The following is a 54462-nucleotide window of genomic DNA, read 5'->3' on the forward strand; positions in this document are numbered from 1 at the left end:
GTGAGCGGACGGCGAACTGCAGTCCGAAGTTGTTCAGGGTGGCCGGCAGCGGTCGTGCCGGATCCGGCGTCAGCCGGGAGGTCAGCGTGAATTCGGCGCCGGCGAGCAGGTGCGCGAGCAGGGTACTCGTGACGAACAGGACGAGATTGCGACCCGGGCACCCGGCCGGGCCGACACTGAACGGTACGAGCGCGGGATACCGGTCCGCCCGGCCGTCGAGCCAGATCTCCGGCGCGAACCGGTCCGCGAACGGCAGCGTCTCGCGATCGCGGTGGAAGGCCGGCGCCAGCACGACGAACCCGGTCCCGGACGGGATCGGGTAGCTGCCGCGCTCGTCGCTCCACGTCGTGTCGGCCGTCGAATCCCGCAGGATCGCAGGGGTGGTCGGCCACAGCCGCGTCGTGTCGAGGACGCACCCACGCAGGTATTCGAGCGGTGCGGGGCTCCCGAGGCCGGCGGCGGCGATGTCGCTGCGGGCCCGCGCCCGTTGTTCGGGATGGGTGGCGAGTACTGCGAGGGTGCGAGCGGTGACCATGCCTGCGGCGTCGAAGGCGAACAGCCAGTGCGGAATCTGCCCCTGCGGATCGACCGCGGCCGGTTCGGCGATCTCTCCGAGCGCGCCGGCGAGGGTTCCGGCGGGAGCCTGCTCGACGTAACCGTGCAGCCGCTCGGTGAACCGGTCGCGCAGCCGATGGCGCACCGGATGGGCGTAGGCCCAGTTGCCGTCGGACCGCAACCGCCACAGCTGATCGGTGAGGGTGTCGTCGTCGCGCGCCGCATCGCCGAGGACGAGCCTGCGCACCAGTCGCCACCAGCACCGGGTGAACTCGGCGGCGCTGAGGCCGCCCTCCGCACGGGCGCGGCGCAGCAGCCCGTTCGCCTCCTCCTCGATGGTGTGCAGCATCGGTGTGGCGAGCCGGTGCAGGTCCCGATCGGTGTCGAGCGCCGCCTCGTTGACGGCACGGCGCCTCTCCCGCAGCGGGGTGCGCGAGACGAGCACGCCGTGCGGCTGGAACGGACCGAGGGCAGCGCGCTTCTCGACCGTCGCGGCGGTGTAGGACCCGGCGTCGGTGCGCAGCACGGCATCGACGTCTTGGGGGGAGAGCACCACCGCGAGGGTCCGCCCGGGCAGGGCGAGGGTGAGGGGAGCGTCCCCGTAGCGGTCGCGCAGGCGCGCGACGGTGCCGACGATGCGCGCGTCGGCCTGTGTCCGCTCGAGCAGACCCATCACCCTGCGACGGCGTGCGATGGCGCCCGCGGCGACGAACGGCAGGCCGACCTCGGCGGCGAACCGGGCGGTGTCGGCCGCGGAGGCCCGCCGGGCACGAGGCGGGGAGGGGCTCTGAACTACGGGGCCGGTCATCGGCGGTCTCCTCCCGACGCAGGGTCACGGTCACGGGAGGAATCGCCGCCCGGACGGATCGCTAAACGTGATCCGGCCGCACCGAGCCCGATTCAGGCGCTCGCCGCCGCGGTGGGACCGGTCCCGCTGGCGCGCAGGTCCGTGAGAAAGGCGTTGGCCCACCGGTCGACGTCGTGATGGAGCACCTGGGTGCGCAGCGACTGCATCCGGCGGGCCGCGGTGGCCGGATCCTCGGTGGCGGCGACGACGATGGCGCGTTTGACGGCGTCGAGGTCGTGTGGATTGACCAGGTGGGCGCGGCGCAACTCGCTTGCCGCCCCGGTGAATTCACTCAGGACGAGGGCTCCCGTGCCGTCGGCCCGGCACGCGATGTACTCCTTGGCGACCAGGTTCATGCCGTCGCGCAGAGGCGTGACGAGCATGACGTCCGCGGCGCTGTACAGGGCCATGAGCTCGTCCCGGTCCACGGGCCGGTGCAGATAGTGCACCACCGGCCGGCCCAGCTGTCCGTACTCGCCGTTGAGGTGACCCACCTTGCGTTCGATGTCCTCGCGCAGCTGCGCGTAGGCGGACACGCGCTCGCGGCTCGGCGTGGCCAGCTGCACCATGGCGACCTTCTCGGGGTCGAGGGTGCCCTCGTCGAGCAGCTCGTGCAGCGCCTCGAGCCGGATGTCGATGCCCTTGGTGTAGTCGAGGCGGTCCACGCCGAGCAGAAGGGTCTCGGGGTTGCCGAGTTCCTCGCGGACCTGCGCGGCCCGCTCACGGATGTGCGGGGACTGCACGCGTTCGGCGAAATGGGCCGAGTCGATCGAGATGGGGAAGGCGCCGACCTGCACGCGCCGGTCACCGACGTCGACGCTGCCCACACACGAGTCCAGGTCGGAGTGCGCGTTGGTGTGCAGCCCGAGCAGGCGCTGCGCCAGGAACAGGAAGTTGCGGGCGCCGCCGGGCAGGTGGAAGCCCACCAGGTCGGCGCCGAGCAGGCCCTCCACGACGGCGGTGCGCCACGGCAGCTGGAGGAACAGCTCCGTAGGCGGGAAGGGAATGTGCAGGAAGAATCCGATCCTCAGGTCGGGCCGCAACTCGCGCAGCATCTTCGGCACCAGCTGCAGCTGGTAGTCGTGCACCCACACGGGGGCGCCCGGGGCGGCCGCCTCGGCCGCCGCCGCCGCGAAGCGGCGGTTGACCGCGACGTAGGTCCGCCACCACGTCCGGTCGTAGACGGGTGCGACGATCGCATCGTGGTACAGCGGCCACAGTGTCGCGTTGGAGAAGCCCTCGTAGTAGTCGGCCACCTCGCCTTCGGTGAGCGAGACGGGGTGCATCGTGATGCCGTCCTCGGTGAAAGGCTCGAACGCGACGTCGGCGGCGCCGGGCCAGCCCACCCATGCGCCGTCGGCGGCGCGCAGCACCGGTTCCAGGGCGGTGACGAGTCCCCCCGGGCTGCGGCGCCACCCGCCTCGTCCGTCGTCGGCCGAAGGGTCGTAGTCGACCGGGAGCCGATTGGCCACCACCACCAGGTCCGCTGCGGTCATCGCGTCGCGCCTCCTTGCTCGACACCGGGGCCGGTCGCTCCGGCGAGTGCCGTCGAACTCGTACTTATGACAAGTAGTTTTTGTCTATCACTCGCGGCGGAGCGGGGAGGCGCTTCGAGGCGCCCGAGATCCCGCGTCGTCCCGCCTCCGCTCGCACTCGATAGATAATCTGTCTCGCAGAACAGAAGTTTTGTCAAACGCTGCGTGCACTCCGATCGGGTCGGCGTGCCCGCGAGCAGACGCGGTCCCGCGCGCGGCGACGTGCATGCGCCGGTCGCCCGGCGGTTTCGGCACCCGGGGAACGGGGTAGCCCGACTGTGGGTTACCCGGCACCCACGTGCCGACCGGCGGGCCGGCGAGCCGGCCTGCGGAGGTACTACACACGAGCCTGTAGGAGGAATCGAAGATGGCGAAGTTCACCGTCCCCGGCCTGAGCGACAGCGAGGGGGTCCGGGTGGCCGAAGTGCTGCAGAATCGCCTCAGCGCCTACAACGACCTGCACCTCACCCTCAAGCACGTGCACTGGAACGTCGTGGGACCGAACTTCATCGGCGTGCACGAGATGATCGACCCGCAGGTCGAAGCGGTCCGGGGATTCGCCGACGACGTCGCCGAGCGCATCGCGGCCCTCGGTTCGTCGCCGAAGGGAACCGCGGGCGCGATCGAGAAGGACCGTTCGTGGGACGACTACTCGGTCGGGCGGGACACCGCCCAGGCGCATCTCGCCGCGCTCGATCTGGTGTACGACGGCGTGATCGGGGACTGCCGCAAGGCGATCTCGGAGGTCGGGGAGATCGATCCGATCACCGAGGATCTGCTCATCGGGCAGACACGGGATCTCGAGAAGTTCCAGTGGTTCGTCCGGGCCCATCTCGAGAACGCCTCCGGGACCCTGACGCACGAGGGCGCACGCACCGAGCAGCAGGCCGCGAACGAAGCCCGCTGAGCGGGCGGCGGCCGGGTTGCCGGTTGCTCGACTACGCACCGGTCGCCGGCGGGCGACCGGTGCGTCTGTTACGAGGTCGCTGCGCTGTCGTCGGTGGCCGCCCGCAGGCGCGCGTTGTCCGACTCGAGGCGCGCGTTGGCGTCCTCGAGGCGCGCGTTGTCCGATTCGAGGCGCGCGTTGTGCGATTCGAGGCGCGCGTTGTGGGATTCGAGACGGGCAGTGTGGGATGCCAGTTCGGCGTGATGCGACTCGAGCCGGAAGATCTGGGCGATGCCGGCCAGATTGATGCCCTCGGACAGGAGCTCGCTGATCCGTCGCAGGCGCGCCACGTCGTCGTCGCTGTAGCGGCGGGTGCCGCCCCGGGTGCGCGCCGGGCTGAGCAGTCCGCGACGCTCGTACAGCCGCATGGACTGCGGGTCGACCCCGGACAGCTCGGAAGCCACCGAGATGCCATAGACACCGCGGCGGGGGTGCGGCACCGGCTCCTTCCTCGTCTTCTCCATTCCAGGTTCCCTCGTTCGGTGTCCTCGCTGCCACGGTCTCCGGTGGACCGGAATCTACCCGATCACCACAGGAAACCTGCAGTACCGGAGACAGTTGCAGGTGGGGCGGCGGGGACGTCGATCGTCCGTCGCGAGCCGTCTCGGTGCGATTATCTCTTTCACGTGACACAGATTTTATCGCCCGGCCCGCTCGTCGCCCACCGCCGTCTCCGTGGCGTTGCTCCGGCCCGCCGGCTGCGGATCGCCCGCCGTGCTCCGCCGTCGCCGCGGGGGTACTAGGCTCGACCGCGTGACCCGACGCACCAAGATCGTTTGCACCATGGGCCCGGCCACGGCAGACCCCGAGGTCCTGAGGGAACTCGTCGACGCCGGGATGGACGTGGCCCGCCTCAACTTCAGCCACGGCACCCACGCCGACCACGAGGCTCACTACCGCCGCGTGCGGGAGGCCTCCGATACCAGCGGGCATGCCGTCGGCATCCTCGCCGACCTGCAGGGCCCGAAGATCCGCCTCGGCCGGTTCGCCGAGGGCCCGACGGTGTGGAAGACCGGTGAGATCGTCCGGATCACCGTCGACGACGTCGAGGGCACGCACGACCGGGTCTCGACCACCTACGAACAACTCGCCGACGATGCGCGCCCGGGGGATCGCCTGCTCGTCGACGACGGCAAGGTCGGCCTGGTCGTCGAGCACGTCGAGGGTCCGGACGTGGTCTGCCGCGTGACCGAGGGGGGACCGGTCAGCAACAACAAGGGCGTGTCCCTGCCGGGGATGAACATCTCGGTGCCGGCGCTGTCGGAGAAGGACATCGAGGACCTCGAGTTCGCCATGCGGCTCGGCGTGGACTTCGTCGCGCTGTCGTTCGTGCGTTCCCCGGCCGACATCGAGCTCGTGCACGAGGTGATGGACCGGGTCGGGCACCGGGTGCCGGTGATCGCCAAGCTCGAGAAGCCCGAGGCCATCGAGAATCTCGAGGCGGTCGTGCTGGCGTTCGATGCGGTGATGGTCGCCCGTGGTGACCTCGGCGTCGAGATGCCGCTCGAGGAGGTGCCCCTGGTGCAGAAGCGGGCGATCCAGATCGCCCGCGAGAACGCCAAGCCCGTCATCGTGGCCACCCAGATGCTCGAGTCGATGATCGAGAACTCCCGGCCGACCCGCGCCGAGGCCTCCGACGTCGCCAACGCGGTGCTCGACGGCGCGGACGCGGTGATGCTCTCCGGCGAGACGTCCGTCGGCAAGTACCCGGTCGAGACGGTGCGGACGATGGCCCGCATCATCGCGGCCGTGGAATCCGATCCCACCCGGGTACCGGCGCTGACCCACGTGCCACGCACCAAGCGCGGGGTGATCTCCTACGCGGCACGGGACATCGGCGAACGGCTCGAAGCCAAGGCGCTGGTGGCGTTCACCCAGTCCGGCGACACGGTACGGCGCCTGGCGCGACTGCACACCCGGCTGCCGCTGCTGGCGTTCACCCCGGTGCCGCACATCCGCAGCCAGCTGGCGCTGACCTGGGGCACCGAGACGTTCTCCGTCGAACCGGTCGACACCACCGACGTGATGGTGCAGCAGGTCGATGCGGCGCTGCTCTCCCTCGGCCGATACCAGCGCGGCGACCTCGTCGTCATCGTGGCCGGGTCCCCGCCCGGCCGCTCCGGCTCGACCAACCTGATCCACGTGCACCGGCTCGGCGAGAAGGACACCCATTGAGCCGTCGCACCGCGACCGATCTCGAGGTCCTCGTCGATCTGCTCGATCTCGCGCAGATCGACGAGGACCGCTACCGCGGAGAGCACCCGGCCCAGGTGGGCAGCCGCACCTTCGGGGGCCAGCTCGTCGCCCAGGCACTGATCGCGGCCGGCCGCACCGTCGGCGACCGGCCGGTGCACGCGCTCAACGCTCACTTCATCCGCGGTGGCGACGTCAAGGCGCCGATCGAGTATCGGGTGGCCCGGCACCGCGACGGCCGGGACTTCGCGAACCGCATGGTCACCGCGTCCCAGAACGGCCAGGAGCTGTTCGTCATGCTCGTCGCCTTCCAGCGGTGGGGTAAGGGACTCGAGCATGCGGTGAGCGTTCCGGAGGTGCCCTACCCGGACGTGCTGCCGCCGCTCGGGGACCACCTGTCCGGTTTCGAGGATCATCTGCCGCACTTCGTCAATGCCCTCAAACCGATCGACATGCGCTATGCCAACGACCCCGCGTGGATCCTCAAGGGCACCGGGGAACGGCTCTCGCACAACCGGGTGTGGATGCGCGCCGACGGCGCGTTGCCCGAGGACGCGCTCCTGCACGCCGCCACCCTGGCCTACAGCTCCGACACCACCGTGCTCGATTCGATCCTCACCACCCACGGGTTGTCCTGGGGGCTGGACCGCATCGTCGCCGCGACCGTCAACCACTCCATGTGGTTCCACCGGCCGGTCCGGTTCGACGAATGGACGTTGTACGCCACCGAGTCCCCGGTCGCGGCGGGCTCGCGCGGGCTCGCGACGGGCCGCTACTTCACCCTCGAGGGGGAACTCGTGGCCACGGTCGTGCAGGAGGGGCTGATCCGCCACTTCCCGCGCCGCGGCTGACGCGGGCGACCGCGTTCCGCGCTGCCGCCTGCGCAGTTCCTCGTCCCCGCCGGGCGCCCCTCAGTGCTCCACCCGGCTGCGGCGGTTCTCGAGCTCGTCGAGGATCAGCCCCAGTCCGTAGCCGAACTCGTCCGCGAACGAGTAGTCCTTCCCGATCACCAGTTCGCCGATCAGCTCGGCCAGGTAAGGGTAGGTGTCGGCCGGCACGTCGAGCTCCGAGGCGAACTCCTCGGCGCCGTCCGCCGCCGCAAAGGGCAGTTTCAGTTCGGTGAGCACGAAGCCGTACACATATGCGTCGACGACCGAGAAGGCGTGGGACGCCAGGGCCACCGGGAAGCCGTTCGTGCGCAGGCAACCGAGCACGGCATCGTGGTGCCTCAGGAGCGACGGACCCGGCGAACGGCGGGACTCGATCAAGGTGAGCGCCCAGGGATGCCGGGCGAGCACGTTCCGGGCCGAGGTCGCCCGGTGGAACATCGCCCGCCGCCACGGTTCGCCCGGTCCGGGCAGCACGATTCCCGCGAAGATCCAATCCGCGAGCCCATCGAGCAGCTCGGCCTTGTTGGCGATGTGATGGTAGAGCGACATCGCCTCCACACCCAGCTCCTTCCCGACGTTACGCATGCTCACCGCGGTGAGGCCGCCGCGGTCGGCTACGCGAACCGCGGCTTCGATGATCCCGATGCGGCTCAGAGCCGGCCGTTCGTTCATGTCTCCCTCGCGACCCTTGCGGACTTACGGCCGTAAGCCTAATGTCGCCAGACAAGACTTACATGTGTAAGGGAGGGCTTGTGAAGGCTGCAGTTGTCGACAGGTACGGGCCACCGCACGTCGTCCGCGTCGCAGAGGTGCCCACCCCGACCCCCAGGGACGCGGAAATCCTTGTCCGCGTCGCCGCCGCGGCCGTGACGGCCGCGGACTCGCGGATCCGCGCGGCTCGCTTCCCGAGCGGGTACGGACCGTTCGCCCGACTGATGTTCGGTGTGTTCCGGCCCCGGCGAAAAATCCTGGGCAGCACCTTCTCCGGTGTCGTCGAGTCGGTCGGGGCGAAGGTCGGCGGGTACTCCCGCGGCGACGAGGTGTGCGGCATGACCGGACTCGCGATGGGGACGCACGCGGAGTACGTCACGGTCGCGGCGGAGCGGGTGGTCCGCAAACCGGCAGCGGTCAGTCACACCGATGCAGCGGCGCTGCTGTTCGGCGGGAGCACCGCGCTGCACTTCCTGCGGGACAAGGCCGCAGCGGGACGCGGCGGTTCGGTGCTCGTGAACGGGGCGTCGGGTGCGGTCGGAACCAACGCCGTCCAGCTGGCCAAGCATTTCGGCGCCACCGTCACGGCCGTCACCAGCACGCCCAACGTCGGCCTCGTCGCCGGACTCGGCGCCGACACGGTCGTCGACTACACGGTCACCCCGGTGTCCGACCTGACAGACCGGTTCGACGTCGTACTCGACACCGTCGGCAACCTCACCCCCTCGTCCGGCCGGACGCTCCTGACCGACGGGGGCGTTCTGCTGCTTGCGGTGGCGAACCTGTGGGAGACGCTGCGCCCCGGTGCCGATGTCAAGGCGGGCGCTGCGCCCGAGCGAACCGAAGACTTCGAGTTCCTCCTGGAGTTGTCGGCCGCCGGCCGGCTCGTCACCGTCACCGACGACATCGGGGGCCTCGAGCAGATCGTCTCGGCCCACGCGCGAGTGGACTCCGGCCACAAGGTCGGCAACCTCGTCGTCCGACCGGCGGGGTGACCGCACCACTTCGAAGCCGAGCATGCTGCCGAGCCGGCGGCGCTGCGATGCCGGAAACTGGGCTGATGACGATATTCACCCCCATCAGCCCGGCCGTCCTTGCCGACGCCATCGCCGAGCGCGCCGCCGGGCACCACGGACGGGTGTGTGTCGCGATCTCCGCCGCCGACGCGGCCGCACCGCTGGATCTGGCCGAGCAGGTGGCCGCCCGCCCGCGCGTCGAGGGGCGGCCGGCGGCCGTGCTGTCGCTGCACGACTTCGTGCGCCCGGCCTCGCTCCGGTTCGAGCACGGGCGCACCGACCAGGAGAGCTACCGCGCGAACTGGTTCGACTTCGGGGCGCTCGACCGCGAAGTGGTCCGGGGCCTGCGGGAGAACGGACGGTGGCTGCCGAAACTGTGGGACGAGGTGGAGGACCGGTCGGCACGCGCGCGGCGGATCGACGCTCCCGACGGTCAGGTGCTGACGATCGCCGGGCCCATGCTGCTCGGTCGGGGACTGGCCTTCGACGTCACGGTGCACCTCGCGATGTCGCAGGCCGCGTTGGATCGGCTGACGCCCGCCGAGGACCGCTGGACGATCCCGCCACTGCTCGGGCACGACGCCGCGACGGCCGCCGACGCCGACATCGTCGTGCGGTACGACCACCCGGACCGGCCGGCGATGCACGCTGCCGGTGCGGTCGGCGGGGACCGGCGAGCCGGGCGGGGGCGATGAACCCGTGACCGGGCGGGGGCGATGAACCCGTGACCGGGCGGGCCCGGAGGCCGGACAGCCGGAAGACCGCACACACGTGCCGCCTGGTCGAGCCCGGGCCGGCGACGAACGGACCCTCCGCGCGCCGCGGCCCTTGTCCCCGCCGTCAGAGCTTGTAGCCGATCGTCCGCAGCAGGGCCTTGCGGTCGGCGACATCGGCGCTCGTCTCCACGCCCACGGGCGGGTTTCCGTCGATCACCCCGGCGATGCCCCGACCGAGATCGGTCTCGGCGACGATGATCTCGACCGGGTTGGCCGTGGCGCAGAAGATGCCGCAGACCTCCGGTACCTGCTTCAACGTGTTCAGGAAGTTCACCGGGTACCCGTCCTCGACGAACACGAAGAACGAGTGACCCGCGCCCACCGCCAGGGCGTTGCGCCGGGCCAACTCGACGAGCCGGTCGTCGTTGCCGGAGAAGCGCACGAGGCGAGGCCCGGACGCCTCGCAGAACGCCACGCCGAACCGCAGGTGAGGACTCACCCCGGCCAGTGCTTCGTGCAGATCCTCGACGGTCTTGACGAAGTGGGCCTGCCCGACGACGACGTTCATGTCGTCGGGCTTGTCGATCGCCACGATGTGCAACTCCACGATCGCCTCCTCGGATGCCCTGCGGACCGACAGACGTCGCCAGTCAGTCTGCCCGGCCGCGCCCCTCGGGGCAACGATCCCGCAGTCGGCGCCGAACGGAAGCTCTACCGCCGAACCTTCGGCGGGCGTCCCGGCACGGAGCATCCCGATCCGACCGTCCGGAGGACTTTCTCCCTCGGACCCGGGCGGGTCGACCGCCGGCACCGCACGCCCACGATGCGGGGCGTGAGGACCAATGCCCCTATGCCGGTCGTCCGGGGCGGCGCATGATCGGCTCGACGCGAACGGAGGGAGCGGCCGTGACGACGAGCAGCGACGCGGTGATCCGCAAGACGGCCGGCGAACTGCGGGTTCCGCCGAACCTGTCGGACTACGAGACCACCTGCGCTCGACTCACGTGGGAGCAGGTGGCGGCGCAGATGCCGGGCCCGCCGGGCGGCGGATGCAACATCGCCTGGTCGGCGGTCGACCGGCACGCCGACGGCCCGCTGCGGGACCGGCCGGCGCTCCGGTTCCTCGCACCGGGGGACGCAACCGGCCGCATCGAGGTCACGGAGTTGTCGTACCACGACCTCGCCGACCGGGTCCGCCGCTTCACCCGCGTCCTGCGCGACCTCGGGATCGGCAAGGGCGACCGGCTGTTCGTGTTCGCCGACCGGATCCCCGAGCTGTACATCGCTGTCCTCGGCGCCCTGCGCAACGGCACGGTCGTCACCCCGCTGTTCTCGGCCTTCGGTCCCGAACCGCTGGTCACCCGCCTCGAACTCGGCTCCGCGCAGGTCTTGGTGACCACGGAGGCGCTGTACCACCGGCGCGTCGCCGCGGTGCGCGACCGGGTGCCGACCCTCGAACACGTGCTGCTCGTCGGCGACGGCGGCGCCCCCACCGACGTGCCGGGCACGCTCGACCTGAGGACACTGCTCGAGGCCGCCGAACCGGCCGCCGACCTCACCCCCACGACCGCCGACGACCCGTCGTTGCTGCACTTCACGAGCGGCACCACCGGCACCCCGAAGGGGGCGCTGCACGTGCACGGGGCCGTCGTGACGCACTACGCCACCGGCCGGTACGCCCTCGACCTGCACCCCGACGACATCTACTGGTGTACCGCCGATCCGGGGTGGGTGACGGGCACGTCGTACGGCATCGTCGCGCCGCTGCTGCACGGCGTCACCTCGATCGTCGACGAGGCGGAGTTCGACGCCGAGCGGTGGTACCGGATCCTGCAGGACCAGCAGATCAGCGTCTGGTACACCGCCCCCACCGCCGTCCGGATGCTCATGCGCGCCGGACCCGAGGTGGCGAGGCGCTACCGGTTCCCGAACCTGCGGTTCGTCGCCAGTGTCGGCGAGCCGCTGGCCCCGGACGCCGTGTGGTGGGGTACCGAGGTGCTGGGACTCCCCATCCACGACAACTGGTGGCAGACCGAGACCGGCGGCATCATGATCGCCAATACACCGGCGTTCGACATCAAGCCCGGCTCTATGGGCCGTCCGCTGCCCGGGGTCGACGCCCGGATCGTCCGCCGCGACGAGGACGGCACCGTGCACGAGGTCACCGAGCCCGACACCGAAGGGGAACTGGCGCTGCGGGCCGGCTGGCCCTCGATGTTCCGCGGCTATCTGAACCAGGACCAGCGGTACCGCAAGTGCTTCGCCGACGATCTGTACCTCACCGGGGACCTCGCGCGCCGCGACGCCGACGGATACTTCTGGTTCGTCGGCCGCGCCGACGACGTCATCAAATCCGCCGGGCATCTCATCGGACCGTTCGAGGTCGAGAGCGCGCTCGCCGAGCACCCGGCCGTCCTCGAAGCCGCCGTGATCGGTGTGCCGGACGACATCCTCGGCGAGAAGGTCAAGGCGTTCGTCGTCCTCGAACGCGGCGTGGCACCGGACGACGCGTTGCGCCGCAAGCTGATCGGGCATGCCCGCGTCAAGCTCGGTGCGGCCGTCGCCCCGAAGGAACTCACCTTCGTCGACTCGCTGCCGCACACCCGCAGCGGCAAGACGCTGCGCCGGTTGCTCAAAGCCCGCGAACTCGGCCTCGCCGAAGGCGACACCTCGACGCTCGAGACCCCGGAGGTGGCCGGATGACCAGCGACCGGATCGGCGCTCACGCCGCCGGATTCCCCTACGACCGCGAGTTCGCGCTCCGGCTGCTGGCCGACATGCTGCGCATCCGGCGGATGGAGGAGAAGGCCGCCGAACTCTACGGCGCCGGCAAGATCCGCGGATTCCTGCACCTGTACGTGGGGGAGGAGGCCGTGGCAGTCGGGGCCCTGCACGCACTCGATCGCGGCGACACCGTCGTCGGTACCTACCGTGAACACGGGCACGCCCTCATCCACGGGTTGTCCATGAACGCGATCATGGCCGAGATGTTCGGCAAGCAGGAAGGCTGCTCCCGCGGTCGCGGCGGGTCGATGCACCTGTTCGACGCCGCCACCCGCTTCTACGGCGGCAACGCGATCGTCGGTGGCGGCCTGCCGCTGGCGGTGGGCCTGGCGCTGGCCGACAAGATGCAGTCGGCCCCGAGGGTCACCGCCTGCTTCTTCGGCGAGGGAGCGATGGCCGAGGGCGCGTTCCACGAAGCGCTCAACCTCGCGGCCCTGTGGCAGCTGCCGGTCCTGTTCTGCTGCGAGAACAACCTGTACGCCATGGGCACCGCCCTGGCCCGGTCCGAATCGCAGACCGACCTGTGCGCCAAGGCCGCCGCGTTCGGTGTCCCCACCCTCCGGACGGACGGGATGGACGTGCTCGCCGTCCACGAGACGACCCGGGCCGGGGTCTCCCACGTCCGCAGTACCGGCGGACCGATGTTCGTCGAGTTCCAGACCTACCGATTCCGCGCCCATTCGATGTTCGATCCCGAACTCTACCGGGACAAGGCCGAGGTCGAACGCTGGAAGGAACGCGGCCCCATCCACACGTTCTCCGCGCGGCTGAAGGCGCTGAATCTGCTGACCGAGGAACAGTTCCTGCACCTCGACGCGCAGGCCACGGCCGAGGTCGACGCCGCCGTCGCCTTCGCCGAGGCCGGCACCTGGGAGCCGGAGTCCGACCTCCTGCGCGATGTGACCACACCGGCCGGGGAGGCGCCGTGAAACTCAGCTATCGCGAAGCCCTGCGCGCCGCCCTGCACGACGCGCTCAGCACCGATCCGCGAGTGTTCCTGATGGGGGAGGACATCGGGCGGTACGGCGGCACGTACGCCGTGACCAAGGGCCTGCTCGAGGAGTTCGGACCCGAACGCATCCGGGACACCCCACTGTCGGAACTGGGGTTCGTCGGCGCGGGCATCGGGGCGGCCCTCGGCGGGATGCGGCCCGTCGTCGAGATCATGACCGTCAACTTCAGCCTGCTCGCCCTCGATCAGATCGTGAACACCGCCGCCGCGCTGCGCCACATGTCGGGCGGCCAGTTCTCCGTGCCGATCGTGATCCGCATGGCCACCGGGGCCGGACGGCAACTGGCCGCGCAGCACTCGCACAGCCTCGAGGCGTGGTACGCACACATCCCCGGCATCCGGGTCCTGGCCCCGGCAACCGTGCAGGACGCCCGCGGAATGCTCGCCCCCGCCCTGGCGGATCCGGACCCGGTCGTCGTGTTCGAGCACGCCCTGCTCTACAACACCACCGCCGACGTCGACCCCGACGAACCGGTCGACATCGACCGCGCGCGGGTGCTCCGGCCCGGCGGCGACGTGACCCTCGTCGCCTACGGCGGCACCGTCGGCAAGGCCCTCGCCGCCGCGGAAACGCTCGCGGGCAGCGGCATCGAGGCCGAGGTCGTCGACCTGCGGGTGCTGCGTCCGCTCGACACCGCCACCGTCGTGGACTCCGTCCGCCGCACCCATCGGGTGGTGGTCGTCGACGAAGGCTGGCGCAGCGTCGGCCTCGCCGCCGAAGTGACCACCCGGATCGTCGAGGAGGCGTTCTACGACCTGGACGCGCCCGTGGCCCGGGTGTGCAGCGAAGAGGTGCCGGTGCCCTACGCCCGGCACCTGGAACAGGCGGCGATCCCGCAACCGGAGAAGATCGTCGCCGCCGTGCTGGCGTTGACGGGCGAGAACTGAGGAGGCGACGTGTTCGAGTTCACCCTGCCGTCCCTCGGCGCCGACATGGACGAGGGCACCCTGACCGAATGGCGCGTCGCACCCGGTGACACGGTCGAGCGGGGCCAGGTGATCGCCTCGGTGGACACCGCGAAGGCGGAGGTCGAGGTCGAGATCTGGCGGGACGGGGTCGTCCACCGGCTGCTCGCGCAGCCGGGCGTGCCCCTGCCGGTCGGCGCGGCGATGGCCACGATGCTCGAACCCGGGGAGGACGCTCCGCCCGTCGACGGGATCCCGGCGTCCGAGGCCCCGGCTGCGACACCCGTCCCCGCACCGGCTGTGGCGGCCCCCGTTCCCGCGCCCGCCGGTGCGGCCCCCGCCACCCGGCCCGCGCCGGCCGCGCGGCGGCGGATCTCGCCGGCCGCCCGCCGGCAGGCCCGGGCGCTGGGCGTCGACCTCGACACCGTGACCGGCACCGGGCCCTGGGAGTCGGTGACGATCGAGGACGTCGATCGGGCGGCGGCCGCCCGTACCGCGGTCGCATCCGCCGCCCCGGCGCCCCCGCCCGCCGCGGCTCCGGCGAAGACCCCCGTCGACAAGGCCGCCGAGATGCGCCGCGCCATCGCATCCGCGATGGGACGGTCCAAGCGGGAGATCCCGCACTACTACCTCTCGGAGCAGATTCCGCTCACACGCGCCCTCGACTGGCTCACCGACTACAACGCGCAACGGCCGGTCACCGAGCGCGTCCTGCTTGCGGCGCTGCTGATCAAGGCGGTCGCGCTGGCCACCCGGCGCTGTCCGGAGATGAGCGGATTCTGGACCGACGACGAGTTCCACCCGGCCCCGGCCACACACGTGGGGGTGGCGGTCTCCCTGCGCCAGGGTGGGCTGATCGCCCCGGCGATCCACGACGTCGCCGACCTCGCCCTGCCCGAACTCATGGCGGCTCTCGCCGACCTCGTCAAGCGCGCCCGGGCCGGATCGTTGCGCAGCTCGGAGATGTCCGACCCCACCGTCACCGTGACCAACCTCGGGGAGGAGAGCGTGGAGTCGGTGTACGGGGTGATCTACCCGCCGCAGGTCGCGCTGGTCGGTTTCGGCAAGCCGACACGGCGCCCGTGGGTCGACGGCGACACCGTGCGGCCCGTATCGGCGGTCACCGCGACCCTGGCCGCCGACCATCGGGTCAGCGACGGCCGGCGCGGCGCCCTGTTCCTGACCGAGATCGCCGAACTGCTCCAGCACCCCGAACGACTGTGAGGTGAGATCGTGACCACCGACGAGACCGCTACCGGCGAACCCGCCGACCTCCGCGCCGCCGTCGTCGCCGCGATCGCCGACGTCGCCCCCGAGATCGAGGATCTCGAACTGGCGGGGGACCGGCCGCTGCGCCAACAGGTCGACCTCGACTCGATGGACTGGCTGAACGTGCTGATCGGCCTGCGATCGTCGCTCGGAGTGGACATCCCCGAGGCGGACTACGCGCACCTGAGCACGCTCGACGGTCTCGTCGACTATCTGGCGCAGCGCCTCGGCCAGTGAACCCCCCGGATCGGGTCCCCGACCGCCCGGCCGGGTGCATGCTGGGGAGTGCAACGACCGACGAGGATGCAGTCGTGGACGGGGACATGGCCGGGAACAACCCTCTGTGTGGGCGAGTCGGAGAGATCGCCGTGGCGCTACGGAGGCTGTCCGACTCGCTCGACGAGGGCGACGAGCTGCCCGAACTCCTGCGGCGGCTCGTCGGCAACGTCGTGAAGATCGTGCCCGACGCCGGGAGCGCAGGGGTGACGGTGGTACGGGACGGTCGGCTCGAGACCGAGGTCTGCAGCAATCCGCTGGTCTACGAACTCGACCACGCGCAGTTCCTCGCCGGTGCAGGGCTGTGCCTCGACGCGGCGCGGAGCGGCCGGGTGGTCCGCGCGGACCGCGCGGAGACGCGGCGACGCTGGCCGGAATTCGCGGAGCGCGCGGAACAGTTCGGGACGGCGAGCTCACTGGCCGCCCCCCTGCGGATCGACGAGGAGACAGCCGGCTCGTTCAACCTCTACAGCGAGCACGACCACGGATTCGACTCGCTGGACGAGACGCTGGTGGAGGTGTTCACGACGGCTGTGGAAACCGCGCTGCGGCAGGCCCGACGCGGTGCCCGCGCCCGGGCGGAGATCGCGCAACTCGGTCGCGCCCTGCGGTCGCGTCCGACGATCGACCGCGCGGTCGGGATCGTCATGGCCGCTCGCGGACTGACCGCCGAGGAGGCCTTCGCCGTGCTGGTGCGGCAGTCGCAGCACGAGAACGTCAAGCTGCGCGACATCGCGGCCCGCCTCGTCGCCCGGCCCGTCCCCACCGGTCGGCCCCCACGCCCGGGGCCGTGACCGGGCGGGGCCCACCCGGTGAGGTGCGGCCCGCCGCCGATTCGGGAAAAACCCCGAAAGCGAGGTTTCGCCGGTGTGCCCGGAGGTATCACTCCGACAGCCGCAGCCGATCCGGCTCCGGTCACGTGTTCGAACGAAAGGAGCCGGCCATGGCCGAGCACGCAGGACGAACTATGACCCGGACACCGGTGCAGACAGCCGCCCTCGCTGTCGGCGTGGTGTTCCTCCTCGTCGGCATTCTCGGGTTCATTCCCGGAATCACGACCAACTACGACACCATGACGTTCGCCGGACACGAGTCCGAGGCCCTCCTGCTCGGGATCTTCGAAGTCTCGATCCTCCACAACATCGTGCATCTGCTCTTCGGCGTGGCGGGCGTCGCGATGGCCCGCACGGTGGGTGCCGCCCGGTCCTACCTCATCGGCGGCGGCATCATCTACCTGGTGCTGTGGCTCTACGGCCTGATCATCGACAAGGACAGCTCGGCCAACTTCGTGCCGGTCAACTCCGCCGACGACTGGCTGCACTTCGTTCTCGGGGTGGGCATGATCGCCCTCGGCTACCTCCTCCCCCGCCGGACCACGACGCACCGCGCCGTGCCCGGTACCCGCTGACCGTCACCCCTCGACCGCCGGTCCTCGCCGCTCGCGGCGAGGACCGGCCGCGTTTCGCACCACCCCGCCGACGGACACGCGGCGATCGGCCTCGACCGCGGCGCGCCTGCCGAGCGGCGTTCACCTCCGCGGCCCGCTCCGGCGACGCTGGACCACCACGTAGACGACCACTCCGACCAGAATGAGAATTCCCAGAATTTCCATGACCGTCGGATACCCGCCGTGCCCGAGGTGAAGCAGCACGGTCCGGAGCCGCAGCGAAACTCGTGGCGAGGACCGCGCGGTCGGTCGCGTCGCAGTGGTCGACCGCCGAATCGGCGTCGCGCACCCGGAACGGGGGCCACAATCGTCCGCATGGATCGCGCGATGGCGCGGCAGACGGGAGTGGCGACCGATGGAGTGGGGAAATGTACTCGTCGACAGCGCCTGGTGGACGCTGAAGGCGTATGTGATCACAGCGGTGGTGTTCGTCGTCGTGGTGGCGCTGCTCGCACGGGCAACCCACTGGGGGCGGCAGTGGTGGCGCATCGCGCAGCCCTACTTCGATCCCCGCCGTGGCCTCGGCCCGCTCGGACTCGTGGCCCTGGTTCTGCTGTTCACCGTCTTCGCGGTGCGGGTCAACGTGCTGTTCTCGTACTGGTACAACGACTTCTACACCGCGATCCAGAATCTCGACGAGGCGGCGTTCTGGCGGTTCATGCGGGTGTTCGCCGTGCTCGCCACCATTCACGTGGCGCGCAGCCTCGTCGCGTACCTGCTCGGCCAGACCCTCGACATCCACTGGCGCACCCACCTGAACAACCGGCTCGTCGACACCTGGCTCGACACCGGCGCGTTCTACCGGGACCGGTTCGTCGATCCGCCCGTGGACAACCCCGACCAGCGCATCCAGGTCGACGTCACCGATTTCGTCACCACCACCCGCATCCTGTCGATGGGAGCGGTCACCGCGGTGCTGTCCATCGTCAGCTTCACCGGCATCCTGTGGGACCTGTCGGGCCCGATCACCGTCTTCGGCACCGAGATCCCCCGTGCCATGGTGTTCCTGGTCTATCTCTACGTGCTGGTCACCACCGCGGTGGCGTTCTGGATCGGCCGGCCGCTGATCCGCCTGAACTTCCTCAACGAGAAGCTCGGCGCCACCTACCGCTACGCCCTGGTCCGCGTCCGCGAGTACGGCGAGAACATCGCCTTCTACCGTGGGGAGGGTGTCGAGCGGGGTGGCCTGCTGAGCCGATTCGCCGCGGTGATCCGCAACTGGTGGCGGATCGTGTTCCGGATCCTGAAGTTCGACGGCTTCAACCTGACCGTCAACCAGATCGCGGTGATCTTCCCGTTCCTCATCCAGGGGCCGCGACTGTTCGCCGGACAGATCACCCTCGGCGACGTGATGCAGACCGGCAACGCCTTCGGCCAGGTCCACGAATCGCTGTCCTTCTTCCGCGAGTCCTACGACGACTTCGCCGCGTTCCGGGCCACCACCATCCGGCTCAACGGATTGCTCGACGCCACCGAGCAGGCGGCGAAGCTGCCCGTCCTCGTCGCGACCGAGCAGGGCGACACACTCGACATGCACGGTCTCGACGTCCGGACCCCGTCCGGCCGTCCCCTCGTGACCGGCCTCGACATCGACATCCCGCCCGGCGAGGCCCTGCTCGTGCGCGGCGCTTCCGGCAGCGGCAAGACGACGTTGCTGCGCTCCCTCGCCGGGCTCTGGCCGTACGCACACGGCCGGATCGCGCGTCCGATCGGCGACGCGCTGTTCCTGTCCCAGGATCCCTACGTGCCGCTCGGGACGCTGCGCGAAGCCCTGTCCTACCCTCGTCCGCCGATGCCCGACGACGCGCAACTCGGCGAGGTGCTCGACCGCGTGCACCTCGGGCACCTGACCGAACGTCTCGACGACGACACCGACTGGGCGCGCGTGCTCTCGCCCGGGGAGCAGCAGCGCCTCGGCTTCGCACGAGTCCTGCTGGCCCGGCCGCGCACGGTGTTCCTCGACGAGGCCACCGGCGCCGTGGACGAAGGGCTCGAACACGCGCTCTATCGCACCCTCCGCGAGGCCCTGCCGGACAGCGTCATCGTCAGCGTCGGGCACCGCAGCACCCTCGACACGTTCCACGACCGGGTCCTCGAACTGCAGGGGGAGGGACGCTGGACGGTCACCGAGAGCGTCCGCTGAGACCCGGCCGCCCGGCGAATCTGCCCGACTCGGGTCCACACCGCGCGGCGACCGAACTACGCTGAAGGATCGGTGACCTCGATGCCGGCGACGGCCGACGGGAACGGCCGGCAGTGGCACCGGTGCCCGGTCCCGGGCCGGAATGCGCGTGCGCCAGCCGAGGAGGACACCATGCACCACGGAACTTCCCGCCGGCGGCGCCCGCATCGGTCGGTCACCACCCTGATGTCCCTTCCCGGATCCGCGCTGCGGGGCGGCGTCCGGGTCGCGGCCGCCGGTGCCGGCGTCGCCCTCGACGCCGCCGTCGTCGGCGCCGCCACGGCGGCAGGCGTCGGGACGGCGTTGCTCCGTGCCCCCGTCGCCGCGGTCGCCGCGCCGGCCCCCGCGGCGATCCTCCATCTCGTCGCCGACGTCGCCCGGGAAGCGGGCAGCGGACGCCCCGCCCGGCGCTGCGCGGCGAACGGTGCCCGAACCTGGATCGAAGTCCGGGGCCTCGACGGCCCGGACGGCGCGGCGCTCGGCGACCGGGTCCTCGCCGCGATCCGGGCCACCCCGGGCGTGGCCACGGCCGAACTGCACCGCCCCTGGTGCCGCCTCGTGGTGTCCACGGACCCGGACGGACCTACGGACCGCGCCCTACGGCGCATCGTCGAGCGCGTCGAAACCGACTGTGTTGCAACCGAACACTGTGTCCCAACCGACGACTCCGCCGCCACCGAACACCCCGCCGCCCCGCCCGGGCTGCCCGGCGACGACGTCCTGCTCGTCCGGCGGGGCGTGTCCGCGGCCACCGCCGTCACCGGGCTGGTACTGACCGCGACGGGACGCCGTCTGCGCCTGCCGCGCCTGCCCGGCGCCGCAGCCGCCCCGGTGCTCGTGTCGGACTATCACCCCCGCATCCGCGCCCTCGTCGAATCCGCACTGGGGACCGGCAGGGCGGACCTGCTGCTGGCCGCCGGGACCACCGTGCTGCACACCCTGACCCTCGCACCGGCGTCGGCCGCCGTCGAAGTCGTCACCCGGACCGTCCTCGTGGGCGAGACACTGGCGATGCGGCGCGCCTGGCGCGACTTCGAACCGGAACTCGCCGCTCACGCGGCCGTGGCCCACTGCCCACATCGTCCGGCCCGTCCCACCGAACCGGCGGCCGGAGTGGTCGAGCGCTACACCGACCGCGCCGGCTGGGCCGGACTCGCCGGCGCGGCAGCGGCCGGGATGCTGACCGGCAAACCCGCCACCGCCGGCACCGCGGCGCTCGTCGCCGTCCCCAAGGCCATCCGCACCGCGCGGGAATCCTTCGCCGCCACCCTCGCCCGCGGGCTCGCCGCCCGCGGAGTGCTGACTCTGCGCCCGGACGTGCTGCGCCGTCTCGACCAGGTCGACGCGCTCGTCGTCGACCCCCGCGCCCTATACACCTCCGCCCTCACGGTGACGCGACTGAACGGCGTCCCCGACCGCGACCGCAGCGCGGTGTGGGACCGGGCTCGGGCGGCGGTCGACCGTGGCATCGTGACCGCCGGCCGGCACCCCGTCTCCGCCGTGCCGGACGCGCCCGGGCACCTTCCCGCCGACGCACAGGTACTGATCGGACCGGTCCACGACCGCTACGCCTCCGCCGTGCTCGCCGCCGCCCGACGCGCGGGGATCGCCGTGGTCTCCGCGGAGGACGAGGCGATGGGATCACTGCGGAACGGCTTCGACCGTCTCGAACCCGTCGCCGAGTCGATGGACACGACCCTGTTCGACGTCGTCGACAAGCTGCAACGCGACGGCTGCACCGTCGCGGTCCTCACCGTCGAGGCAGCGCAGGCTCTCGGTCTGGCCGACGTGGGCCTCGGTGTCCTCCGCGACGGGCACCGCCCACCCTGGTCGGCGGACGTGATGATTCGCGATCTGACCGGCGCGTGGCGGATCCTGCACGCGCTCCCGGCCGCGCGGACCGCAAGCCGGCGCGGCGTGGAGATCGCCCGCGACGCGTCCGCCCTCGGGACGTTGCTCATGGTGCCCGGCGTGCCCGGCAGCGGTCCGGAGTCGGTCACCGCCGGCGCCGCGGCCGGGTTGTGGGCCGGAACGTCGGCGGCCCGCGCCGCGCTGGCCGCGCCGCTGCCGCAACCACGTTCGGCCCACGACTGGCATGCCCTTCCGGTGGACGAGGTCTGCGCGCTCCTCCCCGCACCGGGCGACCTGCTCACGCCCGCAGCGGACTCCGGGTGGCGAGCGCGGACCCGGATGCGCGTGGTGCGGGGCGTCCGGCGGGTCGGTGTCCGTCCGCTCGGATCCGCGGCCGACTTCACCCGGGCCGTGCGCACCGAACTGGCGGACCCGCTGACGCCGGTCCTCGCCACGGGCTCCGCGGCGAGCGCGGTGCTCGGATCGCCGCTCGATGCCGTACTCGTCGGATCCGTACTGCTGCTCAACGCCGCGCTTTCGGCCGCCCAGCGTCTGCGCGCCGAACGTCTTCTGAAAAGGCTTCTGGCGGTGCAAGACCCACCTGCCCGCCGCGTCGTCGGCCCGCGCGGGGACCGGCGGTACGTCGGGGTCCCCGCGGCCGGGCTGCGCCCCGGACACGTCGTCGAGGTCCGTCCGGGCGAGGTCGTGCCCGCGGACGGGCGCATCGTCCACGCCGACGGGGTCGAGGTCGACGAGTCGGCCCTGACCGGGGAGTCGCTTCCGGTCGCCAAGCAGAGTGAATCGACGCCGGGGGCGCCGCTGGCCGAACGCGCCTGCATGCTCTACGCGGGCACCACCGTGCTCACCGGCACCGCGGTGACGATCGTGACGGCGGTGGGAGGGGCCACCGAGGCCCGTCGCGCCACCGCGATGGCGCCCGCACAGGTCCGGGAAGTGGGGCTGCAGGCACGCCTGAGCACCCTCACCCGCCGCGCGCTGCCCGTCAGCCTCGGCGGCGGCGTACTCGTTGCCGCACTGGGGTTGCTGCGCGGCACCGGAATCCGCGCGGCAGTGACCAGCGGTGTGGCGGTCACCGTCGCGGCCGTGCCGGAAGGGCTGACCCTCGTAGCCACCCTCGCTCAGGTCGCATCCGCCCGCCGGCTCACCAAGCGCTCGACCCTCGTGCGCGCACCCCGCTCGATCGAGGCCCTCAGCCGTGTCGACGTCGTCTGCTTCGACAAGACGGGCACACTCAGCGAGAACCGTCTGCGAGTCGTCACGGTCGAAGCCGCCCCCGGCTTCACCCGGCAGGACGTGCTGGCCTACGCCGCCCGCACCGGCATCCCGGCGAACGGGGGAGCGCCCGAGCACGCCACCGACGTCGCGATCGTCGAGTCCGCGCATGCCGCCGCCGTCGCGGACCGGGCCGCCGAACGGACCGCCCACCTGCCGTTCCGGTCCGGCCGGGCCTACGCTGCCGCGATCGCCGGAAACCACCTGGCGGTCAAGGGCGCCCCGGAGACGATGCTCGGTGCCTACGGTGACGACAGCCCCGAACTCCGGGAGCGGGTGCACGCCCTGGCCGCCGAGGGCCTACGGGTGATCGCGGTGGGGCAGCGTGACCTGAACCACTCCGAAACCGATTGGGCGACGGACGATCCCGATGCCCTCGCGGAACTGTGCGGGAACGGGCTGCGGCACGTCGGGCTGATCGGATTGTCCGACACACCGCGGGCCGACGCGGCCGGATTGCTGCCCGCGCTGCTCGAGCAGGGCGTCGCCGTCCGGCTCGTCACCGGCGACCACCCGGTGACCGCCGTCGCGATCGCCGCCGAACTGGGCCTGCCCGTCGGCACGGATCAGGTACTCAGTGGTGCGGAATGGGACGGGCTCTCGCACACCGAACGAAAGCACGCCGTGGAGCAGTGCCTCGTCTTCGCGCGGATGTCCCCCGAGCACAAGGTGCAGATCGTGCAAACCCTCGAACACGCCGGACACGTGTGCGCCATGGTCGGCGACGGCGCCAACGACGCCGCCGCGATCCGCGCCGCGAGCGTCGGAATCGGCGTGGCTTCCCACGGCAGCGACCCCGCGCGCGGCGCGGCCGACGTCGTGCTGCTCGAGGGGCGCGTCGCGGGTCTGCTCGACGCGCTCGACGAGGGCCGCGTGCTGTGGCAGCGGGTCCAGGCCGCCGTGGCGGTCCTGCTCGGCGGCAACGCGGGTGAGGTCGCGTTCGCGCTACTCGGCAGCCTGGTCACCGGCCGCTCCCCGCTCAATGCCCGGCAGCTGCTGCTGGTGAACATGCTCACCGACGCGCTCCCGGCAGCGGCCCTGGCCGTCAGTACCCCCCGCATCGACGGCTCCGGTCCCGCGCCGCGGCCCGACGAGTCCGCGCTCCTGCACACCGTGGCCGTCCGCGGCGCCACTACCGCGGCCGCGGCCACCGCGGCCTGGGCCATGGCACGGATGACGGGCTCGAACGCGCGTGCATCGACGGTGGCGCTCGTCGCGCTCGTGGGCGCTCAGCTCGGGCAGACCCTGCTCGACTCGCGCAGCCCCCTCGTCGTCGGCACCGTCCTCGGCTCGCTCGCCGTGATGGCCGCACTGATCAGCACGCCGGGGGTGAGCGGACTGCTGGGCTGCGTGCCGATCGGCCCGGTGGGGTGGACCCAGGCACTCGGGTGCGCGGGAGCAGCCACCGTGCTCGCCGCCGTCGCCTCGACCGCCGCGCAACGGCTACCGGCGATCGGCGCGGTGGTGACGTCGGTGCTTGCGCCGCGAGAACCCGGAGACGCTTCCGAGACCCCGGCAGCCACGGACCCTCGGGTCGCGCCGGCAGGGGGAGAGAAGTAGTCGCGAGGCCGGCCGACGCGCTCGCCGTGCGTACCACGCGGGGCGCCGAGTTCACCGCCGGACCCCCGGGCCGTCCATCCGTCGACCTACATGTTCGCCCGCCGGCCTGGTACACCGTCGACACCCGACCCGGCCGGACCCCACGCCGAGGGGAGTCCGTGCATGGATCTCGAGGCGCGCTGATCGATGCTCGGTGGCCACACCGTGCCCTGGGCACCCCGTCCACACCGTGCCCTGGGCACCCCGTCCACACCGTGCCCTGGGCACCCCGTCCACACCGTGCCCTGGGCACCCCGTCCACACCGTGCCCTGGGCACCCCGTCCACACCGTGCCCTGGGCACCCCGTCCACACCGTGCCCTGGGCACCCCGTCCACACAGCGCCCTGGGCACCCGGCGACATGCCGATGAGGTCGACGCCGCTCGATCCGGCCCGTGGGCAATGGCCTCGAACACAAAGGGCCGGCACTGAGACGTGCCGCACATGATTTCCTATCAACCATTGAGAGTTCCGTAGCGACGCCGCATCCGAGCCGGTGATGCTTCTTGTCGCTCCGCGGGCACTGTTCCCCGGTGCCCGGCATCCCTCCAACGCAAGGAGATTCGCGTGGAACTCGATCTGCGCCACCGTATCGCCACCGGCCCCATGAGTCGGTTCCAGTGGACAGCGGTCGCACTGTGTGTAGCGCTGAACGTGCTCGACGGTTTCGACGTCCTCGTCATGGCCTTCACCTCCCAATCCGTCTCGCAGGAGTGGGGCATCTCAGGATCGGTCCTGGGTCTGCTGCTCAGTGCGGGCTTGTTCGGAATGGCGATCGGTTCGATCGCCCTCGCGCCGTGGGCGGATCGTGTGGGTCGCCGGACCATGATCCTCGTCTGCCTGACTCTGTCGTCCACCGGCATGCTGATCTCGGCGGTGAGCCAGAACGCCGGCCAACTCGGCGCGCTGCGCGTGCTCACCGGTATCGGCATCGGTGGAATCCTGGCCAGCAGCAATGTCATCTCCAGTGAGTTCGCGTCGAATCGCTTTCGCGGCCTGGCCGTGACCCTCAACTCCACCGGCTACGCGGTCGGGGCGACACTCGGGGGCGTGGTGGCCGTGGTCCTGCAGAGTTCGTCCGGTTGGCGTTCGGTATTCCTCTTCGGCGGTGTGTGCACCGCGGCCCTGATCCCGCTCGTCTGGTTCCGGCTGCCGGAGTCCCTCGACTTCCTGTTCGCCCGCCGCCCGGCGAACGCACTCGAGCGCATCAATTCGTTCGCAGTCCGCGCGGGCCACTCGCCGGTGAGCGCGCTGCCCCCGGCCCCTGCCACTGCCGATGCCCGGAAGCGCGGTGTCGGACCGACCGCCCTGCTCGTCCCGGGACAGCGTCGGAACACCCTGTTGATCTGGGGTGCCTTCTTCCTGACGATGTTCGGTTTCTACTTCGTGACGAGTTGGACGCCGAAGCTGCTGGTGGAGGCCGGGATGTCCGCGACGCAGGGGATCACCGGCGGTGTGCTGCTCAATCTGGGCGGCATCTTCGGCACCGCCCTCCTCGGCGTGCTGACAGTCCGGTTCCGCCTCGGACGCGTCCTGGTCGGATACCTGGTCGCGTCGGCGATCCTGCTCGCCGTATTCGTGCCTGCCATGGGGACCGTCGCGGTGGGCTTCGTCCTCGGTGCAGCGATCGGCGTCGTCGTGAACGGCTGCATCGGCGGGCTCTACGCGCTGACCCCGGCCGTGTACTCGCCTTCCCTGCGCGCTACCGGCATGGGCTGGGGCATCGGCGTCGGACGCATCGGCGCGATCATGTCACCGATCGTCGCGGGTGGGTTCCTCGACGCCGGATGGACCGCGACCCAGCTGTACCTGCTTGTCGCCGTCGCTTTCCTGGGTGCAGGGGTGGTGGTCTCCGTTGTTCGTGTCACGGCGCGAAGCGGCGTGACTACCGTCGAGGGTGAACTCACCATCGTGTGAGTCCGGGCGGCCGTGGAGAGGAGTGGGCGTGGCGCGAGTTCCCACGGGAGAGTCTGTGCTTGCCCGCGCGGCACGCGTCATCGAGGCGTTCGGCATCGACGATTCCACGCTGACGGTCTCCGAGATCGCCCGGCGCGCAGGCCTGCACGTCGCCACCGCCTCCCGGCTGATCGAGGAACTCGTCCGGTGCGGATGGCTCGAACGTGACGGTCGTCGAGTGCGGGTCGGGGTGCGCCTGTGGGAGGTGGCTTCACGGTCGTCACCCACGGTGAGCCTGCGGGAGGCGGCGCGTCCGTTCATGGAGGACCTGCACGCGGTGGTCGACCAGCACACCCAGCTGGCGGTCCGGGAGGGCACCGAGGTGCTGTTCCTGGAACGACTCACCGCGCGCGGGGCAGCCGTCAACTTCACGCGCGTCGCCGGTCGGCTACCACTGCACGCCTCCTCGTCCGGGCTCGTGCTGCTCGCGCACAGTCCGGTCGAGGTGCAGGACGAGGTGATGAACGCGCCGATGCGCGCCTTCACCGAGCACACCATCCACACCCCCCGGGATCTGCGTGCTGCGCTGGCGCAGATCCGCAGACAGGGATACGCGCTCTGCGCGGGCCACCTCCACCCCGACACCACCGGCGTGGCGGTCCCCGTCCGCGGGGCGTCCGAGGAGGTCGTCGCCGCACTGGGGTTGATCGTGCCGAACGACCCCTCCGCTTACGCGCAGATCCCGGCACTGCAGGCCGCCGCTCGAGGCATATCCCGAGTGATCTCCCACCCGACGCCGCCGAGCCGGTAACCCGCCGCACACATTTTCTCTCAATGATCGAGAAACGTCTGGTGTGAACTTCACGGTCCGGACCATCCTCGATCCGACGACGAGACAGAGGAGTTTGTCGTGTCCGATCACATTGCCGCCACGGAGTCGGCTGTGCGAGTCATTGCGAAAGAGTCTGCGGCACAGGGTGTTACTGCCCTGACGCTCGCCCATCCCGACGGTAGGCGCCTGCCGGACTGGGCGCCGGGTGCGCACATCGACCTGATGCTGCCCAACGGACTCACCCGCCAGTACTCGCTGTGCGGCGACCGCTGGGACGCCCACACCTACCGCGTCGCCGTGCTACGCGAGCCGCACGGCCGCGGGGGGTCGGTGTACATCCACGATCACTTGGCCGTCGGCGATCTCGTCGGTATCGGCGGTCCCCGCAACAATTTCCGGATGGTGCCCTCGTCGCGGTACCTGTTCCTCGCCGGCGGCATCGGCATCACCCCACTGCTGCCGATGATCCGGCAAGCAGACTCGATCGCCGCCGACTGGCACCTCCTCTACGGCGGCCGTACCCGTGACACGATGGCATTCGGCGACGAACTCGCGCGGTACGGCGAGCGGGTCTCCCTCGTCCCCCAGGACCAGAAGGGTCGACTCGACCTCGACGTCGCCACCGAAGCCGCGGCGGCCGGCGCGAAGGTGTACGCGTGCGGTCCGGTACCGCTGCTCGATGCGCTCACGACCCGCGCCACGTCCTGGCCGAAGGGCGCGTTGCGGCTCGAACGCTTCGTCCCTCGGGAGCAGCCGGCCCCGGTCCGCAACAGCCCCTTCGACATCGAACTGGCCAGGTCGGGCCGCACGATCTCCGTCACGCCGCAGCAGAGCGTGCTCGACGCGCTGCGGGCAGCCGGTGTGGGCGTGCTCTCGTCGTGTCGCGAAGGCACCTGCGGAACTTGTGAGACCACGGTCCTGGCCGGAGAGCCCGACCACCGCGACTCCGTACTCGACGACGGCGAACGAGCGGCCGTGGACTGCATGCTCGTCTGCGTTTCGCGATCGTGCTCCGACCGCCTGGTACTCGACCTCTGACCACCTCACCAAGGGATCTCGCCATGACAACTCTCGCACCGACCGGAACACCGATCAGCGACGCCGACCCGTTCGACCTCGATGTTCTCGACAACCCCCTACCGTTCCAGGAGGAACTTCGCGAGGCCGGGCCCGTCGTCCGCCTCGACCGTCTCGGCGTGTTCGGCATGGGTCGTTACGAGCAGGTGCACGCCGCCCTCACCGACTGGCAGTCGTTCCAGTCCGCCGCGGGTGTCGGACTGAGCAACTTCCGTTACGAGAAGCCCTGGCGGCCACCGAGCCTGCTGCTCGAGGCGGACCCGCCGCACCACGACGCCCCCCGTGCGCTCCTCACCCGCATCCTCGGTCCCCGCGCGCTGCGCACGCTCCGGAACGCCTGGATCGACGACGCCGAGGATCTGGTCGACGAGATCCTGACCCGAGGAACCGAACTCGATGCCGTCACCGACCTGGCCGCGGCGTTCCCGCTGCGGGTGTTCCCGGACGCCGTCGGTATACCCGACGCCGGGCGGGAGAATCTGCTGCCGTACGGGGACCACACCTTCAATGCCTTCGGCCCCGCCAACAGCCTGGTCGACCGGGGTATCTCGCGGATCCGAGATCTGTCGGCCTGGGTCAACGCCCAGTGCGTGCGCGACGTCCTGACCGAGGGCGGTTTCGGAGCGCAGATCTGGGCCGCGGCGGATCGCGGTGACATCACCCACGACCAGGCACCCCTGATTGTTCGGTCGCTCCTCACCGCAGGGGTCGACACGACCGTCAACGGGCTGGCTGCCGTACTGTACGCGTTCGCTACCCACCCCGAGCAATGGCGAGCGGTGCGGGCGAATCCGTCGCTGGCGCGGACCGCGTTCGACGAGGCGGTGCGCTGGGAGTCGCCCGTGCAGACCTTCTTCCGCACCGCCACCCGCGACATCGAGATCGGCGGCACCGTCATCCCCGACGGCCACAAGGTTCTGCTGTTCCTCGGCGCGGCCAACCGTGACCCCCGACGCTGGGAGCGGCCCGACGCGTTCGACCTCGCGCGCGACCCGTCCGGTCACGTCGGGTTCGGGATGGGCATCCACCAGTGTGTCGGCCAGCACGTCGCGCGTCTCGAATCGGAGGCGCTACTCACGGCGCTGGCCACACGGGTCGAGTCGATCGAGGTCGACGGTCCGGTGCACCGGCACCTGAACAACACCCTCCGCTCGTGGCGGTCGGTGCCGATCCGCGTCCGACTCGCGTGAGCGACGAGGCACAGAGACACCGTGACCCGCGAGTTCGATCGGCCGACCACCGACACCCGGCGGCTCACCGAGTGACCCTTCGGGTTCGGCCTGACACGCCGAGCCGGGCGGTTGTCACCGACGCCGGCGGCGTCAGTTGTCACCGACGCCGCCGGTGTCAGTCGTCGACGACGACCACCACACCGGCGCGCATCAGCACGGCGTACAGCTCGCACAGCGGGGGAGTGAGCAGCCGGACCACGGCGCCGACCACCGCATCCGGGCCCACTGCGACCATCGGGTTCGACATGCCTCGACCGTAGGGACGCCGGATGAACCGAAGTTGACGAACGAGGAAAGAACGGTCGACGAATCGTCCGCGCGGGGGACCTCGCCGGACGACGGCGCGGACACGGAGACGACGTCCGCGGCGACGACGTCCGCGGCGACGACTCGCCTCGTCACGGGGTGCACACGAGGGTGAATCCGGCGCCGATGCCGCCCCGGGCGTCGAGGTCCTCGACGATCCGGTCGGCCCGCTGGTAGACCGCGAAGCGCACATCGTCGGGGCGGTAGCCGACGGCGAGGCCGAGCCACTCGCCGGTGTCGGTGCGGACCAGTGGACCACCGGAGTCGCCCTGTTGCATCACGAGCCACGAATTGAGCGAGTTCGGGTTCACCAGCACGTCCCGGGTGCCGGCGACGTCCAGGGCGTCGACGAGGGGCAACGGCCCGCATGCGATCCCGGTCGTGTGCCCGGCCGCGCAGTGCCGGCCGATGTCCTGGTCACCGTCCGGCAGCGAGCCGATCGACTCGAGCGCCACGACCTCGCCGTCGGCGTCCGGGGCCGACGTGTTCGACCCGCGCACCCTGGTCTCGTCGAGCAGGATCACCGCGTAGTCCGGCACCGCGTCGGTCGGCACCCCGAGGGGGTCCACCGAGCCGGGGCTGTAGACGGACGTCTCGGTGCCGATCGGTCCGTGGCCCTGCTCGCCGACCTTCCACACCTCGCCGGCGCCGTTCTGCCAGCAGTGTCCGGCGGTGACGGCGACGAGGCGGCCCTCCCGGTCGTGACCGACCGCGCCGACCGAGCACCAACCCGGCGCGGGATCGGCGCTGGTGAAGGTGATTCCGTCGCCGGGGCGCAGCACGATCCGCTCGTCCGGTACGTGCGCGGCCGCACCCGGCGCCGGGGCGAGCAGCACGGCCGCACACGCCGTCACGAGGAGCAGGGCGCGTCTCATGCCTTCTCCCATCTCCATTCGTGGACCGCGAGATCGGGGGGCGGTGGGGATTGCGGCCACGGACGCTTCACCGAAGTCGGCACGTTACCAGCGTTTCCGCGGGGAGGCGCCCCGGGTTTCGTGTTCGCGTCGCCGGCGCTGCGGGCGCACCGCGAGTCGGAGGCCGGCGGTGTCCCCATTCCGGCCGGAGGCCGGCAGTGTGGCGGTGCCCCCGGTGAGACTCGAACTCACACTGGACGGGTTTTGAATCCGTTTCCTCTGCCAATTGGGATACGGGGGCGTCGTGCGCAGACCACTGTAGAAGATCGGTGACGGCCGTCGGCCACCGGTACCCTTCTAACGTTCCACCCCCTCCACGGGGGCCGCCCGAGCGACAGGAGATGGCCGACGATGACAGCCGCCCCGCACGAGAATCCCGCTCAGCCGCGGCGCGTCGTAGTAGCCGAGGACGAGGCGCTGATCAGGCTCGATCTGGTGGAGATGCTCCGCGAGGAAGGCTACGAGGTGGTCGGCGAGGCCGGCGACGGGCAGCGGGCGGTCGAACTGGCGGAGCAGCTGAAGCCGGACCTGGTCATCATGGACGTGAAGATGCCCCGGCGCGACGGCATCGACGCCGCCTCGGAGATCGCCGCCCGGCGCATCGCACCTGTGGTCATTCTCACGGCGTTCAGTCAGCGTGAGCTCGTCGAACGCGCCCGCGACGCCGGCGCCATGGCGTATCTCGTCAAGCCGTTCTCGAAGACCGATCTCGTTCCGGCGATCGAGGTGGCAGCGAGCCGGTTCGCGGAGATCCGTGAACTCGAGCGCGAGGTGGCGGGGCTGACCGAGCGGTTCGAGACCCGCAAACTCGTCGACCGTGCCAAGGGTCTGCTCATGGACAAGCACGCGATGACCGAGCCCGAGGCGTTCCGCTGGATCCAGCGGGCGGCGATGGACCGGCGCACCACGATGAAGCACGTCGCGGAGGTGGTCATCGAGACGCTGGGCGGCGCCGCGGCGGGATGACGGAGCTTCCCGTTACGCCGGTGTCAATTCTTCGATAACGGTCGCGTCACAAGGATTTCGCCCGGGTTCGCGGAACGCGTGGGGCGGATAGGTTTCTGGCCACGTCCCGGTGACGTATCCGGAGACGGTGTGCATGCCGACCGAAGGAGAGTTGGATGGCCAGACGGACCTTCGTCCGCGCCGCTGCGGTGTTCGGAGCAGCGTCTCTCGCCCTTGCGGGGTGTAGCTCGGACAGCGACGATTCCGCCACGGGCGGTTCCGGTGACAGCGCAGCGTCGGCGACGACCGTGACCACCGACTGCGAACCCGCGCAGGCGACCGCCGGGGCCACCCCGGTGACGACACCGCTCAAGATCGGCACCCTGCTACCCGAGACCGGCAGCCTCGCCTTCCTCGGGCCGCCCGAGGTGGCGGCGGTGCGACTCGCGGTGGACGACGTGAACGCCGCCGGCGGTGTGCTGAACCAGCCGGTGGAACTGATCACCGGCGACTCGGGCGACACCACGACCGACACGGCGAATTCCACGGTGGACCGGGAGCTCGCGGCGGGAACCCAGGTGATCGTGGGCGCGGCCTCGTCGTCGGTGTCGTTGAAGGTGATCGACAAGATCACCGGCGCCGGGGTGGTGATGTTCTCGCCGGCGAACACCTCCGACCAGTTCGTGTGTTACCCCGACAAGGGGCTGTACTTCCGCACCGCCCCCACCGATGTGCTGCAGGCCCAGGCGCTGGCGCAGCTGATCTCGGACGACGGTGCCCAGCGGGTGTCGATCATCGCGCTCAACGACCCGTACGGCACCGGCCTGGCCACCAACACCCAGAACAACCTCGTCGAGGCCGGCGTGCCGGAGGATCAGATCCAGAAGATCATCTACGACCCCAACGCGCAGTCCTTCAACGCCGAGGTCGACCAGATCAAGAACTTCGGGCCCGACGCCGTGGCGCTCATCGGGTTCGAGGAGTCCGCGAAGATTCTCACCCGCATGCACGAGGTGGGCATCGGGCCGGCCGACGGGATGCTCGTCTACGGCGTGGACGGAAACATGGGCAATGCCCTCGGTGAGGCCGTCGCGCCGGGACTGCTGGACACGATGCGTGGCACCACGCCGCTCACGGACGTCGGACCGGACTTCCAGAATCGGCTCCGGGCCGTCGATCCCGCGCTGATCGACTTCAACTATTCCGGCGAGTCCTACGACGCCGTGGTGATCTCGGCGCTCGCGGCGGAACAGGCCGGTTCCACCGCCGGTGTGGACATCGCCGCGAACATCAACGACGTCACCCAGGGCGGCACGACGTGTACCAGCTACCAGCAGTGCGTCGATCTGCTGCGCGGGGGCCAGGACATCGACTACGACGGTGTCACCGGCCGACTCGAGTTCACCGACGCCGGCGAGCCGGGGATCGGATCGTACGGGCACCTGGTGTTCGGGCCGGACAACACGCTCACCACGGAGGACTACATCGTGGTCGGTGAGTGACGACGACTCGGTGGGCGGGCCGGGAACCGGATCGGTTCCCGGCCCGCCCAGCGTCAGTTGTGCTTCTGCTCCCTGCTGCCGGCGAGCGTCCCGAGGTACAACTCGACGACCTTCGGGTCGTGCATGAGGTTCGGTCCGGTGTCGGTGTAGGCGTTGCGGCCCTGGTCGAGCACGTAGCCGCGGTCGCAGATCTGCAGGCACCGGCGGGCGTTCTGTTCCACCATGATGATCGACACCCCCGCGGCGTTGATCTTCTTGCAGCGGATGAACACCTCGTCCTGGAACATCGGCGACAAGCCCGCCGACGGTTCGTCGAGCAGCAGCACGGACGGATCCATCATCAGCGCCCGGCCCATCGCCACCATCTGCCGCTCACCGCCGGACAGGGTCGCGGCCTTGACCTTGCGGCGCTCACCGAGGAGCGGGAACAACTCCGCGACGAACGCGAACCTTTGGTCGAATTGCTTGGGCCGCAGGTAGATTCCCATCTCGAGGTTCTCCTCGATGGTCAGTGACGGGAACACGTTGCGGGTCTGCGGCACATAGCCGAGCCCCTTGCGCACCAGGACGTGCGCGGGAGCGGCGGTGATGTCGTCGCCACGCAGCGTCACCGTGCCGCGTCGCACGGGGATCAGCCCGAACAGCGCCTTGAGCAGGGTCGACTTGCCGGCACCGTTGGGTCCGATGATGCCGACGATCTCGCCGTCGCGGAGGAAGAAGTTGCAGCCGCGCAGGATGTCGACGCCGGGGAAGTACCCGGCGACGATGTCGTCGGCGCGCACCAGTGCCCCCTCGGCGAGGCGGGCGTGTTCCTCGGCGGTGGCCGCGCGCTCGGCCGCGGTCGTCTGCGCCGGTTCGGGGGGCGGCATCTCGCTCACGGCTTCTCCTGCGTCGGAGGCTCGGTACCGGGCTCGGGCCGTCCGGTCCCGTCGGGCAGGTCGGCGAGGACGGTGGCGTCCGGCTCGGACAGGTCGCCACCGGTCTCGAGGGTCTGGGCCTCGGCCTCCTCCATCGCCACGGCGAGCGCGGCCGTGGCGCCGACGGGGTTGCCCTCGTCGTCGAACTCGAGCACCTGGTCGTGGTGGCTGCCCAGGTAGGCGTCGACGACGGCCGGATTCGAGGACAGCTGGTCCGGCGGAGCCTCGGCGATCACCGATCCCTGCGCCATCACCACCACCCAGTCGGAGATGTCACGGATGACGTCCATGTCGTGCTCGACGAACACGACGGTCGTGCCGTCGTCGCGCAGGGTTTTGATGTGCCCGAGGAGTGTCTGCGTCAGCGCGGGATTGACCCCGGCCATCGGCTCGTCGAGCATGACCACCGCCGGTTCGGTCATCAGGGCCCGGGCCATCTCGAGGAGCTTGCGCTGCCCACCGGACAGGGAACCGGCCAGGTCGTCGGCCTTCGCGTCGAGGGCGAACCGCGCCAGCATCTCGCGGGCACGTTCGGTGACGGCACGTTCCTGCCGGTGCCACGTCCACGGCAGCAACGCTGCGAGCATCCGTTCCCCCCGCTGGCCCGTCGCACCGAGCCGCACGTTGTCGAGCACGGTCATCTTCGACAGCGCCTTGGTGAGCTGGAACGTCCGCACGATCCCGCGGCGCGCGAGCTGGTGCGGGTGCAGACGTCCGAGCGACGTCCCGTCCATGCTCCAGGTCCCCGTGTCGGGTCGGTCGAAGCCGGTGAGCAGGTTGAACAGCGTGGTCTTGCCGGCGCCGTTCGGCCCGATCAGGCCGGTGATGCAGCCGCGCTGGATCTCGAGGTGCGCCACGTCGACGGCCCGGAGACCGCCGAAGGTTCGGGAGAGCGCGTCCACCACGAGGACCGGATCCGGTTTGGCCGCGCCGGGCTCGCGGGCCACGGTGTCGAACAGGGCGGAACGCTGTGCCGCGGGCAGGGGCGCGTCAGGCATCGAGCTGCACCTCCCGCTTGTTGCCGAGGATGCCTTGGGGCCGGAACACCATCATGACGGCGATGAGCACGCCGAGGAGGATGTAGCGCATCGCGCCGACCTGCTGCTCGGACAGGGCCAGCAGCGGGTCCGGACCCGAGATGGCCTGGCGCAGCAGGGCATCGGGAATGGTGAGCAGGAACCAGAACAGCATCGCGCCGAGGACGGGACCGAACACGGTGGCGGCGCCCCCGAGGATCAGGGCGCCGAAGGCGAAGAACGTCTGCGCGGTGGAGTAGAAGTCGGGGTTGATCGACTTGGTCTGCAGCGCGTTGAAGATGCCACCGAGCCCGCCGATCATGCCGCCGAGCACCAGCGCCTGCATCTTGTACACGAAGACGTTCTTGCCGAGCGATCGGGCGGCGTCCTCGTCCTCGCGGACGGCCTTGAGCACTCGCCCCCACGGGCTGTGGCTGAGCAGGTACACCAGCCCGCACAGCGCCAGCACCAGGGTCCAGCCCACGACCATCGCCCACAGGTCGTCGCCGTAGAACCGCATCCCGAGCAGCGAGTACTGCCGCCCGGGGTCGAACGGGCTGAGCCGGGTGAACGGTCCGGCGAACCCGAACAGTCCGTTGGTCGAGCCGGTCACCGGATCCGATGCGGTGGAGCGGAACACCAGCCGCAGGATCTCGGAGGCGGCGATGGTGACGATGGCGAGGTAGTCGGCGCGCAACCGCAGGGTGGGGATGCCCAGCACCAGAGCCAGCAGGGCCGACGCCGCCAGGCCGACGAGGATGCCGAGCCACAGGGGCTGGTCGTAGGTGACGGTCATGATCCCGACGCCGTACCCGCCGAGCAGGGCGAATCCGATCTGGCCGAAGTTGAGCAGTCCGGCGTACCCGAAGTGCAGATTCAGTCCGATGGCGAGCAGCGCGTAGAAGATCGCCGACGGCCCGATCAACTGGGCGAAGGAAACCTGGAGAACGGCAACGAGATCCACGGCGCTCACCCCCCCCTGGCCCGGCTGCCGAGAATGCCCTGCGGACGGACGACGAGGACGACGATCAACACGAGCAGGCCACCGATGTACTTCAGGTCGGGGTTGATGATCAGCGTCGACAACTGCACGAGCAGGCCGACGATCACGCAGCCCAGCAGCGCCCCGTACGCGGTGCCCAGCCCGCCGAGGGTGATCCCGGCGAACATCAGCAGCAGCAGCTTGAAGCCCATCTCCCACTGGACGCGGCCGCCGAGCTCGGACAAACCGAACAACACCCCACCGAGGGCCGCGAGTCCGCCGCCGAGTCCCCACACGAACCGGACGACGCGTTCGACGTCGATGCCCGAGGCCGCCGCCAGATCCCGGTTGTCGGCCACCGCGCGCATGGCCTTGCCGATGCGGGTGCGCTGGACGAGCAGGGCGACCCCGACGAGCACGGCGAGGCTGACGACGATGCACGCCAGGTTCACCGGGGTGATCGCGATCGGGCCCCATTCCAGCTGGCGCTGGCCCTGGTAGTCGGCGAACGGCTCGGCCCGGTCGGAGAACAGCGCGAGGATCAGGTAGCGCAGCGAGATCGCGAGGCCGATCGACACGACGAGCTGGGCGATCAGGCCGGTGCGCCGCCGCCGCAGGGGCGCCCAGATCAGCCCGTTGTTGAGCAGGCCGATGGCGATGCCCACCGCGATGGCGAGCAGCGTCGCGGGGATCAACTGGATGCCCAGGCTCACGTTGAAGATCCACGCGGCCACCGCGCCGAGGGTCACGAGTTCCCCGTGCGCGAAGTTCGTCAGGCCGGTGGTTCCGAAGATCAGACTCAACCCGACCCCGGCGATCGCGATCACCAGGCCGAACCGGAGTCCGTCGACGACGGTGCGGATCACCGTCTCCCACCCGGAGGTGCCGAACCCGGAACGCGACTCGCCGAACGAGAAGATGACCGTGTTCGCCCGCCCGGCGACGACGTCGCGCTGGACGGTGGCCTGCACGCTGACCTCGTCGGGGAGGGACTGCTCGTCCACCTCGAACGTGTAGGTGCCGGGGGGCACGGTCAGCTCCCACCGGCCGTCGGCGGCCGAGGTCGCTTCGGCGACCTCGGCGCCCGTGGTGTCGCGGGCCCGGACCGTGACCCCGCCGAGGCGCTGCCCGGCGTTGTTGAGGCTGCCGCTGACCCGCACCCCCTCGCTCGGCTGCGGAGCGGTGGTGACCGGTGCCGGCGGGGGCGTGGGCTCCTGCGCGACCGCGGTCCCGATCCCGGCTCCGAGACCGGCGAGCGCGAGCAGCAGCAGCAGGAGTGTCGGGGCGAGCCGAGGGACCGGCCATCGCTCCCGGAGCGGCACGAATGGGGCCACGCAGGTCCTCCGGATCACGTCGGGGTCGTCGTGCGCGCCGCCGGGGCACCGGCGTCGTGGAACCGGACTTTAGCGGCTGCAACAGCGTTCCACGGCGCTCTGCGATTTCCGCCGCGTATCTGTTCTGTTTCGCCGCGCCGCGCCGCGCACACGGTCGCGGTGGGTCCGGGTTGTCCGAGCCGGTCCCTAGACTGAGGAACCGTGACTCGCGCATCGACCTCCTCCGCACCCGCCGCCTCCGGCGGCGACCGACCGACCCTGTTGCTGCTCGACGGGCATTCCCTGGCGTTCCGCGCGTACTACGCCCTGCCGGCGGAGAACTTCAAGACCCACAGCGGCCAGACCACCAACGCGGTGTACGGGTTCACCTCCATGCTCATCAACCTGCTGCGCGACGAGCAACCCACCCACGTCGCCGCCGCGTTCGACGTCAACCGCGACACGTTCCGGGCGACGGCGTACCCCGAGTACAAGGCCAACCGCAGCTCCGCGCCGGACGAGTTCCGCGGTCAGATCGACATCACCAAGGACGTGCTCGGGGCCCTGGGTATCCCGGTGATGGCCGAGGCCGGTTTCGAGGCCGACGACATCATCGCCACCCTGGCCACGCAGGCCGCGGCCCAGGGATATCGGGTGCTCGTCGTCACCGGCGACCGGGACTCCCTGCAGCTGGTCACCGACGACGTCACCGTCCTGTACCCCCGGCGCGGAGTGTCGGACCTGACGCGGTTCACGCCGGCGGCGGTGGAGGAGAAGTACGGGCTGACCCCGCAGCAGTACCCGGACTTCGCGGCGCTGCGCGGGGATCCGAGCGACAACCTGCCGTCGATCCCGGGCGTGGGGGAGAAGACCGCCGCCAAGTGGATCCGCGAGTTCGGGAGCCTCACCGACCTCGTCGACCGCGTCGACGAGGTCCGAGGGAAGACCGGCGACGCCCTGCGGGCGCACCTGTCGAGCGTGCTGCTCAACCGTCAGCTCACCGAGATGGTGCGGGACATGACCCTGCCCTACACCCCCGACCAGCTGGCGCTGGCTCCCTGGGACCGCGACCGCATCCACCGGTTGTTCGACGACCTCGAGTTCAAGGTGCTGCGCGACCGGCTGTTCGCGACGCTCAGCTCGGTCGAACCCGAGGCCGAGGAGGGCTTCGAGGTGCGCGGCGGCGTGCTCGAGCCGGGCGCGCTCACCGGGTGGCTGGCCGAGCATGCCGGGCCGGGTGCGCGGCACGGGATCACCGTGCTCGGGTCCTGCGTTCCGTACGGCGGTGACGCCACGGCCGTGGCGATCGCCGCGGCCGACGGGGAGGGGGCGTACGTGGACACCACGACCCTCACGCCCGAGGACGAGACGGCGCTGACCGGCTGGCTGGGCGACGCGGCGGTGCCCAAGGCGTTGCACGAGGCGAAGGCCGCCCTGCACGCACTGCGAGGCCGCGGCTGGACGTTGGCCGGGGTCACCAGCGACACCGCCCTCGCGGCCTACCTGGTACGTCCCGGTCAGCGCAGCTTCAATCTCGACGACCTGTCCCTGCGCTACCTCAAGCGGGAACTGCGGGTCGAGGAGTCGGGGGAGCAGCAGCTCTCGCTGCTCGACGACGCCGATGCCGCGGACGCGAAGGCCGCCGAGTCGGCGATTCTGCAGGCCCGGGCGGTGGTGGACCTCGCCGCGGCCCTGGACACCGAACTCGAGGAGATCGAGTCCACCGCCCTGCTGACCGACATGGAACTGCCCCTGCTGGGGGTGCTCGCCGACCTCGAGACGACCGGCATCGCGGTCGAGGCCGAACGGCTGGAGGACCTGCAGTCCGGCTTCGTCGCGGACGTCGCCGCCGCCGCGTCGGCCGCCTACGACGTGATCGGCAAACAGATCAACCTCGGCTCACCGAAGCAGCTGCAGGTGGTGCTGTTCGACGAGCTGGACATGCCGAAGACGAAGAAGACCAAGACCGGCTACACCACCGACGCCGAGGCGCTGCAGAACCTGTTCGAGCAGACCGGGCACCCGTTCCTCGAGCATCTGCTCGCCCACCGGGAAGCGATGAAGATGAAGACCACGGTCGACGGTCTGATCAAGTCCATCGCCGACGACGGCCGCATCCACACCACCTTCAACCAGACCGTGGCGGCCACCGGCCGGCTCTCCTCGACCGAGCCGAATCTGCAGAACATCCCGGTGCGCACGGAGGCGGGCCGGCACATCCGCGACGCGTTCGTCGTCGGCCCCGGCTACGACCTGCTGCTCACCGCGGACTACAGCCAGATCGAGATGCGGATCATGGCCCACCTCTCCGGGGACGAGGGGCTGATCGAGGCCTTCAACACCGGCGAGGACCTGCACAGTTTCGTCGGCTCCCGGGCCTTCGGGGTGCCGATCGAGGAGGTCACCCCCGAACTGCGGCGGCGGGTCAAGGCGATGTCGTACGGCTTGGCGTACGGGCTCAGCGCGTACGGGTTGGCGCAGCAGCTGAAGATCTCCACCGACGAGGCCCGCGAACAGATGGAGGCGTACTTCAACCGCTTCGGCGGCGTGCGCGACTACCTGCACGCCGTCGTCGAACAGGCCCGCAAGGACGGCTACACCTCCACCCTCTACGGCCGCCGCCGCTACCTGCCGGACCTGAACAGCGACAACCGGCAGCGCCGCGAGGTCGCCGAACGCGCCGCGCTCAACGCCCCGATCCAGGGCACCGCCGCCGACATCATCAAGGTCGCGATGATCGACGTGCAGACGGCGCTGCGCGAGGCCGGACTGCGTTCGCGCATGCTCCTGCAGGTGCACGACGAGCTGGTGCTCGAGGTGACCGCCGACGAGCGCGAACGGGTGCAGCAGCTGGTGCGGGACAAGATGGCCTCGGTCATCGAACTGTCCGTCCCGCTGGACGTCTCGGTCGGGTCCGGACGCAGCTGGGACGCCGCCGCGCACTGACCGCCCGGCGCGGGCAGGCGCACTCCCGGTCGCGCCGGGAGTGCGCCGGAGCCGGTGCTAGCCCTGCTTCTGGTTCTGTTCGGCGATCTGCCGGCGTACCTCGTCCATGTCGAGGGCCTTGACCTGGGTCACGAGATCCTCGAGCGCGGCCGGCGGCAGGGCCCCGGCCTGGTTGAACACGAGGATGCCTTCCCGGAACGCCATGATCGTGGGGATGGACCGGATGTTCGCCGCCGCCGCGATGCCCTGTTCGGCTTCGGTGTCGACCTTGGCGTGCACGACGTCCGGGTGCTTCTCCGAGGACGACTCGAACGTGGGGGCGAAGGAGCGGCACGGCCCGCACCACGACGCCCAGAAGTCGACGAGGACCACGTCGTTACCGGTGATGATGTCGTCGAAGTTCTGCTGGGTGAGAGTCTGGGTGGCCACAGGGATCCTTTCGGTCGGGTACTGATCGCGTCAACGTCCCGTCGCGACCGTTTCTTCCCGCGGGTACCCGCTCCGGCCGGGGATACCCACCTCGCCGACACCGCGGCGGGCCCCGACCTCGGGGCGGATCATCGCCCGAGGCCGGACCCGGCGCGGAACGTGCGACGGTAGGTGTGCGGCGTGGTGCGGCGCAGACGCAGGAAGTGCTGCCGCAGGACCGCGGCGGTCCCGAACCCGACGCGGTCGGCGACCGCGTCGACGGGCAGGTCCGTGCTCTCGAGCAACCGCTGGGCGGCGAAGACCCGCTGATCGCGCAACCAGCGGGCGGGCGTCGTCCCGGTCTCGGCCAGGAACCGCCGCGCGAAGGTCCGCGGGGACATGTGTGCCTTCGCGGCGAGCGCCGCCACGGGCAGATCCTCGTCGAGGTGCTCGGTCATCCAGTCGAGCAGCGGCGCGAGGGTTTCGGCGGGTGCCGTCGGCAGCGGCATGGCGACGTACTGGGCCTGCCCGCCGTCGCGGTGCGGCGGGACCACCATCCGGCGAGCGATGCCGTTGGCCACGTCGGAACCCTGCTCCCTGCGCACGATGTGCAGGCACAGGTCGATGCCGGCGGCGGTGCCGGCGCTGGTGAACACCGGGTCGTCGTCGACGTAGAGCACGTCCGGATCGACCTTCGCGGACGGGAAGCGTGCGGCCAGCTGCGCCGCGTGGCGCCAGTGGGTGGTGCAGCGGCGATCGTCGAGCAGCCCGGCCGCACCCAGGACGAAGGCACCCGTGCACAGGCTCGCGACCCGCGCGCCGCGATCGACCGCGGCGCGCAGCTTCGCGAACAGTGGCTCCAGATCGGTGATCTCGCCGCCGGCGCCGCACACGAACGACTCGTCGCGGTCGGCGATCCCGGTGCCGCCGGCGGGAATGACGATCAGATCCGCGTCGTCGAGGCGATCGAGGTCGTAGGGGACGTCGATCGTGTACCCGAATCGGGTGGTGACCGGGTGGGGACTGCCCGCGACGAGGCTGAAGTCGTACACGGGCAACCCGTCGTCGGAGCGGTCGAACCCGAACACCTCACAGGCGACACCGAGTTCGAAGACCTCGGTGCGGGGAAGTAGCGGCACGACCACCGTCGTCAGCATGTCACCCAGTCTGCCATCGGATTGGCCGGAAAACGACGCTACATGTCGTTCCTGCCGCTGTCGGCAGGGGGGCCCCCGGGCGAGGCTGAGACCATGACCGTCCTCCTGCTCGTCCTCGTCGTGTTCGTGGTGCTCGACGCCCTGGCGCTGACCGGCCGGACGCCCGACACCCACCGTGAGGAGACCCAGTTCGGCGACTACCGCGTCTGATCCGGGACCGGCCCGCGTCGGCGCGGCGTCACACCACCCGCCACTCGCGCCGCGCCTCGCCGTCCCACCGCCGGATGCCCGCCGACACGCCCGTCAGCTCCCGGGTGCCCGCACGGGTCGCCGTGAGCGCCGAGCCGAGCCGGCCCGGCGGCACCCGACGGGCCAGGGTCACGTGCGGGGTCCACTCGCCGGGCCGGATGTGCGGGGGAACACCCGGACAGCCGTCGATCAGCTCGAACACCACCCGCTGCAGCTCGAGCAGTTCGGCCGTGGGCACCACCAGCCGCGCCACCGTCGCGGTACGCGAGCCGAACAGCACCATCCCCCCGAGCCGCACCGGCAACGGCTCGCCCGTGATCCGCTCCCGCATCGCCCCTTCCACCCCCGGTGGGATCGATGCGGCGACCGCGAGCGTGATGTGCGGGCGGTTCGACTCGGACCGGTTGCGGGCCTGACTGACCAGCCCCACGTCCAGCAAGCGCGCCCATTCCTCGCGGACGGCCTGATCCAGGCGGTCGTCGAGGAGCAGTTCCACCGACTGCACCATGGTAGGTAATGATTGCCCCATGACCGACGCCGTCGCAATCCCCGCCCCGCACCGCATCGGACTGCTCGAGGGAGACGGGATCGGTCACGAGATCGTCCCGGCCGCCCGGCGGGTGGTCGACGCCGCCGTCGCCGCCTCGCACGGCCCGCAGATCGACTGGGTGCCGCTGCCGCTCGGCGCCGATGCGATCGCCACCCACGGCACCCCCACCCCCGAGTCCACCCTCGACGCCCTCGCCGGCCTGGGCTCGTGGATCCTCGGACCGCACGACAGCGCGGCCTATCCCGACCCGTTCCGGGCCCAGCTCACGCCGGGCGGACAGATTCGCAAGCGGTTCGGCCTCTACGCCAACATCCGTCCCGCCCGCGCCCTGCCCGGCGTCCGCGCCGTGTCACCGCACATGGACCTCGTCATCGTGCGGGAGAACACCGAAGGGCTCTACGCCGACCGCAACATGGCCGTCGGCAGCGGCGAATTCATGCCCACCCCCGACGTCGCGCTCGCCGTCGGCGTCGTCACCCGGGCCGCCTCCGAACGCATCGCCCACACCGCCTTCCGGCTCGCCGCCCGTCGTCGCCACCGCCTCACCATCGTGCACAAGGCCAACGTGCTGTCCCTGACCACCGGCCTGTTCCGGGACGTGTGCCGAGAGGTCGGCGCCCGGTATCCGTCGGTCACGGTGGACGACGAGCACGTCGACGCCATGGCCGCCCACCTCGTCCGCCACGGCGGCGACTACGACGTCGTCGTGACCGAGAACATGTTCGGCGACATCCTCTCCGACCTCGCGGGCGAGCTGTCCGGCTCGCTCGGCACCGCGGCGTCGATCAACGCTTCCGACACCCAGGCCATGGCGCAGGCCGCCCACGGGGCGGCCCCCGACATCGCCGGCCGCAACCGCGCCAATCCCACGGCCCTCATCCTGTCCGCCGCGATGCTCCTCGACCGGCTCGGCACCGTCCACGACCTGCCCGAGTTCGTCGCCGCCGCCCGCCGGATCGAGCACGCCGTCGAGGCGACCGTCGAGGCCGGCGTGGCCACCGCCGATCTCGGGGGACTCGCCTCCACCGCGGAATTCACCGAGACCGTCGTCGCCCGCACGCTGCGTCGCTGAGCTCGCAGCTCGAGTCGTCGCTGAGCTCGCAGCTCGAGTCGTCGTTGAGCTCGCAGCTCGAGTCGTGGCCGAGCTCGCAGCTGTTGACCTCGAGTCGGCTCGAGGTTCTAGCGTGGCCGCCATGACCACCGAGATCCTGCGCATCGACAAGTTCGCCGTTCCCGCGGCCGCACGGGAGACCTTCCTCGCCGCGGTCCACGAGACCCACCGCGACCTGCGCACCCAGCCCGGCATCCGCGGCGACGACGTCGTCGAACTGTGCTCCGGGCCGAGCGAATACAACATCGTCACCGTGGTGCGCTGGGCGGATCCCACGGCGCTGCACGAGGCCCGGACGGTCCTGCAGGAACGCCACGCCCGCCGGGGGTTCGACCCGGCCGCGTTCCGCCTCGAGCTCGGTGTCGTCGCGGACGTCGGCAACTACGTACCGGTCGACCCCGGTACCCGGTAGGCAGGTACGACCGGCGCCGCCGGGTCTGTTCGGAGCGGATTCCGCAATACGGGCCCGCCGATGGATACTGTGCGGTTGTGGACGAACCAGCATCTCCCGGACCGACCGGCCGTCGACGCCTCATGGCGGGCCTGCTCGGTGCGCTGCTGACGGCCGCGGTCCTGTCCGGCTGCGTCGTCAACACCGAGTCGACCGTGCCGCCCGGTGACCGGGTCGGCGCCGATCGGGTCGATGCGGTCGCCGACCAGCTCCCGGCGACCGTCGCGGCGACCGGCGAGCTGAAGGTGGGCGTCAACGTGCCCTACGCCCCGAACGAGTTCAAGGACGACGACGGCCGCATCGTCGGTTTCGCCGTCGAACTCGTCGAGGCCCTCGGCGACGTTCTCGGCGTGCGCCCGGTGTTCAACGAATCCGACTTCGACCGCATCATCCCCGCCGTCCAGGCGGGCACGTTCGACATGGGCTCGTCGTCGTTCACCGACACGAAGGAACGCGAGCAGTCCGTCGACTTCGTCACCTACTACAGCGCCGGGGTGCAGTGGGCGCAGCGCGTCGGTGACGACGTCGACCCCGACAACGCGTGCGGGCTGCGCGTCGCGGTGCAGACCACCACCTACGAGGACATCGACGAGGTGCCCGCCAAGAGCGAAGCCTGCGTCGCCGCGGGCAAACCCCCGATCGACAAGGTCAAGTACGACAGCCAGGACGAGGCCACCAACGCCCTCATCCTCGGCCGCGTCGACGCGCTCTCGGCCGACTCGCCGATCACTGCGTACGCGATCGCCCGCAGCGACGGCCGGCTCGAAACCGCCGGACCCGTGTTCGACGCCGCTCCCTACGGTTTCGTCGTCGCGAAGGGCTCGCCTCTCGGACCGGTTCTGCAACAGGCGATGCAGCACCTCATCGACTCCGGCGTCTACGCGCAGATCGCGCAGCGGTGGGGCATGGAAGAAGGAACCATCGACACCGCGCAGATCAACGCGGCGACGAGCTGACCGAAAGGGGTGCGATGAGCGACCGTCCGACCTCCCTCACCGGACCGGAACCGCAGACCGAACCGGAAACCATCGAGGCCGTGCCGCTGCGACGGCCGGGCCGTTGGATCGCCGGCATCGTCGTCGCCGTGCTGCTGGCGCTGTTCCTCTACGGCGCCGCCACCAACGAGGCCTACCGCTGGGACGTGTACGCGCAGTATCTGTTCGACCGGCGCATCACCGAGGCGGCCTGGAAGACCGTGCAGCTGACCGTGCTGGCGATGCTGCTCGCCGTCCTGCTCGGCGTGCTCCTCGCGGTCATGCGCCTGTCCCCGAACCCGGTGCTCAAGACCGTCTCGTGGGTGTACCTGTGGATCTTTCGCGGCACCCCCGTCTACGTGCAGTTGGTGTTCTGGGGCCTGTTCCCCTCGATCTACAAACAACTCGACCTCGGCATCCCGTTCGTGCACCAGTTCGTGCACATCGACCTGCAGGGCATCAACGCCGCCTTCCTGTTCGCCGTGATCGGACTCGGCCTCAACGAGGCCGCCTACATGGCCGAGATCGTGCGCGCCGGGATCGGCTCGGTCCCCGAGGGCCAGACGGAAGCCTCGGTGGCGCTCGGCATGTCGTGGTCGCAGACCATCCGCCGGACGATCCTGCCGCAGGCGATGCGGGTGATCATCCCGCCGACGGGCAACGAACTCATCAGCATGCTCAAGACCACCTCCCTGGTCGCGGCGGTGCCGTACAGCCTCGAGCTCTACGGCCGTGCCCGCGACATCTCCGGCGCCAACTTCCAGCCCATTCCGCTGCTGCTCGTCGCCGCCACCTGGTACCTGGCCATCACCAGCCTGCTCATGGTGGGCCAGTACTTCCTCGAACGGCACTACTCGAAGGGCCTGAGCCGCCAGCTCACGACGCGGCAGTTGCAGGCCCTCGCCGACGCGCAGGGCAAGCCCGTGCCCGTCGAGCCCGGCGCCGCGCAGGCACCCGACATCCCCGGAGGAGAACGTCGATGACGCCCATGGTCCAGGCCGACCGGGTCTACAAGAGCTACGGCGCCCTGCGGGTGCTCAACGGCATGTCCCTCGAGGTGCCCGACGGCACCGTCGCCTGCCTGATCGGACCCTCCGGATCCGGCAAGTCCACCTTCCTGCGCTGCATCAACCACCTCGAGAACATCGACGCCGGCCGCCTGCACGTCGACGGCCACTTCGTCGGCTACGCCGAACGCGGGGGCAAGCTCTACGAGCTGAGCCCGCGCGCGGCGGCCAAGCAGCGCCGCGAGATCGGCATGGTCTTCCAGCACTTCAACCTGTTCCCGCACCGCACGGCCCTCGAGAACGTCGTCGAGGCGCCCGTGCTGGTGAAGAAGATGCGTCGCCCCGACGCCGTCGCACTGGCCCGGGATCTGCTCGACAAGGTCGGGCTCGCGGCCAAAGCCGACGCCTACCCGGCTCAGCTCTCCGGCGGCCAGCAGCAACGCGTGGCCATCGCCCGCGCCCTGGCCATGGAACCGAAGCTCATGCTCTTCGACGAGCCCACCTCCGCCCTGGACCCCGAGCTCGTCGGCGAGGTGCTGGCGGTCATGCGGGACCTCGCCGCCGGCGGGATGACGATGATGGTGGTCACCCACGAGATGGGCTTCGCCCGCGAGGTCGCCGACCAACTGGTGTTCATGGACGGCGGCGTGGTCGTCGAAGCCGGCCCGCCGCAGGAGTTGCTGCGCAATCCGCAGCACGAACGGACGAAGTCGTTCCTGTCGAAGCTGCTCTAGCGTCCGGGCCCGCTCAGCGGCCGCCGTCGGGTTCTCCGCAGTGCGCGGCGATCACGGCGCGCGCCGCACGCCCGAGCGCCACAGCGGCGTCCCAGCTGTCCCCGGACGGCAGGATCGGCTCGCCGACGACCAGGTGGACCGCCCCGCGGTGGATGATCCTGCCGTGCTCGGGCCACATCATCGCGCGGGTGCCGGTGATCGCGACCGGGACCACCGGAAGACCCGCCCGCGCCGCGATCACGAACGCGCCCAGGCGGAAGGACCGCAGCCCGGGGACCTCCGAGAGTGCGCCCTCGGGGAAGACCACCAGGCGCCCCCCGGTGCGGGCCACCTCGACCAGCCGGTCCGCGTCGGCCACGCTCTGTTCGCGTTCGGTGCGCTCGACGAACCGCGTCCCGAGCCGCCGCAGGAGGAACCCGATGAACGGTTTGCGCTCGAAGACCTCACCGGCGACGAACGTGTAGCTGCCCGGCAGGACCGCCGACATCGCGATGGCGTCCAGGAAGCTGGCGTGGTTGGCGACCACCACACAGTCCGGCAACCGCTCGAGATGCTCGGTGCCGTCCGCGGTCACCGGGGTGCGAGTCAGGCGCGCGAGGGCCCGTGCGGCCCGGCCCGCGGCCGCGCGGCGCGCCGAAAGGCGAGGCAGCACCGCCACGGCGACCAGGGTCGGCAGGCCGACCACGACGACCGTCGACCAGCACCACAGGGCGAACGCCCCGGTCCGGACCAGGTGTGCCGCGCGCCGCAGGCTCGGGACCGCGCCGCGGACGGCGAACCGGGTCAGTTGCCACCACACCGGCCGGGGACGGGCCCGCATGTCGCCCTGTTCGTAGCGTTCCCGGGTGGCCGACCGGCGGATCTTTCCGCTCGAGGTCTTGCGCACCGTTCCGGGCGGGGCGAGCACGATGTCGTCCGGCGGGGTCCCGAGCAGGTCCACCGCGGCCCCGACGATGCGTTCCCGGAGCCGGTCGAGGACGGCCGCTTCGGTCTCGCGTGTCTCGGCCAGAACGACCAGGCGCTCGGTGCCGCCCGTCTGCGCGGTGGTCGCGAACACCGCCACGCAGCCCTTCCGGATGCCGGGGATCTCGCCCACCGCCCGCTCGAGTTCCTCCGGGTGCAGGTTGCGGCCCGCCCGGATGACGAGGTCCTTGACGCGACCGGTGACGTAGAGTTCGCCGCCGTCGAGATAGCCGAGATCGCCGGTGTCGAGCCACCCGTGCCGCGACAGTGCCCGGGTCGCCTGCGGATTGCGGTAGTACCCGGCGGTGGCCGAGGGGCCGCGGAACTCGATCCGGCCCTCGCGCCGGTCGCCCAGCACGTTCGAAGCCGAGTCGACCACCCGGATCCGGTGCCCCGGGAGCGGGTGGCCGCAGGCGACGAACCGCAACGGGTTCGGATCCTCGTCGCCGGCGGGCACCGCGCGGCCCGTCCGCAGGAAACGCTCGCGGTCGACTCGGTCGATCACCGGGCCCCGCCCGACGGGCGGGAAGGTCAGTCCGACGCATGCCTCCGCCAGCCCGTAGACCGGGGCCACGGCCTCACGGCGGAGCCCGTAGGCGGCGAAGCGCTCGCAGAACCGGAGCACCGTCTCCGCATTCACGGCTTCGGCACCGTCGAACAGCATGCGCAGCGAGCCGAGATCGAGCCCGGCGACATCGGCGTCGGCGATTCTGCGCAGGCACAACTCGTAGGCGAAGTTCGGCGCCGCCGACAGGGTCCCGTGCTGGGTGTGGATCGCCCACAACCACCGCTCCGGCCGGCCGAGGAATTCCAGCGGCGACATCACCGCCACCGGCACCGCGAAGTACAGGCCCGACAACCACGCGCCGATCAACCCCATGTCGTGGTAGAGGGGCAGCCAGCTGACGAACACGTCGGAGGGGGAGACCTCGGCGGCCGTGCCCATCGCCCGGATGTCGGCGAGCAGATTCGCATGGGTGAGGGTCACGCCCTTGGGATCACCCGTGCTGCCGGAGGTGTACTGCAGCAGTGCGATGTCGCCGGCGGCGCGGGCGGCGCCGGCGGCCTCCCCGTACCCGGCCAGTTCACCCGGGGTCACGACGTGGCGCACCGTCTGCACCTGGCCGGCCGTCAACCGGGCCAGGCCCGCGGCCTCCGGGTCGGTGACCAGCACACGGACCCGGGCATTGTCGAGGATGCGCACCTGGCGACGGAGGTGGTCGGCGAGCTGGGACGGACGTGCCGGCGGGTAGACCGGGACGGGGACACCGCCGGCCAGGAGCACGCCGGTGAACGTCGTGAAGTAGTCCCGGCCCGTGGGCAGCATCAGACCGACCGCGTCCCCGGGGCGCAGATCGCGGGCGAGCAGTGCGGCGGACACGGTGCCGGCCGCCGAGTACAGCTCGCCGTAGCCGATCTCGCTCCGGTGTCCCTCGGTGAGGATGCGCAGGTGGACACGATCCGGATGGGTGCGGGCGTGCCAGGAGAGCGCCTCGGTGAGGGTGGCGGTCGCCTCCGGGGTCCGTTCGGCGGGTGCCGGCGCGGCCCGCCGCGCGGGCACCGGACCGCGGCGCTCCCGCGCGGGTGCGCGGTGCACCGCCTGCAGGAGCTGACGCGGGGTGCTCACGGTGCCGAGCGCCTCGCGGGGCAGGCGCACCGCGAAGGCCTCTTCGACACGGGAGAACAGTTCGGTGACCGCGAGACTGTCGAGGCCGAGATCACGATCGAAGACGCTGTCGAGGCGCGTGCCGGCGGCGCGGTCGATCGTGTACCGCTCGGCCACCAGATCGCGGACCACCGACAGCAGCAGGGCATCGTCCTGCCCCGAGATCGTAGGCTCGCTCACTGTCGTCTCGCCGCCTGTGGGAGGGACCGGTCGTCCTGCTGCCCAACATAGGCGCGAGTGCGGGCGACGAGAAGGGCCGAAGGCCCCCGGCCGGCCGGTTCACCCCGGTCCGGTGCCCGTTCGGTGCCGGCGGACCCGGAGAAGCCGGAACGGCTCGGCGAGCAGGAGCACGGCGGCCGCGAGATAGAACGCCACCGCGAGCTGCGGCAGGAACGCCGCCAGCACGGTCGAGGCGGCCATGAGTACCGCCGCCGACCACCGCTCGCGGGCCAGCGTCGGCAGTTCGGCGCGGCCCGCCTCGTCGGTCAGGTCGGCGGCGCGCACGGCGTAGACGACCAGCACGTTGCTCATCAGGATCGCCAGGGTCAGGTTCAGGCCGAACGCCACCGTCGCCGGTCGTCGCGCCGCGTCGGCCAGGTGGGTCGCCATCAGGCTGGTGGTGAACGGCAGGAAGGAGACGAACAGCAGCAGCAACAGGTTCAGGCGCAGGAAGACCGCGTCGGCCGCCCGCAGCACGCGGGTGAGGTTGATGTGCTCGACCCACACCCCACCGATGAAGGCGAAGCTGACCAGGTATCCCAGAAACGAAGGCCATTCGGCACGCAGGTCCTCGAGCAGCCGGGTTGCCGATTCGGGTACGTCGAGTTCGAGGACGAGCAAGGTGATGACGATCGCGAACACTCCGTCGGAGAACGCGTCGAGCCGCGTGGTGGGCAGCAACCGGCCGCCGCGTCGCGGGGTGTCGTGGCGCGGGCGCGGCGCGCCGGAATCGTCCTCGGCGGGCGTCACCCCACGACCATGACACAGGCGGGTTCGGCGCAGTGGACGATCGGGGGGCGCCGGTGTTCGCGGTCGGATCAGCCCGGCTTGCGGCTGCAGAAGATGGCGGTGCCGGGAAACAGTTCCCCCCGCAGCGGGCTCCACTGGCCCCACTCGCGGTCGAGCCCCTCCGGCCATTCGGGTTCGACGATGTCGCGGATCTCGAGGCCGGCCGCGACGAGTTCGCGCACCCGGTCCCCGATGGTGCGGTGATGCTCGACGTAGGTGGGAACCCCGGTCGCGTCGACCTCCACGTACGGGGTGCGATCGAAGTACGGCAGCATCGCGGTCAGCCCCCGCTCACCCGGATCGTCCGGGAAGATCCAGCGGATCGGATGGTTGACCGCGAACACCCAGACCCCGCCCGGGCGCAGCACCCGCGCGACCTCCCGCATGACCCGTGCCGAGTCGGCGACGAACGGCACCGCCCCGAACGCCGAGCACACGATGTCGAAGCTCTCGTCCGCGAAGGGCAGATCCTCCGCACCGGCCTGCACGAGCGGCACCCGCGGTCCGCCGCGGTCCATCGCGGCCTGCCCGCGCGCGAGCATCCCCATCGAGATGTCCAGCCCCACCGCCCGGGCGCCCCGGCCGGCGAGCCAGCGGGCGCACGGCGCCGAACCGCAACCCACCTCGAGGACGTCCCTGCCGGACACGTCGCCGAGCAGGTGCACATCGTCCTCGTGCAGTCCCTCCGGGCACCACACGAACTCGCCGTCCGCCGAGTCCACACCGAGGAACTCGCCGTGGGTGCGGTGGTAGTCCGCGGCGTCGGCGTCCCACCAGGTGCGGCTCGCACGTTCGCTGTCCCTCGTGCCGAGGCGGGCCCGACCTGCGCGGGTCGTTCCCAGGACGGACTGGGCGTGGGCGTGACGGTCGTCGGACATGTCGTTCAGGGTAGAGCCGCCGGACGGGCGACACCGGCCCGGGTTTGCCCAGCTAGCACCGGGACGCGTAGCCTGAGGGTCGCGAGTGTCCGCCCGTGGCCCGACAGGATCCGGCGCGGTCGCCCGCGGCGGGGTGTGCGCGGCGTTCGCGCGGCGCGCGGTCCGCTCGTCCGACCGAACTTCATCAACCGACTACCAACCCGTCCGGAGCAACTCAACACATGCCCTCCACCACCGTCACCTCGCCGCAGGTAGCCGTCAACGACATCGGCTCCGCCGAGGATTTCCTCGCCGCCATCGACGCCACGATCAAGTACTTCAACGATGGCGACATCGTGGAAGGCACCATCGTCAAGGTTGATCGCGACGAGGTGCTGCTCGACATCGGTTACAAGACCGAAGGCGTCATTCCGTCCCGTGAGCTCTCCATCAAGCACGACGTCGACCCCAACGAGGTCGTCTCCGTCGGCGACGAGGTCGAGGCCCTGGTTCTCACCAAGGAGGACAAGGAAGGCCGCCTGATCCTGTCGAAGAAGCGTGCGCAGTACGAGCGCGCGTGGGGCACGATCGAGGAGCTCAAGGAGAAGGACGAGGCCGTCAAGGGCACCGTCATCGAGGTCGTCAAGGGCGGCCTGATCCTCGACATCGGCCTGCGTGGCTTCCTGCCCGCCTCGCTCGTCGAGATGCGTCGCGTCCGCGATCTGCAGCCGTACGTCGGCAAGGAGATCGAGGCCAAGATCATCGAGCTCGACAAGAACCGCAACAATGTGGTCCTGTCGCGTCGCGCCTGGCTCGAGCAGACCCAGTCCGAGGTCCGCAGCGAGTTCCTGCACCAGCTCCAGAAGGGCCAGGTCCGCAAGGGCGTCGTGTCCTCCATCGTCAACTTCGGCGCGTTCGTCGATCTGGGCGGGGTGGACGGCCTGGTGCACGTCTCCGAGCTGTCCTGGAAGCACATCGACCACCCGTCCGAGGTTGTCGAGGTCGGCAACGAGGTCACCGTCGAGGTTCTCGACGTCGATCTGGACCGGGAGCGGGTGTCGCTCTCGCTCAAGGCCACCCAGGAAGACCCGTGGCGTCAGTTCGCCCGGACCCACGCGATCGGCCAGATCGTCCCCGGCAAGGTCACCAAGCTGGTTCCGTTCGGCGCGTTCGTGCGTGTCGAGGAGGGCATCGAGGGCCTGGTGCACATCTCCGAGCTGGCCGAGCGCCACGTGGAGGTTCCGGACCAGGTCGTGGCCGTCGGCGACGACGCGATGGTCAAGGTCATCGACATCGACCTCGAGCGTCGCCGCATCTCGCTGTCGCTGAAGCAGGCGAACGAGGACTACAACGCCGAGTTCGACCCGTCGAAGTACGGCATGGCCGACAGCTACGACGAGCAGGGCAACTACATCTTCCCCGAGGGCTTCGACCCCGAGACCAACGAGTGGCTCGAGGGCTTCGAGAAGCAGCGCGAGGAGTGGGAGTCCCGCTACGCGGAGGCCGAGCGTCGCCACAAGATGCACACCGCTCAGATCGAGAAGATGGCTGCGGACGAGGCCGCCGAGGCCGCCGCGGGTGTCTCCGGCAGCAACTACTCGTCCGAGACGGGTGCGGAGACCGGCGTCGCCGAGTCGACCGGCGGTTCGCTGGCCAGCGACGCGCAGCTCGCCGCGCTGCGCGAGAAGCTGTCCGGCAACGCCTGACACGTTCGATCGAGGGGCCCCGCACCGATCCGGTGCGGGGCCCCTCGCGTGTGCCGCCCGGAATGGGCGGACGGAAGGGCGGCGGGCACCGGCGCCGGACACCACTGTGGCCCCGCTCCACGAGGAGCGGGGCCACAGTGGTGTCCGGCGCGCCGACCGGGGCCGGAACTGGTCAGCTCACCGCCGGGGTGGTGGCCCACTGGGCCGGCAGCTCGGCGGCGCGTTTGCGTATCGCCGCCTGGCTGTGGCGGGCGTTGCTGAGCAGCATGGTGAACCAGTTTCGCCGGTGTTCGGCGAGCGCGGCGGCCACCTCGGGGATGAGGATGCAGTGAACACCGTTCTCCATGCCGAGACGATGCCGACCGGGCAGCTGAGGGGAGGATCGCATGCGGTGCCTTCTCGAGTGGGGCGGGTAACGACGGTGGTCGGACGCTCGGTCCGACGATATCCGACGCGCCGATGATACTGGGGCAGGTGAGACCGGTGCGATCGGCGTGTTGCCGCCGAAACCGCAGGTCGCGACCTCTCTGTGACCCTGCTGTGACTGCAGTGTGACGACCGGCCGGTGTCCCGCCGCCGGGCCGGTGATGCGACACTGGTCGGCGTGCTGAGACTCGGACTGACCGGAGGTATCGGGGCGGGCAAATCCACCGTCTCCCACGAACTCGTCGCGCTGGGGGCGGTGCTCGTCGACGCGGACACCATCGCCCGCGAAGTCGTCGCGCCGGGCACCGAGGGCCTGGCCGAACTCGCTGCGGCGTTCGGCGAGGACATCCTGCTGCCGGACGGATCCCTGAACCGGCCCGCCTTGGCCGCCAAGGCCTTTGCCAGCGACGAGGCACGGGCGGTGCTCAACGCGATCACCCACCCCCGGGTAGGGGCACGCACCGCCGAGCTGGTCGCCGCCGCCCCGGCCGACGCCGTCGTCGTGCAAGACATCCCGTTGCTCGTCGAGGGAGGCATGGCGCCCGCGTTCCACCTCGTCGCCGTGGTGCACACCGACGCCGACGAGCGGCTGCGCCGTCTGGTCGAACTACGCGCGATGCCCGAGGACGATGCGCGTGCCCGCATCGCCGCCCAGGCCACCGACGAACAGCGCCGTGCCGCAGCGGATGTCTGGTTGGACAACAACGGCGAGCGCGACGTCCTCGCCGCGGCCGTGCGCAGGCTGTGGACCGAGCGGCTCGTGCCGTTCGAGGCGAACCTGCGCGGCCGCGTCCCCGTGCGGCCGGCGCCGGTGCTCGTCGATCCGAACCCGGACTGGCACCGGCAGGCGCAACGGCTGATCGCCCGGCTCGCGCTCGCCGCCGGGGGCCGCGCGCTGCGGATCGACCACATCGGTTCGACTGCCGTGCCCGGTCTGGCCGCCGTCGACGTCCTCGACCTGCAGATCACCGTGCCGGACCTCGCCGCGGCGGAGGCGCTCGACGACGCCCTGGCCGGGGCCGGCTTTCCCCGCATCGCCCACGTCGACCACGACGAGCCACAGCCGTCGTACGGTGCCGGCGGCGAAACCGATCCGGCGGTGTGGGGCATGCGACTGCACGGCAGTGCCGACCCGGGCCGGCCCGCGTACGTGCACCTGCGGGTGCAGGGCTGGCCGGGCCAGCAGTTCGCGCTGCTGCTGCGGGACTGGCTGCGCGCGGACTCCGACGCGGCCACCGAGTACGCCGAGATCAAGCGGGCCGCGGCCCGCGACGCGGCGGGCCCGCCCC

The 54462-nt window shown here is 70.9% G+C and carries 46 protein-coding genes and 1 tRNA gene; 28 read left to right on the forward strand and 19 right to left on the reverse strand.

The window, feature by feature from the left end; all coding sequences use genetic code 11:
• The coding region (locus tag OEY_RS0118365) for a cytochrome P450 (RefSeq protein ID WP_010595285.1) at nt 1-1363 on the reverse strand (1363 nt) is incomplete at its 3' end.
• A gap of 92 nt (nt 1364-1455) precedes the next feature.
• Complete coding sequence (locus OEY_RS0118370) at nt 1456-2898, reverse strand: alpha,alpha-trehalose-phosphate synthase (UDP-forming) (RefSeq protein ID WP_010595286.1); 1443 nt, start codon at nt 2896-2898, stop codon at nt 1456-1458.
• 406 nt (nt 2899-3304) lie between these two features.
• Between OEY_RS0118370 and dps the strand changes: the two genes are divergently transcribed.
• The gene (dps, locus tag OEY_RS0118375) at nt 3305-3844 is read left to right on the forward strand and encodes a DNA starvation/stationary phase protection protein Dps (protein WP_010595287.1); all 540 of its coding nucleotides are present in this window, start codon (nt 3305-3307) and stop codon (nt 3842-3844) included.
• 68 nt (nt 3845-3912) lie between these two features.
• Here the strand turns inward: dps and OEY_RS0118380 are convergent, their stop codons facing one another.
• Entirely contained in the window at nt 3913-4347 is a 435-nt protein-coding gene (locus tag OEY_RS0118380; protein ID WP_010595288.1) for a MerR family transcriptional regulator, read from the reverse strand.
• Between the two features lie 289 nt (nt 4348-4636).
• Here OEY_RS0118380 and pyk point away from each other — a divergent pair, with 289 nt between their 5' ends.
• Both pyk and OEY_RS0118390 read left to right on the forward strand, forming a co-directional pair.
• Complete coding sequence (gene pyk, locus OEY_RS0118385) at nt 4637-6058, forward strand: pyruvate kinase (protein ID WP_010595289.1); 1422 nt, start codon at nt 4637-4639, stop codon at nt 6056-6058.
• On the forward strand, nt 6055-6927 hold the full coding sequence (locus tag OEY_RS0118390) for an acyl-CoA thioesterase (RefSeq protein ID WP_010595290.1): 873 nt from the start codon (nt 6055-6057) through the stop codon (nt 6925-6927). Before pyk ends, OEY_RS0118390 begins: the two co-directional genes overlap by 4 nt.
• Nucleotides 6928-6987: 60 nt before the next feature.
• Here the strand turns inward: OEY_RS0118390 and OEY_RS0118395 are convergent, their stop codons facing one another.
• The gene (locus OEY_RS0118395; protein WP_010595291.1) at nt 6988-7638 is read right to left on the reverse strand and encodes a TetR/AcrR family transcriptional regulator; all 651 of its coding nucleotides are present in this window, start codon (nt 7636-7638) and stop codon (nt 6988-6990) included.
• A gap of 80 nt (nt 7639-7718) precedes the next feature.
• Between OEY_RS0118395 and OEY_RS0118400 the strand changes: the two genes are divergently transcribed.
• Both OEY_RS0118400 and OEY_RS0118405 read left to right on the forward strand, forming a co-directional pair.
• Nucleotides 7719-8672, forward strand: coding sequence for an NAD(P)-dependent alcohol dehydrogenase (locus OEY_RS0118400; protein WP_010595292.1), 954 nt, complete (start codon nt 7719-7721; stop codon nt 8670-8672).
• A gap of 65 nt (nt 8673-8737) precedes the next feature.
• The gene (locus OEY_RS0118405; RefSeq protein WP_010595293.1) at nt 8738-9388 is read left to right on the forward strand and encodes a hypothetical protein; all 651 of its coding nucleotides are present in this window, start codon (nt 8738-8740) and stop codon (nt 9386-9388) included.
• 145 nt (nt 9389-9533) lie between these two features.
• On the opposite strand, the gene OEY_RS0118410 is transcribed toward OEY_RS0118405, so the two are convergent.
• Nucleotides 9534-10016 (reverse strand): adenosine-specific kinase, encoded by a 483-nt coding sequence (locus OEY_RS0118410; protein WP_010595294.1) that lies wholly within the window; start codon nt 10014-10016, stop codon nt 9534-9536.
• A gap of 266 nt (nt 10017-10282) precedes the next feature.
• Between OEY_RS0118410 and acsA the strand changes: the two genes are divergently transcribed.
• The 13 genes from acsA to OEY_RS0118480 all read left to right on the forward strand — a co-directional run bounded on the left by acsA (nt 10283) and on the right by OEY_RS0118480 (nt 29023).
• Complete coding sequence (acsA, locus tag OEY_RS0118415) at nt 10283-12112, forward strand: acetate--CoA ligase (RefSeq protein WP_192811077.1); 1830 nt, start codon at nt 10283-10285, stop codon at nt 12110-12112.
• A complete protein-coding gene (gene pdhA / locus OEY_RS0118420) occupies nt 12109-13122 on the forward strand; it encodes a pyruvate dehydrogenase (acetyl-transferring) E1 component subunit alpha (protein WP_010595296.1) in 1014 nt (337 codons plus the stop codon). Before acsA ends, pdhA begins: the two co-directional genes overlap by 4 nt.
• The gene (locus OEY_RS0118425; RefSeq protein ID WP_010595297.1) at nt 13119-14093 is read left to right on the forward strand and encodes an alpha-ketoacid dehydrogenase subunit beta; all 975 of its coding nucleotides are present in this window, start codon (nt 13119-13121) and stop codon (nt 14091-14093) included. Before pdhA ends, OEY_RS0118425 begins: the two co-directional genes overlap by 4 nt.
• Before the next feature lie 9 nt (nt 14094-14102).
• Nucleotides 14103-15335, forward strand: a complete 1233-nt coding sequence (locus OEY_RS0118430) for a dihydrolipoamide acetyltransferase family protein (RefSeq protein WP_010595298.1) — start codon at nt 14103-14105, stop codon at nt 15333-15335.
• A gap of 9 nt (nt 15336-15344) precedes the next feature.
• Nucleotides 15345-15617, forward strand: a complete 273-nt coding sequence (locus OEY_RS0118435) for an acyl carrier protein (RefSeq protein ID WP_010595299.1) — start codon at nt 15345-15347, stop codon at nt 15615-15617.
• A 131-nt stretch (nt 15618-15748) separates the two neighbouring features.
• Nucleotides 15749-16450, forward strand: coding sequence for a GAF and ANTAR domain-containing protein (locus OEY_RS0118440; RefSeq protein WP_010595300.1), 702 nt, complete (start codon nt 15749-15751; stop codon nt 16448-16450).
• Nucleotides 16451-16623: 173 nt separating this feature from the next.
• Entirely contained in the window at nt 16624-17064 is a 441-nt protein-coding gene (locus OEY_RS0118445; protein WP_010595301.1) for a DUF4383 domain-containing protein, read from the forward strand.
• Nucleotides 17065-17458: 394 nt separating this feature from the next.
• On the forward strand, nt 17459-19246 hold the full coding sequence (locus tag OEY_RS0118455) for an ABC transporter ATP-binding protein/permease (RefSeq protein WP_010595302.1): 1788 nt from the start codon (nt 17459-17461) through the stop codon (nt 19244-19246).
• A gap of 171 nt (nt 19247-19417) precedes the next feature.
• A complete protein-coding gene (locus OEY_RS0118460; RefSeq protein ID WP_237713760.1) occupies nt 19418-23989 on the forward strand; it encodes a cation-translocating P-type ATPase in 4572 nt (1523 codons plus the stop codon).
• A 606-nt stretch (nt 23990-24595) separates the two neighbouring features.
• On the forward strand, nt 24596-25945 hold the full coding sequence (locus OEY_RS0118465; protein ID WP_010595304.1) for an MFS transporter: 1350 nt from the start codon (nt 24596-24598) through the stop codon (nt 25943-25945).
• 28 nt (nt 25946-25973) lie between these two features.
• A complete protein-coding gene (locus OEY_RS0118470) occupies nt 25974-26735 on the forward strand; it encodes an IclR family transcriptional regulator (RefSeq protein ID WP_029540102.1) in 762 nt (253 codons plus the stop codon).
• Nucleotides 26736-26834: 99 nt separating this feature from the next.
• A complete protein-coding gene (locus OEY_RS0118475) occupies nt 26835-27794 on the forward strand; it encodes a PDR/VanB family oxidoreductase (RefSeq protein WP_029540103.1) in 960 nt (319 codons plus the stop codon).
• A 23-nt stretch (nt 27795-27817) separates the two neighbouring features.
• A complete protein-coding gene (locus OEY_RS0118480; protein ID WP_010595307.1) occupies nt 27818-29023 on the forward strand; it encodes a cytochrome P450 in 1206 nt (401 codons plus the stop codon).
• A gap of 157 nt (nt 29024-29180) precedes the next feature.
• Here OEY_RS0118480 and OEY_RS31395 read toward each other — a convergent pair whose 3' ends face one another.
• From OEY_RS31395 to OEY_RS0118495, 3 genes are all read right to left on the reverse strand, one after another.
• Nucleotides 29181-29312, reverse strand: coding sequence for a hypothetical protein (locus OEY_RS31395; protein WP_017681335.1), 132 nt, complete (start codon nt 29310-29312; stop codon nt 29181-29183).
• Nucleotides 29313-29463: 151 nt separating this feature from the next.
• On the reverse strand, nt 29464-30246 hold the full coding sequence (locus OEY_RS0118490; RefSeq protein ID WP_010595308.1) for a hypothetical protein: 783 nt from the start codon (nt 30244-30246) through the stop codon (nt 29464-29466).
• Nucleotides 30247-30452: 206 nt separating this feature from the next.
• Nucleotides 30453-30526, reverse strand: a tRNA-Leu gene (locus OEY_RS0118495).
• A gap of 110 nt (nt 30527-30636) precedes the next feature.
• Between OEY_RS0118495 and OEY_RS0118500 the strand changes: the two genes are divergently transcribed.
• Nucleotides 30637-31251: an ANTAR domain-containing response regulator gene (locus OEY_RS0118500; protein ID WP_003937895.1), complete on the forward strand. Its 615-nt coding sequence runs from the start codon at nt 30637-30639 to the stop codon at nt 31249-31251.
• Between the two features lie 155 nt (nt 31252-31406).
• The gene (locus tag OEY_RS0118505) at nt 31407-32732 is read left to right on the forward strand and encodes an ABC transporter substrate-binding protein (RefSeq protein ID WP_010595309.1); all 1326 of its coding nucleotides are present in this window, start codon (nt 31407-31409) and stop codon (nt 32730-32732) included.
• Between the two features lie 53 nt (nt 32733-32785).
• Here the strand turns inward: OEY_RS0118505 and OEY_RS0118510 are convergent, their stop codons facing one another.
• The 4 genes from OEY_RS0118510 to OEY_RS0118525 are packed head-to-tail and all read right to left on the reverse strand — an operon-like array spanning nt 32786 to nt 36981.
• Entirely contained in the window at nt 32786-33601 is an 816-nt protein-coding gene (locus OEY_RS0118510; protein WP_026137906.1) for an ABC transporter ATP-binding protein, read from the reverse strand.
• Nucleotides 33602-33606: 5 nt separating this feature from the next.
• Nucleotides 33607-34647, reverse strand: coding sequence for an ABC transporter ATP-binding protein (locus OEY_RS0118515; RefSeq protein ID WP_010595311.1), 1041 nt, complete (start codon nt 34645-34647; stop codon nt 33607-33609).
• Nucleotides 34640-35629 carry a branched-chain amino acid ABC transporter permease gene (locus OEY_RS0118520; RefSeq protein ID WP_010595312.1) on the reverse strand — a complete coding sequence of 330 codons (990 nt, stop codon included), beginning with the start codon at nt 35627-35629 and terminating at the stop codon, nt 34640-34642. The genes OEY_RS0118515 and OEY_RS0118520 overlap by 8 nt, the downstream gene beginning before the upstream one ends.
• 5 nt (nt 35630-35634) lie before the next feature.
• Entirely contained in the window at nt 35635-36981 is a 1347-nt protein-coding gene (locus OEY_RS0118525) for a branched-chain amino acid ABC transporter permease (RefSeq protein WP_010595313.1), read from the reverse strand.
• Nucleotides 36982-37182: 201 nt separating this feature from the next.
• Between OEY_RS0118525 and polA the strand changes: the two genes are divergently transcribed.
• Entirely contained in the window at nt 37183-39906 is a 2724-nt protein-coding gene (polA, locus tag OEY_RS0118530) for a DNA polymerase I (protein ID WP_010595314.1), read from the forward strand.
• Between the two features lie 57 nt (nt 39907-39963).
• Here the strand turns inward: polA and trxA are convergent, their stop codons facing one another.
• The 3 genes from trxA to OEY_RS0118550 form a co-directional block, all read right to left on the reverse strand.
• The gene (trxA, locus tag OEY_RS0118535; RefSeq protein ID WP_003937902.1) at nt 39964-40335 is read right to left on the reverse strand and encodes a thioredoxin; all 372 of its coding nucleotides are present in this window, start codon (nt 40333-40335) and stop codon (nt 39964-39966) included.
• Between the two features lie 128 nt (nt 40336-40463).
• The gene (locus tag OEY_RS0118540) at nt 40464-41471 is read right to left on the reverse strand and encodes a GlxA family transcriptional regulator (protein ID WP_010595315.1); all 1008 of its coding nucleotides are present in this window, start codon (nt 41469-41471) and stop codon (nt 40464-40466) included.
• 238 nt (nt 41472-41709) lie between these two features.
• The gene (locus OEY_RS0118550) at nt 41710-42228 is read right to left on the reverse strand and encodes a 2'-5' RNA ligase family protein (RefSeq protein ID WP_010595316.1); all 519 of its coding nucleotides are present in this window, start codon (nt 42226-42228) and stop codon (nt 41710-41712) included.
• A gap of 19 nt (nt 42229-42247) precedes the next feature.
• Here OEY_RS0118550 and OEY_RS0118555 point away from each other — a divergent pair, with 19 nt between their 5' ends.
• The 5 genes from OEY_RS0118555 (at nt 42248) to OEY_RS0118575 (ending at nt 46547) form a co-directional block, all read left to right on the forward strand.
• Nucleotides 42248-43342, forward strand: a complete 1095-nt coding sequence (locus OEY_RS0118555) for an isocitrate/isopropylmalate dehydrogenase family protein (RefSeq protein ID WP_010595317.1) — start codon at nt 42248-42250, stop codon at nt 43340-43342.
• A 121-nt stretch (nt 43343-43463) separates the two neighbouring features.
• Entirely contained in the window at nt 43464-43793 is a 330-nt protein-coding gene (locus OEY_RS0118560) for an antibiotic biosynthesis monooxygenase (protein WP_043805561.1), read from the forward strand.
• 122 nt (nt 43794-43915) lie between these two features.
• On the forward strand, nt 43916-44788 hold the full coding sequence (locus tag OEY_RS0118565; protein WP_010595319.1) for an ABC transporter substrate-binding protein: 873 nt from the start codon (nt 43916-43918) through the stop codon (nt 44786-44788).
• Between the two features lie 14 nt (nt 44789-44802).
• The gene (locus tag OEY_RS0118570) at nt 44803-45789 is read left to right on the forward strand and encodes an amino acid ABC transporter permease (protein WP_010595320.1); all 987 of its coding nucleotides are present in this window, start codon (nt 44803-44805) and stop codon (nt 45787-45789) included.
• Entirely contained in the window at nt 45786-46547 is a 762-nt protein-coding gene (locus OEY_RS0118575) for an amino acid ABC transporter ATP-binding protein (protein WP_010595321.1), read from the forward strand. Before OEY_RS0118570 ends, OEY_RS0118575 begins: the two co-directional genes overlap by 4 nt.
• Before the next feature lie 13 nt (nt 46548-46560).
• On the opposite strand, the gene OEY_RS0118580 is transcribed toward OEY_RS0118575, so the two are convergent.
• From OEY_RS0118580 to OEY_RS0118590, 3 genes are all read right to left on the reverse strand, one after another.
• Nucleotides 46561-49356 (reverse strand): AMP-binding protein, encoded by a 2796-nt coding sequence (locus OEY_RS0118580; protein WP_010595322.1) that lies wholly within the window; start codon nt 49354-49356, stop codon nt 46561-46563.
• A gap of 99 nt (nt 49357-49455) precedes the next feature.
• Nucleotides 49456-50145: a TMEM175 family protein gene (locus tag OEY_RS0118585; protein ID WP_010595323.1), complete on the reverse strand. Its 690-nt coding sequence runs from the start codon at nt 50143-50145 to the stop codon at nt 49456-49458.
• Between the two features lie 68 nt (nt 50146-50213).
• Nucleotides 50214-51062, reverse strand: coding sequence for a class I SAM-dependent methyltransferase (locus OEY_RS0118590; RefSeq protein WP_010595324.1), 849 nt, complete (start codon nt 51060-51062; stop codon nt 50214-50216).
• Nucleotides 51063-51283: 221 nt separating this feature from the next.
• Here OEY_RS0118590 and rpsA point away from each other — a divergent pair, with 221 nt between their 5' ends.
• On the forward strand, nt 51284-52747 hold the full coding sequence (gene rpsA / locus OEY_RS0118595) for a 30S ribosomal protein S1 (protein ID WP_010595325.1): 1464 nt from the start codon (nt 51284-51286) through the stop codon (nt 52745-52747).
• A gap of 172 nt (nt 52748-52919) precedes the next feature.
• Here rpsA and OEY_RS0118600 read toward each other — a convergent pair whose 3' ends face one another.
• On the reverse strand, nt 52920-53135 hold the full coding sequence (locus OEY_RS0118600; RefSeq protein WP_010595326.1) for a hypothetical protein: 216 nt from the start codon (nt 53133-53135) through the stop codon (nt 52920-52922).
• Between the two features lie 216 nt (nt 53136-53351).
• Here OEY_RS0118600 and coaE point away from each other — a divergent pair.
• Nucleotides 53352-54462, forward strand: a 1111-nt coding sequence (coaE, locus tag OEY_RS0118605) for a dephospho-CoA kinase (protein ID WP_029540104.1), incomplete at its 3' end; no start/stop codon positions are given.

Source organism: Rhodococcus sp. P14, from assembly GCF_000256505.1.
Classification (GTDB): Bacteria; Actinomycetota; Actinomycetes; order Mycobacteriales; family Mycobacteriaceae; genus Rhodococcus; species Rhodococcus ruber.

Excerpts from the sequence above, each read along its gene's own strand:
- OEY_RS0118405 (WP_010595293.1), top strand. The coding sequence starts at position 8,738 with ATGACGATATTCACCCCCATCAGCCCGGCCGTCCTTGCCGACGCCATC.
- OEY_RS0118590 (WP_010595324.1), bottom strand. The coding sequence starts at position 51,062 with ATGTCCGACGACCGTCACGCCCACGCCCAGTCCGTCCTGGGAACGACC.
- OEY_RS0118460 (WP_237713760.1), top strand. The coding sequence starts at position 19,418 with ATGCACCACGGAACTTCCCGCCGGCGGCGCCCGCATCGGTCGGTCACC.
- OEY_RS0118550 (WP_010595316.1), bottom strand. The coding sequence starts at position 42,228 with ATGGTGCAGTCGGTGGAACTGCTCCTCGACGACCGCCTGGATCAGGCC.
- OEY_RS0118395 (WP_010595291.1), bottom strand. The coding sequence starts at position 7,638 with ATGAACGAACGGCCGGCTCTGAGCCGCATCGGGATCATCGAAGCCGCG.
- OEY_RS0118515 (WP_010595311.1), bottom strand. The coding sequence starts at position 34,647 with ATGCCTGACGCGCCCCTGCCCGCGGCACAGCGTTCCGCCCTGTTCGAC.
- OEY_RS31395 (WP_017681335.1), bottom strand. The coding sequence starts at position 29,312 with ATGTCGAACCCGATGGTCGCAGTGGGCCCGGATGCGGTGGTCGGCGCC.
- OEY_RS0118540 (WP_010595315.1), bottom strand. The coding sequence starts at position 41,471 with ATGCTGACGACGGTGGTCGTGCCGCTACTTCCCCGCACCGAGGTCTTC.
- OEY_RS0118380 (WP_010595288.1), bottom strand. The coding sequence starts at position 4,347 with ATGGAGAAGACGAGGAAGGAGCCGGTGCCGCACCCCCGCCGCGGTGTC.
- rpsA (WP_010595325.1), top strand. The coding sequence starts at position 51,284 with ATGCCCTCCACCACCGTCACCTCGCCGCAGGTAGCCGTCAACGACATC.
- OEY_RS0118570 (WP_010595320.1), top strand. The coding sequence starts at position 44,803 with ATGAGCGACCGTCCGACCTCCCTCACCGGACCGGAACCGCAGACCGAA.
- OEY_RS0118505 (WP_010595309.1), top strand. The coding sequence starts at position 31,407 with ATGGCCAGACGGACCTTCGTCCGCGCCGCTGCGGTGTTCGGAGCAGCG.
- OEY_RS0118490 (WP_010595308.1), bottom strand. The coding sequence starts at position 30,246 with ATGAGACGCGCCCTGCTCCTCGTGACGGCGTGTGCGGCCGTGCTGCTC.
- OEY_RS0118560 (WP_043805561.1), top strand. The coding sequence starts at position 43,464 with ATGACCACCGAGATCCTGCGCATCGACAAGTTCGCCGTTCCCGCGGCC.
- OEY_RS0118600 (WP_010595326.1), bottom strand. The coding sequence starts at position 53,135 with ATGCGATCCTCCCCTCAGCTGCCCGGTCGGCATCGTCTCGGCATGGAG.
- OEY_RS0118455 (WP_010595302.1), top strand. The coding sequence starts at position 17,459 with ATGGAGTGGGGAAATGTACTCGTCGACAGCGCCTGGTGGACGCTGAAG.
- OEY_RS0118480 (WP_010595307.1), top strand. The coding sequence starts at position 27,818 with ATGACAACTCTCGCACCGACCGGAACACCGATCAGCGACGCCGACCCG.
- OEY_RS0118510 (WP_026137906.1), bottom strand. The coding sequence starts at position 33,601 with ATGCCGCCCCCCGAACCGGCGCAGACGACCGCGGCCGAGCGCGCGGCC.
- pdhA (WP_010595296.1), top strand. The coding sequence starts at position 12,109 with ATGACCAGCGACCGGATCGGCGCTCACGCCGCCGGATTCCCCTACGAC.
- dps (WP_010595287.1), top strand. The coding sequence starts at position 3,305 with ATGGCGAAGTTCACCGTCCCCGGCCTGAGCGACAGCGAGGGGGTCCGG.
- OEY_RS0118565 (WP_010595319.1), top strand. The coding sequence starts at position 43,916 with ATGGCGGGCCTGCTCGGTGCGCTGCTGACGGCCGCGGTCCTGTCCGGC.
- OEY_RS0118555 (WP_010595317.1), top strand. The coding sequence starts at position 42,248 with ATGACCGACGCCGTCGCAATCCCCGCCCCGCACCGCATCGGACTGCTC.
- OEY_RS0118370 (WP_010595286.1), bottom strand. The coding sequence starts at position 2,898 with ATGACCGCAGCGGACCTGGTGGTGGTGGCCAATCGGCTCCCGGTCGAC.
- OEY_RS0118445 (WP_010595301.1), top strand. The coding sequence starts at position 16,624 with ATGACCCGGACACCGGTGCAGACAGCCGCCCTCGCTGTCGGCGTGGTG.
- acsA (WP_192811077.1), top strand. The coding sequence starts at position 10,283 with ATGATCGGCTCGACGCGAACGGAGGGAGCGGCCGTGACGACGAGCAGC.
- OEY_RS0118575 (WP_010595321.1), top strand. The coding sequence starts at position 45,786 with ATGACGCCCATGGTCCAGGCCGACCGGGTCTACAAGAGCTACGGCGCC.
- OEY_RS0118500 (WP_003937895.1), top strand. The coding sequence starts at position 30,637 with ATGACAGCCGCCCCGCACGAGAATCCCGCTCAGCCGCGGCGCGTCGTA.